General features: G+C 70.9%; 59 protein-coding genes and 1 tRNA gene (1 of these 60 running past the window's edge). 30 read left to right on the top strand and 30 right to left on the bottom strand.

Annotated elements, in window-relative coordinates; all coding sequences use genetic code 11:
- Positions 1-205 carry the beginning of an FUSC family protein gene (locus tag ACFYYJ_RS40175; protein WP_389139689.1) on the bottom strand. 941 nt of this gene lie to the left of the window's left edge, so the window shows 205 of its 1,146 coding nt (coding positions 1-205); the start codon lies at positions 203-205; its stop codon lies off the left edge, out of view.
- A 204-nt stretch (positions 206-409) separates the two neighbouring features.
- Here ACFYYJ_RS40175 and ACFYYJ_RS40170 point away from each other — a divergent pair, with 204 nt between their 5' ends.
- Together ACFYYJ_RS40170 and ACFYYJ_RS40165 are read left to right on the top strand one after the other, a co-directional pair.
- Positions 410-1,171: an ATP-grasp domain-containing protein gene (locus ACFYYJ_RS40170; protein WP_389139695.1), complete on the top strand. Its 762-nt coding sequence runs from the start codon at positions 410-412 to the stop codon at positions 1,169-1,171.
- Between the two features lie 252 nt (positions 1,172-1,423).
- Positions 1,424-2,074 (top strand): DUF4360 domain-containing protein, encoded by a 651-nt coding sequence (locus ACFYYJ_RS40165; RefSeq protein ID WP_385123400.1) that lies wholly within the window; start codon positions 1,424-1,426, stop codon positions 2,072-2,074.
- Between the two features lie 160 nt (positions 2,075-2,234).
- Here the strand turns inward: ACFYYJ_RS40165 and ACFYYJ_RS40160 are convergent, their stop codons facing one another.
- The 6 genes from ACFYYJ_RS40160 to ACFYYJ_RS40135 are packed head-to-tail and all read right to left on the bottom strand — an operon-like array spanning position 2,235 to position 7,703.
- Positions 2,235-3,491, bottom strand: a complete 1,257-nt coding sequence (locus ACFYYJ_RS40160; RefSeq protein WP_389139687.1) for a cytochrome P450 — start codon at positions 3,489-3,491, stop codon at positions 2,235-2,237.
- Positions 3,488-4,717 carry a cytochrome P450 gene (locus ACFYYJ_RS40155; protein WP_385123404.1) on the bottom strand — a complete coding sequence of 410 codons (1,230 nt, stop codon included), beginning with the start codon at positions 4,715-4,717 and terminating at the stop codon, positions 3,488-3,490. Before ACFYYJ_RS40155 ends, ACFYYJ_RS40160 begins: the two co-directional genes overlap by 4 nt.
- Positions 4,714-5,352, bottom strand: a complete 639-nt coding sequence (locus ACFYYJ_RS40150) for an ATP/GTP-binding protein (RefSeq protein ID WP_385123406.1) — start codon at positions 5,350-5,352, stop codon at positions 4,714-4,716. Before ACFYYJ_RS40150 ends, ACFYYJ_RS40155 begins: the two co-directional genes overlap by 4 nt.
- Positions 5,333-5,689 carry a DUF742 domain-containing protein gene (locus ACFYYJ_RS40145; protein WP_384578742.1) on the bottom strand — a complete coding sequence of 119 codons (357 nt, stop codon included), beginning with the start codon at positions 5,687-5,689 and terminating at the stop codon, positions 5,333-5,335. The genes ACFYYJ_RS40150 and ACFYYJ_RS40145 overlap by 20 nt, the downstream gene beginning before the upstream one ends.
- A complete protein-coding gene (locus tag ACFYYJ_RS40140) occupies positions 5,686-6,087 on the bottom strand; it encodes a roadblock/LC7 domain-containing protein (protein WP_385123408.1) in 402 nt (133 codons plus the stop codon). Before ACFYYJ_RS40140 ends, ACFYYJ_RS40145 begins: the two co-directional genes overlap by 4 nt.
- Positions 6,084-7,703 carry an ATP-binding protein gene (locus ACFYYJ_RS40135; RefSeq protein ID WP_389139683.1) on the bottom strand — a complete coding sequence of 540 codons (1,620 nt, stop codon included), beginning with the start codon at positions 7,701-7,703 and terminating at the stop codon, positions 6,084-6,086. Before ACFYYJ_RS40135 ends, ACFYYJ_RS40140 begins: the two co-directional genes overlap by 4 nt.
- Before the next feature lie 504 nt (positions 7,704-8,207).
- Here ACFYYJ_RS40135 and ACFYYJ_RS40130 point away from each other — a divergent pair.
- Entirely contained in the window at positions 8,208-8,486 is a 279-nt protein-coding gene (locus tag ACFYYJ_RS40130) for a hypothetical protein (RefSeq protein ID WP_389139681.1), read from the top strand.
- A 218-nt stretch (positions 8,487-8,704) separates the two neighbouring features.
- On the opposite strand, the gene ACFYYJ_RS40125 is transcribed toward ACFYYJ_RS40130, so the two are convergent.
- Positions 8,705-9,199 carry a DUF4265 domain-containing protein gene (locus ACFYYJ_RS40125; RefSeq protein WP_389139679.1) on the bottom strand — a complete coding sequence of 165 codons (495 nt, stop codon included), beginning with the start codon at positions 9,197-9,199 and terminating at the stop codon, positions 8,705-8,707.
- Positions 9,200-9,257: 58 nt separating this feature from the next.
- Positions 9,258-9,914 carry a GNAT family N-acetyltransferase gene (locus ACFYYJ_RS40120; RefSeq protein ID WP_389139677.1) on the bottom strand — a complete coding sequence of 219 codons (657 nt, stop codon included), beginning with the start codon at positions 9,912-9,914 and terminating at the stop codon, positions 9,258-9,260.
- Between the two features lie 372 nt (positions 9,915-10,286).
- On the opposite strand from ACFYYJ_RS40120, the gene ACFYYJ_RS40115 reads away from it, so the two are divergent.
- Positions 10,287-10,787: a hypothetical protein gene (locus ACFYYJ_RS40115; protein ID WP_389139675.1), complete on the top strand. Its 501-nt coding sequence runs from the start codon at positions 10,287-10,289 to the stop codon at positions 10,785-10,787.
- Positions 10,788-10,847: 60 nt separating this feature from the next.
- On the opposite strand, the gene ACFYYJ_RS40110 is transcribed toward ACFYYJ_RS40115, so the two are convergent.
- Positions 10,848-12,683, bottom strand: a complete 1,836-nt coding sequence (locus ACFYYJ_RS40110; protein ID WP_389139673.1) for a protein kinase — start codon at positions 12,681-12,683, stop codon at positions 10,848-10,850.
- Positions 12,676-13,026 carry a hypothetical protein gene (locus tag ACFYYJ_RS40105; protein WP_385367111.1) on the bottom strand — a complete coding sequence of 117 codons (351 nt, stop codon included), beginning with the start codon at positions 13,024-13,026 and terminating at the stop codon, positions 12,676-12,678. Before ACFYYJ_RS40105 ends, ACFYYJ_RS40110 begins: the two co-directional genes overlap by 8 nt.
- A 230-nt stretch (positions 13,027-13,256) precedes the next feature.
- On the opposite strand from ACFYYJ_RS40105, the gene ACFYYJ_RS40100 reads away from it, so the two are divergent.
- The gene (locus ACFYYJ_RS40100) at positions 13,257-14,708 is read left to right on the top strand and encodes an amidase (protein WP_389139671.1); all 1,452 of its coding nucleotides are present in this window, start codon (positions 13,257-13,259) and stop codon (positions 14,706-14,708) included.
- A 172-nt stretch (positions 14,709-14,880) separates the two neighbouring features.
- Here the strand turns inward: ACFYYJ_RS40100 and ACFYYJ_RS40095 are convergent, their stop codons facing one another.
- On the bottom strand, positions 14,881-15,318 hold the full coding sequence (locus tag ACFYYJ_RS40095; protein ID WP_389139669.1) for a glutaredoxin domain-containing protein: 438 nt from the start codon (positions 15,316-15,318) through the stop codon (positions 14,881-14,883).
- 163 nt (positions 15,319-15,481) lie between these two features.
- Here ACFYYJ_RS40095 and ACFYYJ_RS40090 point away from each other — a divergent pair, with 163 nt between their 5' ends.
- From ACFYYJ_RS40090 to ACFYYJ_RS40075, 4 genes are all read left to right on the top strand, one after another.
- The gene (locus tag ACFYYJ_RS40090; RefSeq protein ID WP_389139667.1) at positions 15,482-15,748 is read left to right on the top strand and encodes a hypothetical protein; all 267 of its coding nucleotides are present in this window, start codon (positions 15,482-15,484) and stop codon (positions 15,746-15,748) included.
- A 238-nt stretch (positions 15,749-15,986) separates the two neighbouring features.
- Entirely contained in the window at positions 15,987-16,697 is a 711-nt protein-coding gene (locus ACFYYJ_RS40085) for a hypothetical protein (RefSeq protein ID WP_389139665.1), read from the top strand.
- A 62-nt stretch (positions 16,698-16,759) separates the two neighbouring features.
- Complete coding sequence (locus tag ACFYYJ_RS40080; protein WP_389139663.1) at positions 16,760-17,578, top strand: alpha/beta fold hydrolase; 819 nt, start codon at positions 16,760-16,762, stop codon at positions 17,576-17,578.
- 189 nt (positions 17,579-17,767) lie between these two features.
- The gene (locus ACFYYJ_RS40075; protein ID WP_389139661.1) at positions 17,768-18,460 is read left to right on the top strand and encodes a helix-turn-helix domain-containing protein; all 693 of its coding nucleotides are present in this window, start codon (positions 17,768-17,770) and stop codon (positions 18,458-18,460) included.
- A gap of 13 nt (positions 18,461-18,473) precedes the next feature.
- Here the strand turns inward: ACFYYJ_RS40075 and ACFYYJ_RS40070 are convergent, their stop codons facing one another.
- Positions 18,474-19,007, bottom strand: a complete 534-nt coding sequence (locus ACFYYJ_RS40070) for a hypothetical protein (RefSeq protein ID WP_385366426.1) — start codon at positions 19,005-19,007, stop codon at positions 18,474-18,476.
- Between the two features lie 270 nt (positions 19,008-19,277).
- Here ACFYYJ_RS40070 and ACFYYJ_RS40065 point away from each other — a divergent pair, with 270 nt between their 5' ends.
- A complete protein-coding gene (locus tag ACFYYJ_RS40065) occupies positions 19,278-19,550 on the top strand; it encodes a hypothetical protein (protein WP_389139659.1) in 273 nt (90 codons plus the stop codon).
- A 4-nt stretch (positions 19,551-19,554) separates the two neighbouring features.
- Here the strand turns inward: ACFYYJ_RS40065 and ACFYYJ_RS40060 are convergent, their stop codons facing one another.
- Positions 19,555-20,148 (bottom strand): TetR/AcrR family transcriptional regulator C-terminal ligand-binding domain-containing protein, encoded by a 594-nt coding sequence (locus ACFYYJ_RS40060; RefSeq protein ID WP_385123448.1) that lies wholly within the window; start codon positions 20,146-20,148, stop codon positions 19,555-19,557.
- Positions 20,149-20,252: 104 nt separating this feature from the next.
- On the opposite strand from ACFYYJ_RS40060, the gene ACFYYJ_RS40055 reads away from it, so the two are divergent.
- Together ACFYYJ_RS40055 and ACFYYJ_RS40050 are read left to right on the top strand one after the other, a co-directional pair.
- Positions 20,253-21,479 carry an alpha/beta fold hydrolase gene (locus tag ACFYYJ_RS40055; protein ID WP_389139656.1) on the top strand — a complete coding sequence of 409 codons (1,227 nt, stop codon included), beginning with the start codon at positions 20,253-20,255 and terminating at the stop codon, positions 21,477-21,479.
- Positions 21,480-21,510: 31 nt separating this feature from the next.
- A complete protein-coding gene (locus tag ACFYYJ_RS40050) occupies positions 21,511-21,903 on the top strand; it encodes a nuclear transport factor 2 family protein (protein ID WP_385123452.1) in 393 nt (130 codons plus the stop codon).
- Positions 21,904-22,028: 125 nt separating this feature from the next.
- Here the strand turns inward: ACFYYJ_RS40050 and ACFYYJ_RS40045 are convergent, their stop codons facing one another.
- Positions 22,029-23,483, bottom strand: a complete 1,455-nt coding sequence (locus ACFYYJ_RS40045) for an amidase (RefSeq protein ID WP_389139654.1) — start codon at positions 23,481-23,483, stop codon at positions 22,029-22,031.
- Positions 23,484-23,601: 118 nt separating this feature from the next.
- Between ACFYYJ_RS40045 and ACFYYJ_RS40040 the strand changes: the two genes are divergently transcribed.
- Both ACFYYJ_RS40040 and ACFYYJ_RS40035 read left to right on the top strand, forming a co-directional pair.
- Entirely contained in the window at positions 23,602-24,213 is a 612-nt protein-coding gene (locus ACFYYJ_RS40040) for a TetR/AcrR family transcriptional regulator (RefSeq protein WP_389139652.1), read from the top strand.
- A gap of 157 nt (positions 24,214-24,370) precedes the next feature.
- Positions 24,371-25,462 carry a hypothetical protein gene (locus ACFYYJ_RS40035; RefSeq protein ID WP_389139650.1) on the top strand — a complete coding sequence of 364 codons (1,092 nt, stop codon included), beginning with the start codon at positions 24,371-24,373 and terminating at the stop codon, positions 25,460-25,462.
- An 81-nt stretch (positions 25,463-25,543) separates the two neighbouring features.
- Here ACFYYJ_RS40035 and ACFYYJ_RS40030 read toward each other — a convergent pair whose 3' ends face one another.
- Together ACFYYJ_RS40030 and ACFYYJ_RS40025 are read right to left on the bottom strand one after the other, a co-directional pair.
- Positions 25,544-25,867 (bottom strand): DMT family transporter, encoded by a 324-nt coding sequence (locus ACFYYJ_RS40030; RefSeq protein ID WP_385123460.1) that lies wholly within the window; start codon positions 25,865-25,867, stop codon positions 25,544-25,546.
- The gene (locus tag ACFYYJ_RS40025; RefSeq protein WP_389139648.1) at positions 25,864-26,517 is read right to left on the bottom strand and encodes an FMN-dependent NADH-azoreductase; all 654 of its coding nucleotides are present in this window, start codon (positions 26,515-26,517) and stop codon (positions 25,864-25,866) included. Before ACFYYJ_RS40025 ends, ACFYYJ_RS40030 begins: the two co-directional genes overlap by 4 nt.
- Positions 26,518-26,645: 128 nt before the next feature.
- Between ACFYYJ_RS40025 and ACFYYJ_RS40020 the strand changes: the two genes are divergently transcribed.
- On the top strand, positions 26,646-27,203 hold the full coding sequence (locus ACFYYJ_RS40020; protein WP_389139646.1) for a TetR/AcrR family transcriptional regulator: 558 nt from the start codon (positions 26,646-26,648) through the stop codon (positions 27,201-27,203).
- Positions 27,204-27,282: 79 nt separating this feature from the next.
- Here the strand turns inward: ACFYYJ_RS40020 and ACFYYJ_RS40015 are convergent, their stop codons facing one another.
- Positions 27,283-27,549: a hypothetical protein gene (locus ACFYYJ_RS40015; RefSeq protein WP_389139644.1), complete on the bottom strand. Its 267-nt coding sequence runs from the start codon at positions 27,547-27,549 to the stop codon at positions 27,283-27,285.
- A 545-nt stretch (positions 27,550-28,094) separates the two neighbouring features.
- On the opposite strand from ACFYYJ_RS40015, the gene ACFYYJ_RS40010 reads away from it, so the two are divergent.
- The 3 genes from ACFYYJ_RS40010 (at position 28,095) to ACFYYJ_RS40000 (ending at position 29,806) form a co-directional block, all read left to right on the top strand.
- Complete coding sequence (locus ACFYYJ_RS40010; RefSeq protein ID WP_389139642.1) at positions 28,095-28,550, top strand: hypothetical protein; 456 nt, start codon at positions 28,095-28,097, stop codon at positions 28,548-28,550.
- Positions 28,551-28,679: 129 nt separating this feature from the next.
- Entirely contained in the window at positions 28,680-28,976 is a 297-nt protein-coding gene (locus ACFYYJ_RS40005; RefSeq protein ID WP_385123473.1) for a hypothetical protein, read from the top strand.
- Between the two features lie 173 nt (positions 28,977-29,149).
- Positions 29,150-29,806 carry a maleylpyruvate isomerase N-terminal domain-containing protein gene (locus ACFYYJ_RS40000; protein WP_389139639.1) on the top strand — a complete coding sequence of 219 codons (657 nt, stop codon included), beginning with the start codon at positions 29,150-29,152 and terminating at the stop codon, positions 29,804-29,806.
- Positions 29,807-29,948: 142 nt separating this feature from the next.
- On the opposite strand, the gene ACFYYJ_RS39995 is transcribed toward ACFYYJ_RS40000, so the two are convergent.
- Positions 29,949-30,068 (bottom strand) — tRNA-Gly (locus tag ACFYYJ_RS39995).
- A gap of 253 nt (positions 30,069-30,321) precedes the next feature.
- Here ACFYYJ_RS39995 and ACFYYJ_RS39990 point away from each other — a divergent pair.
- The 5 genes from ACFYYJ_RS39990 (at position 30,322) to ACFYYJ_RS39970 (ending at position 33,588) form a co-directional block, all read left to right on the top strand.
- A complete protein-coding gene (locus ACFYYJ_RS39990; protein WP_385365073.1) occupies positions 30,322-30,837 on the top strand; it encodes a hypothetical protein in 516 nt (171 codons plus the stop codon).
- Positions 30,838-30,959: 122 nt separating this feature from the next.
- A complete protein-coding gene (locus tag ACFYYJ_RS39985) occupies positions 30,960-31,331 on the top strand; it encodes a hypothetical protein (RefSeq protein WP_389139637.1) in 372 nt (123 codons plus the stop codon).
- 166 nt (positions 31,332-31,497) lie between these two features.
- On the top strand, positions 31,498-31,833 hold the full coding sequence (locus tag ACFYYJ_RS39980) for a CPCC family cysteine-rich protein (protein WP_389139693.1): 336 nt from the start codon (positions 31,498-31,500) through the stop codon (positions 31,831-31,833).
- Between the two features lie 308 nt (positions 31,834-32,141).
- Complete coding sequence (locus ACFYYJ_RS39975; protein WP_389139635.1) at positions 32,142-33,107, top strand: helix-turn-helix domain-containing protein; 966 nt, start codon at positions 32,142-32,144, stop codon at positions 33,105-33,107.
- A 319-nt stretch (positions 33,108-33,426) separates the two neighbouring features.
- Positions 33,427-33,588 carry a hypothetical protein gene (locus ACFYYJ_RS39970; protein WP_389139633.1) on the top strand — a complete coding sequence of 54 codons (162 nt, stop codon included), beginning with the start codon at positions 33,427-33,429 and terminating at the stop codon, positions 33,586-33,588.
- A gap of 381 nt (positions 33,589-33,969) precedes the next feature.
- On the opposite strand, the gene ACFYYJ_RS39965 is transcribed toward ACFYYJ_RS39970, so the two are convergent.
- Positions 33,970-34,731: a hypothetical protein gene (locus ACFYYJ_RS39965; RefSeq protein WP_385365077.1), complete on the bottom strand. Its 762-nt coding sequence runs from the start codon at positions 34,729-34,731 to the stop codon at positions 33,970-33,972.
- A gap of 3 nt (positions 34,732-34,734) precedes the next feature.
- Complete coding sequence (locus tag ACFYYJ_RS39960; RefSeq protein WP_389139631.1) at positions 34,735-35,235, bottom strand: helix-turn-helix domain-containing protein; 501 nt, start codon at positions 35,233-35,235, stop codon at positions 34,735-34,737.
- 613 nt (positions 35,236-35,848) lie between these two features.
- On the opposite strand from ACFYYJ_RS39960, the gene ACFYYJ_RS39955 reads away from it, so the two are divergent.
- The 3 genes from ACFYYJ_RS39955 (at position 35,849) to ACFYYJ_RS39945 (ending at position 41,919) form a co-directional block, all read left to right on the top strand.
- Positions 35,849-37,777, top strand: coding sequence for a helix-turn-helix domain-containing protein (locus ACFYYJ_RS39955; protein WP_389139628.1), 1,929 nt, complete (start codon positions 35,849-35,851; stop codon positions 37,775-37,777).
- Positions 37,778-38,988: 1,211 nt separating this feature from the next.
- Positions 38,989-39,720, top strand: coding sequence for a hypothetical protein (locus ACFYYJ_RS39950; protein WP_385123495.1), 732 nt, complete (start codon positions 38,989-38,991; stop codon positions 39,718-39,720).
- 282 nt (positions 39,721-40,002) lie between these two features.
- Positions 40,003-41,919 (top strand): peroxidase, encoded by a 1,917-nt coding sequence (locus tag ACFYYJ_RS39945; RefSeq protein ID WP_389139626.1) that lies wholly within the window; start codon positions 40,003-40,005, stop codon positions 41,917-41,919.
- Positions 41,920-42,001: 82 nt separating this feature from the next.
- Here the strand turns inward: ACFYYJ_RS39945 and ACFYYJ_RS39940 are convergent, their stop codons facing one another.
- Together ACFYYJ_RS39940 and ACFYYJ_RS39935 are read right to left on the bottom strand one after the other, a co-directional pair.
- Positions 42,002-42,937: an NADP-dependent oxidoreductase gene (locus ACFYYJ_RS39940; protein WP_389139624.1), complete on the bottom strand. Its 936-nt coding sequence runs from the start codon at positions 42,935-42,937 to the stop codon at positions 42,002-42,004.
- A gap of 84 nt (positions 42,938-43,021) precedes the next feature.
- Positions 43,022-43,663 (bottom strand): DsbA family oxidoreductase, encoded by a 642-nt coding sequence (locus tag ACFYYJ_RS39935; RefSeq protein ID WP_389139622.1) that lies wholly within the window; start codon positions 43,661-43,663, stop codon positions 43,022-43,024.
- 147 nt (positions 43,664-43,810) lie between these two features.
- Here ACFYYJ_RS39935 and ACFYYJ_RS39930 point away from each other — a divergent pair, with 147 nt between their 5' ends.
- The gene (locus ACFYYJ_RS39930; protein WP_385123505.1) at positions 43,811-44,446 is read left to right on the top strand and encodes a TetR/AcrR family transcriptional regulator; all 636 of its coding nucleotides are present in this window, start codon (positions 43,811-43,813) and stop codon (positions 44,444-44,446) included.
- Positions 44,447-44,497: 51 nt separating this feature from the next.
- Here ACFYYJ_RS39930 and ACFYYJ_RS39925 read toward each other — a convergent pair whose 3' ends face one another.
- Positions 44,498-45,232 (bottom strand): translation initiation factor IF-2, encoded by a 735-nt coding sequence (locus ACFYYJ_RS39925; protein WP_389139619.1) that lies wholly within the window; start codon positions 45,230-45,232, stop codon positions 44,498-44,500.
- Positions 45,233-45,349: 117 nt separating this feature from the next.
- Entirely contained in the window at positions 45,350-46,543 is a 1,194-nt protein-coding gene (locus ACFYYJ_RS39920) for an alpha/beta fold hydrolase (RefSeq protein WP_389139617.1), read from the bottom strand.
- A 93-nt stretch (positions 46,544-46,636) separates the two neighbouring features.
- Here ACFYYJ_RS39920 and ACFYYJ_RS39915 point away from each other — a divergent pair, with 93 nt between their 5' ends.
- A complete protein-coding gene (locus ACFYYJ_RS39915) occupies positions 46,637-47,884 on the top strand; it encodes an NAD(P)/FAD-dependent oxidoreductase (protein ID WP_389139615.1) in 1,248 nt (415 codons plus the stop codon).
- A 115-nt stretch (positions 47,885-47,999) separates the two neighbouring features.
- Positions 48,000-48,410, top strand: a complete 411-nt coding sequence (locus tag ACFYYJ_RS39910) for a UBP-type zinc finger domain-containing protein (RefSeq protein ID WP_389139613.1) — start codon at positions 48,000-48,002, stop codon at positions 48,408-48,410.
- On the opposite strand, the gene ACFYYJ_RS39905 is transcribed toward ACFYYJ_RS39910, so the two are convergent.
- The gene (locus ACFYYJ_RS39905) at positions 48,404-48,874 is read right to left on the bottom strand and encodes a hypothetical protein (protein ID WP_385123515.1); all 471 of its coding nucleotides are present in this window, start codon (positions 48,872-48,874) and stop codon (positions 48,404-48,406) included. The genes ACFYYJ_RS39910 and ACFYYJ_RS39905 overlap by 7 nt on opposite strands.
- Positions 48,875-49,076: 202 nt before the next feature.
- Positions 49,077-49,913 (bottom strand): class II glutamine amidotransferase, encoded by an 837-nt coding sequence (locus ACFYYJ_RS39900; protein ID WP_385366538.1) that lies wholly within the window; start codon positions 49,911-49,913, stop codon positions 49,077-49,079.
- A gap of 293 nt (positions 49,914-50,206) precedes the next feature.
- On the opposite strand from ACFYYJ_RS39900, the gene ACFYYJ_RS39895 reads away from it, so the two are divergent.
- Entirely contained in the window at positions 50,207-50,668 is a 462-nt protein-coding gene (locus ACFYYJ_RS39895; protein ID WP_389139610.1) for a DUF5990 family protein, read from the top strand.
- Between the two features lie 5 nt (positions 50,669-50,673).
- Here ACFYYJ_RS39895 and ACFYYJ_RS39890 read toward each other — a convergent pair whose 3' ends face one another.
- The 3 genes from ACFYYJ_RS39890 to dapE form a co-directional block, all read right to left on the bottom strand.
- A complete protein-coding gene (locus tag ACFYYJ_RS39890; RefSeq protein ID WP_385366540.1) occupies positions 50,674-51,240 on the bottom strand; it encodes a DinB family protein in 567 nt (188 codons plus the stop codon).
- Between the two features lie 66 nt (positions 51,241-51,306).
- Complete coding sequence (locus ACFYYJ_RS39885; RefSeq protein ID WP_389139607.1) at positions 51,307-52,251, bottom strand: hypothetical protein; 945 nt, start codon at positions 52,249-52,251, stop codon at positions 51,307-51,309.
- 178 nt (positions 52,252-52,429) lie between these two features.
- Entirely contained in the window at positions 52,430-53,563 is a 1,134-nt protein-coding gene (gene dapE, locus ACFYYJ_RS39880) for a succinyl-diaminopimelate desuccinylase (RefSeq protein WP_389139605.1), read from the bottom strand.
- Positions 53,564-53,693 lie beyond the last annotated feature (130 nt).

The following is a 53,693-nucleotide window of genomic DNA, read 5'->3' as shown; positions in this document are numbered from 1 at the left end:
ACCCGAGCCGCGGCCAGGCGTACACGTCTTCGCGCAGGATCAGCACCGCCGGGAGCGCGGCGGGAACGGGGGTCGCGCTCGTGCCCCACCACAGACAGAGGTACCAGGACACGGCCGCGCAGAGGACCAGCCGCGCGGCGGACCGCAGCCGGCTGCCGGGGATGAACACGTACGGAACGGCTACCAGACCGGACATGGCAGGCATGAAGGACATCCTAGTGACGGGTTGTGCGGGAAACGGTGTACCGGTGAGGCCGGTTGACCGCGTGGGGTGGTTTCGAATGCGTTGGACTGGCCGGCCGAGCCGATGGCATCGTCAACGACCGTGACGAAGCACGGTTTTCTGGCGTTGGCGCCCCAATACACCACCACGTCCGAGCTGCTCTCGACGGCGGCCCGTCGGCGTGGGATGGATGTGGAAGTACTTCCCGCCCACGGCGGGGCGGGCCTTGCCGCGGGCAGGCGGGGTGGTCACTACTACGGCGGCCCCGCCTTCGCGACACGTGTCGTGGACGCCCTGGAGGTCGCGCTCTTGGAGCCGTCCGACGACTGGCTGGTCACACTGCCCTACGAGTACACCCGACGGCGCATCGCCATGGCGACCCTGGGCGAGGCGCGCAGCCTGACCCGACCGGCGTTCGTCAAGCCGCCGAGCGACAAGAGCTTCCCGGCCGCCGTGTACGCCGACGGCAGTCGCCTCCCGACCGGGCCGGAGCTGTCGGCGCAGGTGCCGGTACAGGTCGGCGACGTGGTGACCTGGGTGGCGGAGTTCCGCCTGTACGTCCTGGACGGCGAGGTCCGTACGGGTTCGCAGTACGCGACCTTCGGCCATCTCGACGCCGAGCCGCTGGACGGACACCGCCATGAAGGCGCTGTCCTGGAGTTCGCGGACGATCTACTGGCCACGTGCGGCGGTGGCCTGCCCGGCGCGGTGGTGGTGGACGTCGGGCTCCTGGCCACACCCGAGGGCGGCACCGCCGACGAGTGGGCGGTCGTCGAGGCCAACATGGCGTGGTTCAGCAACGGCTACGCCGCGGATCCCGACCGGGCCCTGGACGTCGTCCTCCGGTCGGCCGGTCCGCGGACACGGATGGCGGAGCGGGACCGCCGGTTCTGCCGGAACGTCGAGGACACCCCCGCCGAGTCGCGCACTTTCGGTCAGCGGCCGTAGGCGAGGCTCCGATGAGGGGCGAATGGCCGAACTGCGTGCTGGCCCGACCCGGCGCCGGAACCTACGATTTCGCTGTCCGGCCCCACGGACCGCGCATGCTTGTCATGCGCATGGCATTAATTGTTCGTCGCAGTCCCATGGCGACCGCCATGACAGCCCGCCCAGCCTCCGCCGGCTGCTGTGCCCCCACCGCGCGTGACCCAGACCGCGGCCCAGTGGTGCCCGGTTTCCGAAGCAGCGGATTGGAGAATCATGGCCGGAGGTTTTCTGGCGAGCGGCGCGATAGGCCTGCTGCTCGCAACGGCCCTGCCCGCCCAGCACGGCCCCTCGGCGATCACGGACCCGCCGCCGGACCGGATCGTCATCGACGTGGCGACAGTCAACGGGTCCGGATGCCCCAAGGACACGGCGGCGGTCGCCGTGTCCCAGGACAACACCGCCTTCACGGTGACCTACAGCCAGTACGTCGCCCAGGTCGGCCCGGGCGCACCGCCCACCGCCGCGCGCAGGAACTGCCAGCTCAACCTCATCGTGCACGTGCCCCACGGCTTCACCTACGCGATCGCCAGTGCGGACTACCGCGGCTACGCCTCCCTCGCCCCCGGCGCGAGCAGCACCACGAAGGCCTCGTACTACTTCCAGGGCTCACCGCAGACCGCCGCCCGGGAACACACCTTCAATGGTCTGTACGACGACAACTGGCAGGCCACCGACTCGACCGACTGGGCGCAGCTGGTGTGGGCGCCGTGCGGTGTGCAACGGAACTTCAACATCAACACCGAAATCCGCGTGCGCAAGGGCACGTCGGCACCGGCGTCCACCAGCTACATGACGATGGACTCCACCGACGGCGACATCAGCACGGTGTACCACCTGGCCTGGCGGGAGTGCCCCGCGACCTGACGTCCCTCGGGCGGGGGCGCGCCGAGCCCCCGCCCGATCCGCGCCCGACGGGCGACATCGGCGGTCAACGGCCCGATGTTCGGGCCCCGGTGGGCCGGTGAACGACGGACGGCGCCGACCGGCGGTTGCCGGACGGCGCCGTACCGCGGCGTCGAAGCCGTCAGGCCAGGACCACCGGGAGGTCGAACAGGTCGTTCTGGGTGACCACGGGCTTGTTGCGGAGCTCCTCGCGGGAGACCGCGAGGCGCAGCCCCGGGAAGCGGGCGTACAGCGCCGGCAGGGCCACGCCCGCTTCCAGTCGCGACAGGGCCGCGCCCGGGCAGACGTGCGGGCCGTGCCCGAAGGAGATGTGCCGGTTCGGAGTCCGGGTGACGTCGAACGCGTCGGCGTTCTCGCCGAACTGCTCCTCGTCCCGGCCGATCGCGCCGAAGGACACGATCAGGCCCTCACCCTTGGGCAGCACCCGGTCCCCGACCTCGATGTCCTCGGTGGCGAACCGGATCAGCACGTGCGAGGTGGGGGTGGACCAGCGCAGCGTCTCCTCGATCACGTTCTCCCACGGCACCTCGCCCTTGAGTACGAGGGCCCGCTGCTCGGGGTGCGCCTCCAGGGCCACCACCGCGTTGACGATCAGGCTGATCGTGGTCTCGTGACCGGCCGCGACCATCAACTGGAGGGTGTTCTGGATCTCCTCGGCGGTGAGCCGGTCGCCGTTCTCGGCGGCCGCCAGCAGCGCGCTGGTCAGGTCGTCGCCGGGCTCGGCGCGCCGCTCCTCGATGATCCGGCCGAACAGGACGCCGAGGTCGCCCAGTACCTGCAGCACCTCCTGCGGCGGGGTCTGGGTGGAGAAGAACTTGTCGAACAGGGCCTTCATCTGCGGCAGGTCGGCCGCGTCGACGCCCATCAGCCCGGCGATCACGTTCATCGGCAGCGGGTACGCGAACTCCGCCTTCAGGTCGACCGTTTCGCCCGCCGGGAGCTCGGCCAGCCGGTCCAGCATCCCTTCCGTCAGCGTCTCGATGTCCGATCGCAGCCGCTCCACCCGGCGGGCGGTCAGCGCCTGCGCGACCAGCGTGCGCAGACGGCGGTGGTCCTCGCCGTCGACGGTCAGCATGGACCGGCCCGGGTTGGCCAGGCCGATCAGCGGCCAGTCGAGGGGTATCTCACCGCGCTGCCAGGCGCCCCAGACGTTGATGTCCTTGACCAGCCGGGCGTCGGTCAGCAGCTTGCGGGCCTCTGCCTGCCGGGTGACGGCGTAGCAGGCGACGCCACCGGGCAGCACCACGCGGGCGAGCGGGCCGGCCGTGCGCAGCCGGGCGCTCTCGCCGTCCAGGTCGGTGACGAACGGGTCGAGCGCGATCGGGGCGTCGGCGTCGGCCCCGCCGTCGGCGGCGGTGTGATCGAAGGGGCACGTCATCGGGTGGCTCCAAGGGCAGGGGTCGGGGTGTAGGTCACGGGCAGGGCGGTGAGACCGCGCAGCCACGGGGACGGGCGGCGGGCGAGGTCCTGCGCGGGCACCGCGAGGTCCATGTCGGGCAGCCGGTCGAGGAGGACCTCGATACCGGTGCGCGCGATGGTCTCGGCGATCTCCTGGGCCGGGAACGGGCAGCGGTGCTCGCCGTGTCCGAAGGAGAAGAAGGCGTTGTTGCCGCCGGTGAGGGCGCCGCCGTCGGCCCGCACGTGCGGGTCGGCGTTGGCGGCGGCCAGGCCCAGCAGCAGCATGTCCCCGGCGGCGATGCCGCGCCCGCCGAGCCGGGTGTCACGGGAGGCCCAGCGACCGGCCACGTTCTGGGTCGGGGTGTCCTCCCACAGCACCTCGTTCATGGCCTCGGCGACGCTGTGCCGGCCGCCGGCCAGGGAGGCCGCGAACCGGTCGTCGGTGAGCATCAGCCGCAGCGAGTTGCCGATCCAGTCGGCGGTGGGCTGGTGGCCCGCGGCCAGCATCACCATCAGGTCCTGGGCGACCTCGACGGGGGTGAAACCCGACCGGTTGGTGAGCATCCGGGACACCACGTCGTCACCGGGGGCCGCCGACTTGGCGGCGAGCAGCGCGCCCATGGCGGCGCTGATGTGGGCCTGCCCCTCCAGGGCCCCTTCCTGACCGTTGATCATGTCGTTCATGGCGGTGACCAGGCCGGGGCCCTGCTCGTCGGGGAAACCGAAGATGCTGGCGAGCACCCGCAGCGGCAGGAGCATCGCGTACTCGGCGACGATGTCGCAGGAGCCCTTTCCGCACAGCCCGTCGATGAGCTCGTCGGCGAAGCGCTCGGTACGGGCCTTGAGGCCGAACGGGTCCATGGCCTCCAGCGCGCCGGAGACCACCGCGGCGCGCTGCCCGTGGCGCTCGCCGACGGTGTACAGGATCGACGGCTGGTCGCGGCCGATCATGGGCAGCAGGGGCCAGTCGGCGGGGATGTTGTCCCACTGGTTCCAGAGCCCGGAGTCGCGGGAGAAGAGCGCCGGGTCACTGGTGACCTGGTGCAGCTCCCGGTAGCCGAGGACCAGCCAGGCCGGTACGTCGCCGTCCAGGACGACGGGGGCGACCGGGCCGTGGTCGCGGCGCATCTGCCGGTACAGGTCCTGGGGGTCGGTCTGGAACCGGGGGCCGCTCAGTGGGACGGGCTGCGGCTCGGGGGTGGTCACGGGGCGGGCTCCGGGGTCTTCTGCTGGATCGGCTGCGGGGGTCGGGCGGCGACGGTCCGCAGGTGTTCGACGAGGGAGATCAGCACCTGCTTGCTGGACTCCCTGGAGCGGGCGTCGCAGAACACCAGCGGTACGTCCTCGGCGAGGTCCAGGGCGTCACGGACCTCCTCCGGGGTGTGCGTCGGGCCGCCGAAGTCGTTGCAGGCGACGAGGAAGGGCGTGCCGTGGTGCTCCAGGCGGTCGATGGCGTACCAGGAGTCGGCGAGCCGGCGGGTGTCGACGAGGACCACGGCGCCGAGGGTGCCGGCGAACAGCCGGTCCCACAGGAACCAGAACCGCTCCTGGCCGGGTGCCCCGAACAGGTAGAGGACGTTGTGCGCGTCGAGGGAGATCCGGCCGAAGTCGAAGGCGACGGTGGTGGTGGACTTCCCGGCGATGCCCTCGGTGCGGTCGACGGCCTGGCCCGCCTGGGTCATGGTCTCCTCGGTGTTCAGCGGACGGATCTCGCTGACCGAACGGACCAGGGTGGTCTTGCCGACTCCGAACCCGCCCACGACGACGATCTTCAGACCGTTGTCGGCGGTGCTGTGCAGGGTCGGGCGCTGTGCGGGCTGTTCAGAGGTTGCGGAGTCCAACGAGCACCTGCTCCAGGATGTCGGGGTCGAGAAGGCTGTGGGCGGTGGCACGCGGGTGCCGGGCGCTGATCCGCCCGGTGTCGTGCAGGTCGGCGAGCAGGATCCGCACGATGGACACGGGCAGACCGAGCTCCGCGGCGACCTCCACGACGGCCGTCGGGAAACGGCACAGACGCAGGATCGCGGCGTGCTCGGACTGCATGCCGGGCACCGGATCGCACTCGGCCAGTACCAGCGTGACCAGGTCGAACGCGTCCGAACCGGAGCTGCTGCGGCCGCCGGTGAGGGTGTAGAGCCGGTCCGGGGAGTCGTCCCGGCCCGGCCTGCCGCGGCTCATCCCCTGGGCCTCGCGACCAGGTGCTCGCTCAACTGCTCCACCAGCTCGGCCATGTTGTGGCCGACGATGCCGGCGTCGGCCTCCTCGTCGGCGACGAGCGCGACGTGGGCGCCCTCACCGGCCTCCACGATGAACAGGATGCCGCCGTAGAACTCGGCCATCGCGGAGCGGACGCCGCCGGTGCCGTCGCCGAACTCGACCGAGGCGCCGTGCGAGAGGCTCTGGATGCCCGCGGCGATCGCGGCGAGCTGGTCGGCCTGGTCGACCGACAGCCCGGAGGTCCGGCACAGCTTGAGTCCGTCCCGGGACAGGACCAGGGCGTGCCGCGCGTCGGGGGTGCGCTCCAGGAGGTTCTCCAGGAGCCAGCTGAGCGTCTCGTCGGTGGTGGTGCCGGTCATCGGGTATTGCCTTCCGGGTGCGGGGAGTTCGGGGTCGCCGGCTCGTGCGGGGGCACGAGCGGCTCGGAGCCGGGCGCTTCGGGTGCGGTCTGGCCTGTGCCCCGGACCGCCTGGCGGAAGCTGCCGAAGCGGGCCACGGATCCGGCGGCCGCACCGGACCTCGGGGTCTGCGTGCCGGCCCGGGCGGTGGCCTCGGGACCGTCGGGGTGGGCCGCGGCCATGGTGCGGCCCCTCTTGCGCCGGGGCAGGGCGCCGTCGGCGGACGGGCCGTCGCCGTCGCCGGGCCCGTCGTGTACGGCCTCCGGCTCGGCGCCCGACCCCGGGGCGGTCCGGGCGGCCGGGATGCGGGTGGGGGCACGGTCGTGGTCGCGGCCGTGGTCGCCCGTACGGGAGGGCAGCTGCCCCGGAGCCTCGCCCGGAGCCGGGACCGCGCGGGCGGGCGCGGGCGGCAGGGCCACCGTGGGGGCGTCCGGCGTCACGGCCGGGGTACGGCTGATCAGGTCCTGCGGGATCAGCATCAGCGCACCGGTACCGCCGCGGGCGGACGGCCGGAAGGACACCGTCAGGCCGTACTTGCGCGCCAGGCGGCCCACCACGGCCAGGCCGAGCCTGGTCCCGGACAGACCGGCCAGGTCCTGCGGGTCCGAGCCGACGGCGGCCTCGGCACGGCGCAGTTGCACGTCGCTCATGACCAGACCGCTGTCTTCCACGGTGATGATGACCCCGGCCGGGACCTCCTCCACGTACACGTGGACCTCGGCGGTCGGCGGGGAGAAGTTCGCGGCGTTGTCCATGAGTTCGGCCAGCGCGTGCATCACGCCCTCGGCGGCGTGCCCCGCGACGGCGGCCTCGCTGGTGGAGTGCAGCCGCACCCGCTGGTAGCCCCCGATCCGGCCCATCGCCCCGCGCAGCACCGACTCCATGACGATGGGTCGGGCCCACCGGCGCCCCGACCGCGCGCCGGACAGCACGGCCACGGAGTCGGCCAGCCGGCCGGCCTGGGCGGTGCGGTGGTCCAGGTGCAGCAGGTCCGCGAGGACGTCCTCGTCGGCGTGCCGGTGCTCCATGTCGCGCAGGTCGGCGAGCATGCTCGTGGCCAGTGCCTGCATGCGACCGGCGGCATTCGCGGCCGCCGCCAGGGCGGCGGCCCGGCCCGACTCGGCGCGGCGCAGGTCTGCCTCCAGACCGACCCTCGCGGCCTCGCCTCCGCTCACCAGTTCGGCGGTCCGCTCCGCGTGCTCCCTGGTGAGCCGTTCGACCACCTCGGTACGGTCGGCCTCCAACGCGGCGGTCTCGGCCGCGTGCTGCTGCTGCCGGGCGCCGGCCTCGCGGCTCGCCTCGTGGGTGACGTGGGCGAGGTACGCGTCACGGGAAGCGAGCTCCCGGGCCAGCGCCTCGGCACGCGATCGGTGCTTGCGCGCGGTGCGGCTGTACCAGGACACCGCGAACGCGGCGGCGGCCAGCAGCAGCACGCCGAAGCCGGCGAACCAGCCGAGGGGAGCCTGGACTCCGGCGGGCGCCGCGGCCACCGCCGCCGTGGCGAGCGTGCCGCCGCCGACCGCCGTCAGCAGCAGGGCGATCACGGAAGGGCGGAATGGGGTGGGTGACGCCGACATCAACCAGACTCTCAGTACGGACGCAAAGGGAAGGGCAGGTTCCAGCCGTTAACGAGAGGTCACTATAAGTGAGTTGTCGATCAATTAGGAATACTGTTGATCAAATGGATGCCCACGAATGACAGCACACCCCAACTGCCCGGCGCGCGAACCACCGTTGGCGTCTCACCGGTTGGACCACTCCGAACGAGGGCCGAGGCCCCGCCGAAAGTGCGGGATCGGCCGCCTCCGGAGCTCCTGTTCGCCTGTCGGATCGACGTGGTCGGCCCCGTGAGGTCCGCGAACGAATGCCGGACGCGGCCTCGGCCTGATCCGCGCACAGTCGGGCCTGCGCGGCGATTCCCTGTCCCTGGCCCCCCGGCGGCGCGACCCGGGCGGGGGCGGCACGTGCTCCTCTGTGATGATCGCTCCGGTCGACGAGGGGGACATGATGGCTGAACGGGAACAAGAGCCGACGAGCCGGCATCGCCCGATCCGGTCGGCGGCGAACCGATCCGCATCGAATTGCTGTTCCGTCCCTACGCCTTCCTCGAAACGGGCGACGAGGTCGTGGACCATGACGGGCGTGCCTGGAGGTTCGACGGCCCCTGGGACTGGCATCCCTTCGACGGCCGGCAGCCCACCATTCCGACCTGGCCCCTGGCGCTCCTCTCCCGCAACGGCGATCCGACGCACGAGGACACCACGACGGTCGCCCGGCAGACCGCGACGGGAAGCCACGAGGAGGAGTGGCAGCGCTGGACCCGTCTCGCCCTTTCCGGACCGTCCAGCGACCGGCCGTAGGTGAACCCGGTCCGAGGAGGGCGATGAGCGAGACGGAACCACCGCTCTCCTGCGCCAACTCGACGACCCCGAACGGCTGGAACAGCCGCCGTAGTGCGGGAGGCGTGGTGGCCCGCTCGCAGGCGGCCCGTGCGCCCGAGCAACGGAGGGCGACCAGGTCTTTGGGCGGGGGCGCGCTGCTGTTCGGGGTGCCGGCCTTGTGGACGCTTGCGTTCAGCTCAGGCGTTCCACCACTTGTCGGTGCCACATCCGACCTCGTAGTACCGCCATCCCGCTGTCTGGCCCCGCGCCAGGAGAGCCTTGATCCCGCCGAAGTCCGCGTCTGCCGGCACGGTGAAGGCCGCCATGGGGAAGTCCTCGCTGAAGACCTCGCCTCCGAGCCCGAACGCCGCAAGCTGCCGATGGACGGCCTGCGGGCTCCTGCCGAGGGGACCGGTGGGTACGGGCACGACACGGATCGTGCAGTTGCCGGAGGAAGTGACCCGCCCGAAAGCCCAGTGGAGCCCGTCAGGACCGTTCTGGTACCGGACCACGTCGCCCTCGGCCACCCCGTCCTGAAGGAACGGAACGTTCTCGATCCGGGCCGTGCCGTCTCCCAGATCAGTCGCCCACAGGCCCTCGGTGTCCTGCGGGAACCACCCCTCACGGGGCGCGAACCGGAACCAGACCTTGATCTTCCCAACCATGGACTCCGTGCTCTCCGTGCTCTCCATGCCCACCATCTTCCGCTGATCGACACAGCCGACTCGGAGGGCCGACACGGCAGCCGGGCTACTCGTCGGCCTTCCGGTGGTCCCGCTCGCGCCACTCGTCTTCGAGGATGCCGAACCGTTCGGAGTCCCGCCAACCGTCCCGAATCAGCGCGGTGTGTCGCTGACGCCCTTCCCACGTCATGCCGAGCTTGCGGAGCACCCGTGCCGACCCGAGGTTCCGCGGGTCACAGGTGGCATGGATGCGGTGGAGGCCGAGCTCCTCGAACCCCCGCGCGAGCAGTTCCATCCCGATCGCCGTTCCGACGCCCCGTCCCCAGACCCGGGGATGTACGACATAGGTGATCTCGCCCTGACGCTGTCCTCGGCTCCGGATGTGGAGCTCACCCATGCCGACCACGTCACCCTCGGCATGCGCCGCATGGGCGAACCGTTGCTGAGGTGAGTGTGTCCAGGCCTCGACCGCAGTTGCCACGAACGCGCGTGTCTGCTCCTCGGTGTTCGGTCCCCAGGTCTGGAAGCGGCAGACCCGGGCGAGGGAGGCCCAGGAGTGAACAGCTCGCCAGTCCGCGAGCTCGATCCTGCGCAAGGTCACCATGTGTGGAGCCACAAGTCGATCTTGCCAGATGCGCTCGCGCTCGGCCTGCGGGTTCGGGAACCGGTACTCACCTCGTCGTTCAATGTCCGGCTTCGAACCGGCGGTCCTGGTGATCGGCATCCACGGGACCCGGATCACGGCTGAGGTCCGGTCCCCGGGGCGAGGTCAGGCTTGCGGGACAGCCCTCGGGCTCCGGCCGGCAAGCGGTAACTCCCAATGGAGTGGGGTAAGTTGGTCTGCCACTCGGGGTTCCTGTGGTGACCGGCACAGCCCCTGAGGTGCGCTGCCTCCAACTCCGGTTTCATCACGGGACGAGGAAGAAAAATCACCGACTTTCCGCACACTCGCTTATCGGTCGCCGCAGCGTCGATCGGCTCTGGTCTGCTCCTTGGGTTGATAGGTCCTGTCGCCGGGAAATTGGATAATTCCGCCGCTGTCGCTGTAAGCGCTGTCTTTTCCGGCGGCTGGTCGTGGGCGTGCTACGCATTCGTGGTGGGCTATCTCCGGCGCTCAAAACTCGAATCGACCGTCTTTTCGGCGCTCGGGTTGACGGCAGGCGTAGCGACATACTATTTGTTCAAGAATCTCAGCCCCGTCGTCCCGCCGGGGTTGGAGGTCGGCGCCGTCGAGCCCGGCGGAGGAGTTCTCTACAAGATCCTCCCGTGGACGATGGGAGCGTTCGTCCTGGGCGCGCCCGTAGGACTCCTGGGGAACCTCGCACGAGTGCCGATGTGGGGCGGGCTTCTCTTCCGGCTGATCGTTCCGTTCGTAGCCTTCTACGAGACTTCCATGAGGCTGGAAGTTGAGGCGAGCACCGCAGATCCCGTCACCGGAATGACCTGGGTTGCCGTTCGGCTCGCCGCAGGCGCTGTCGCGTTGGCGCTGCTGGGTCACACGATCCGGAGCTGGTGGCACGGACGCCGTGGTGTTCGATCATCGGCTGAGGTCGTTCCTCCGCTGCCGGCATCGAACTACGAGCGTCCAACTGAATGAGACGGCTTCCGTCCACTGCTCACGGGAACGAAGCCGCTCGCCCGTAGCCGGCCCACGCTCCTAACCGACGGTGTCTGCCGTGGTGGGCCGGCCCAGCGGACGGCGTCGGTCGGGCAGCCTGGGATGGCTTGCCAGCGCCGCCCTCATCCGTGTCGCGGTCTGGAACCTTTGCTCCGGGTCGGGGTGCATCGCCCGCATCACCAGCGCGTCGAGCCCCGGGCTGACTCCAGAGGCCCGGGATGACGGTCGCGGCACGTGCGATGTCCTTGTCTGCGGCGGAAGCAGCAGCGATTCCCCGCGGTCGACGAAGTCGACGACGGCGTCGTCGGAGTCGAACGGCATGTGACCGGTGAGCAGGAAGAACAGGGTGACGCCCGAGGCGTAGACATCGCGACGTACGTCCGGGGGCGCTCCCGCGAACGATTCGGGGGGAGCGAACTGCGGGGTTCCGACGAAGCGGTCGGCGTGGATGCCCGGGTGTTCGTCCGCCACCCTGCCCGCTATGCCGAAGTCCAGTATCTTGACCCGCCCCTCGACGGTGATCATGATGTTGGCCGGCTTCACGTCGCAATGGACGACACCCGCATCGTGCGCGTACGCGAGTGCGCCGAGGAACTCGTAGGCCATTGCCGCGCATTCCGCCGGGGAGAGCGGGGTCCGGAGTCTCAACCGGGCCAGGTCGCGGCCGTTGATGTGCTCCATGACGATGCAGTCGGTGCCACGCGCCCTCCAGGCGTCGTACACGGTCGCGATCGACGGATGATTGAGGCCGGCCACGACCTGGGCCTCCCCGTGGGCGACGTCCCCGAGCTCCAGTGGCCCTGAGCTGATCTTGATGGCCACCGTCCGCCCCAGAATGCGGTCATGGGCGGCGTACACCCGTGACATCGAGCCGACGCCCAGACACGAGCGCACCTCGTACCGGCCCCGCAGCACGTCCCCCGGGAAGGGGCCCGCCGGCTCCGGGGCCGACGCGGAGTCCGACTCCGCGCCCGAGTCCGCGCCCGAGTCCGCGCCCGACTCAGGGACCGACCCCGGACGCCGCGCCGACTCGGGCACGGTGGCCGGGCCCGTGCGCCTCGCCAGCCGGCGCATGGTGTCCCGGAACGAGGCCACGGCCGCCACCGGCCCCGTGGACGGCAAGTCCGCAGCCGCGTTGGCGGCCAGGACGAGTGCGCCCGCGGTGTCACTGCCGGTCCGGTCCGGCCGCGGCATCCCCCGGCTCGCGAGGGAACGCTTCACGTGTTCGTAGGCGCTGTCGACCGTGATCAGGTCCGGCCCGCCGGGGATGCCCTCGGTCATGACCGTGAGCAGCTCACCGGTAAAGGCCGTGTACCGCTCTCCGGGCGGAGCCAGGGAGACCCGATCGTCCCTCGCCGAGGTGAGGACGACGGTCCCCTGCGCACTCGTGCTCGCGCGCACGGCATCCGAGGGACGGGACATGAGCCCCAGATGGACCTTGCCGCTGAAGCAGCTGTCCAGGACGGCGACCCGTCTCGGGGCGCGCGCCCTGGCCAGCGCCTTCCGGATCCATTCGTACGACAGACAGGTCCACGGCTCGTCGCCCGCGGAACCGGTCAGCGACACGTGGAAACGCAGCTCGTCATCGAGGACGCCGTGGCCCGCGTAGTACACGAACAAGGCGTCCCGGGCCCGGTCGGCGGCCGCGCGCAGCGGATTGACGACCTCGGCGGGAGTCCGAGGATCGGAGATCGTGACGCACTGTCCCGGGGGCAGCGCCCAGCCCCGGGGCGAGATGAAGAACTCCGTGAGCGTCATCAGGTTGTTGGCGACCGCCGGCAGGTCTTCGAAATGGTCGTAGCCGGAGCAGCCGATGAGGACGGCCCAGGAAGAGGAGGGGTCGGGCAGCGTCGCGGCGAGGGCCTCCTCAACCATTCTCGAGGCGGGCGGCCAGGCGCGCCACGGTGTCCGGATCCGCACCGCGGACCTCGATACGGACGCCGTCCCGCTCGATGGTGACCTCCGGCGGCACGGACCGGGTGCCGCGCCACAGGGACACCGCGAGGATGAGGTTGGCCGTCTGGAATCCGCTGTCCACACAGAACTGGATCAGATCGAACGCCGCCCCCATGGCGCCCTCGACGGGCGGACCGGCCTCGAAGGAGAGCGCACCGGCTTCCCCGACGTACTCGTCGTCCCTCAACCACTGCGCCAGACGCCGCAGATCCTCGCCCCCGGAGTCGCCGCCGACCCGGATCGCATACGTATGCGAACTCACGTGCCCCCCTTGGATGCCGGATGCACAGCAGCTTGGCAGTTCGGATCCGACGGCTCCAGCCGTCGATCAGGTCAAGCCGTGGCTCGAACCGATCACCGTCGCCTCCGTGGCCGGCGGTCGGGCGAGTCCCCTGTGGTCGGAGAGCGAGCAACGCGACGAGTTGAAACGCCCATCCTGTTGTGCAAATCGGCATTTCATGGCCTCTCCCGGAGGCCAGTACGGTCGGATCCATGGAGTGGAACATGCAGACTGCAGAAGAACTCGCGGCCGCCTTACGTACCGGTGAAGTGACATCGGTGGAGCTGACCGACGAGGCAATCGCTCGTATCGAGCGCGACGACAAGGCGATCAACGCGATCTGCGTCCCGGACTTCGACCGTGCTCGGGCCGCCGCGCGCGAAGCCGACCAGGCGCGCGCCCGCGGCGAGGACCGGCCACTGCTCGGCATCCCGGTGACGGTCAAGGAGTCCTACGACATCGCCGGGCTCCCCACGACCTGGGGGATCCCGATGCACCGGGACTTCGTTCCCGCCGAGGACGCGGTGCAGGTGTCGCGGCTCCGGGCCGCCGGTGCCGTGGTGCTCGGCAAGACCAACGTGCCCTTGGGGCTGCAGGACGTCCAGAGCTTCAACGAGATCTACGGCACCACCAACAACCCGTGGGACCACGCCCGCACGTCGGGCGGATCGTCCGGTGGATCGGCGGCGGCCCTGGCGGCCGGCTTCGGCGCGTTGTCCATCGGCTCCGACATCGGCGGTTCGTTGCGCACCCCCGCGCACTTCTGCGGCGTCTACGCGCACAAGCCGACGCTCGGGCTGGCGGCGAACCGCGGGATGGTCCCGCCGACCACGCCGGCATTGCCGGTCGACCTCGACCTCGCCGTCGTCGGCCCGATGGCGCGCAGCGCCCGCGACCTGATGCTCCTGCTCGACGTCATGGCCGGGCCGGACCCGCTGACGCTCGGCATGGCACACGACCTCGCGCTGCCGCTCGCACGTCACCAGCGGCTGGGTGACTTCCGGGTCCTCGTCCTCGACGAGCATCCGTTCATTCCGACCGGGTCCGCCGTACGGGCCGGGGTGAACCGGGTGGCCGACGCACTCGTCGACGGCGGCGCCCACGTCGAACGGCACAGTCCGCTCCTGCCCGACCTGGTCGAAGCCGCGACTGTCTACGCGCAGTTGCTGTTCTCGGGCTCCGCCGCGCGCTTTCCCATCGAGGCGTACGAGCAGCTCCGGACCCGCGCCGCCGGACTCAGTGCGGACGACCGGAGTCTCGACGCGGCGCGGCTGCGCGGGATGGCGTTCAGCCACCGCGACTGGATCGAGGCGAACGACCGCCGCGAGCTCCACCGCCACGGCTGGCGGCGCCTCTTCGCCGAGTTCGACGTCGTGGTGTGCCCGATCACGCCGACGGCCGCGTTCCCGCACGACCACGACCCCGATCTGTTGGAACGCCGGATCGACATCGACGGCGTCGAGTACCCGTACCTCGATCAGCTCGTCTGGGCCGGTGTGGCCACCATGCCCGGCCTGCCCGCCACCGCCATACCGACGGGCCTGTCTCCGGACGGCCTGCCGGTGGGAGTGCAACTCGTCGGCCCGATGTTCGAGGACCGCACCCCGCTGCGGCTGGCCGAACTGCTCGAACAGAGGATCGGTGGCTTTCAGGCGCCGAGGTAGGGCGTACCGCCGGGTGTCCGTTGAGGATGAGGTGCTGAGGAGGTGCGGATGACGAACGCGGGTTGGGCCTCACGCTGACGCTCACGTTCGCAGCAGGTGGCGCCGGCGCCGCAGACGTACGTCAGCGCCGCCCGCCGCTTTCGGCGGCCCTCGTCACGGGCGCGTTTCGCGATCAGGCGGAAGGCGAGAGCTGATCGCGTACCCATTCGGGATCGGGGTTGGTGTGTGGCCGGCCCGCCACGACGACGGTCGGCACGGTCTCGTTGCCGTCATTGGCCGCCCTCACCGCTGCGGCACCCGCCGGGTCGCGCCAGATGTCGACCCAGTGCAACTGGCGGGCGCCGCGGCCGAGTCGGATGCGTAGCCGTATGCAGTACTTGCAGCCCGGCCGCCAGAAGACGACCGGACGGCCGTCGAGCGCGCTGCGGCGTTGTGCCTCCTCCGCACCGATCGACCTGGGGAAGACCAGGGGTGAGCTCACGCCGGCGAGCGCCAGGAACGCCAGAAGTATGGCTGTGGCCGTGCCGGGGCTCCCGTTGAAGAGCCTCCCGGCCGCGACGGCCGAGCCACTGAGCACGAGCAGCATCGGCAGGATCCAAGCGCGCATCATGGTGACGCATGCTATCGATGAGTCGAAATGCTCCTCGAACCAGGCCGCTCACCCGCAACGGCTCTGGTGACAGAGAAAGCGGATCGCCGCCAAACCCTGACCCCGGAGCTCAACAACGCCAGTGCCCCATCGGACTACGTCGCCGTGCGTGTACGGTCGGGACATGGACGCCGGCCGGCAGCCAACGCTCGACGAGATCGAAGAACGGTTCGCCGCGCTGGTCGACGGTCGTCTGTCCCGGGACGAGGCCGACCGCTGGGCCGGGCGGTGGGTGGCCGACGACGGACTGGACTGGGACGACACCTCCTCGTGGGCACTGAACCTCCTCCACGGCATCGACCTTCCCGCAGACGAGAGCGGCGTCCACCTGCACGACGACGAGCAGCTACGTTCGTGGCTGGCCGAGTTGAGAAAACGCCGCACGACGTGACGTGCGCACAGCCGCCTGCCGTCCCACAACCAGGCAGTGGCCCGCGACACCATTGCCCGTTACCGCCCGAACACCGCCGCCCCAGTTCCAGGACATGTGGCCCGAGCAGCGTGCCGAGCGCGCATTCTGCACCTCGCGCGCCCGTGCGGCACCGGGTATCCCGATTTCCGATGACGGGACGGCCATTCCGGCTACGGTCGTAGCGCCGTAAACGTGGTGCGCGAGTGAGGAGTGACCGATGCCGACGGTGGTTGTGGGGTTCCGGCTGGGTCACACGGTCACCAGTCGGCAGGTGACGGTCCTGGTCACGGAATCCGGTGTACTGCATCGCTCCCACGGGTCGTACGGGCAGCCGCCCACACTGGAACCGCCGAAAGCACCGCTGCGCTCCGCGGACCCCGACCTGCCGTGGATGAAGGGCGAACACATCCTGACCCGACCGATCAGCCGCCTGCGCGAACTCCACGCCACGGCCAAGGAGAAGGGCTACACCCAGGTCCTCATCGCACCGGCCTGCGTACGCCTGGACGTGGAAGAGCACCCGCTGCCCCCGGCGCGGAATCCACGCAGTGCCCGGCCGCACCCCGAACTGACCGCAGCCTTCATCGGGACCGCACCCGGGACCGTCCAACCCCTGGACGCCGCCGTCGACGAGTTCCGCACGGCGCTGGGGCTGCCCGTCCGACAGCACGATGTCACCCGGCGCCCCCGCCAAGCACACATCCCACCGCGCACCGAGGCCCTGCTGCGCACCCTTGCCCAGGGCGCGCCCATCGCTTCGCCCAAGCATCCCGCCGTGGGCTGGACGGTCACGCCCCGGTCCGTGACCCTCCGCGTGGGCCGAACCGCCGAGTCCCTCGACCGTTCGGCAGTCCTCGAACTCCAGGCCGCCCTCACCGCCTGGCTCCGCTTCACACACCCGAACGCCCCCACCTCGCCGCCCTCGTGACGGCCGGAGCCCGCCGCTTCGAGCGTGGCGACCCGAGTCGAACGCGGTGAGATGATCGCCGTATGAGATCGAATGGCGACTTAGCCGGCATCCCCACCCATGAATTCCACCTCCCCGCTCCTGGCGGCGGCCGGCTGTGGGCCGAGCGGAGCGGCACCGGCACCGGGTCTCCGGTGGTGCTGCTGCACGGTGCCGGCATGGACTCGCGGCTATGGGATGCCATCGTCCCCGAACTGGCCCGCCACCACGATGTGATCCGCTACGACGCCCGCGGTCTCGGGCGCTCCACGCCCCCGGACCGGATGTTCTGCGACGTCGAAGACCTGGGAGCCGTGCTCGACCACTTCGGCCTTCACACAGCTGCGCTGGTCGGGTTGAGCATGGGCGGGGAGACCGCGCTGGACTTCGTCCTCGCTCACCCCGAGCGGGTCAGCGCACTGGGCCTGGTCGGCGCCTCGGTCAGCGGTCACGCGTGGCCGCAAGACGCGCAGCCGTCGGCCTACGCCGCTGCCCGCCGAGAGCAGGACGCGGCGGCCCTGGCCGAGTTGGAGCTGTCGATCTGGGCCTCCATGGGCCGCACGGCTCCCGGAGGCGAGCTGATCGAGACGATGGTGGAGCAGAACGCGCACCTGCGCATCTCCGGCGAGCAACACCTTGCATACTTCCCGGACCGCGTTGCCGAAGCCCGGCTCGGCGAGATCACCGCGCCGACCCTGGTCGTCCACGGCGACCGCGATCACCCCGAGATCGGCGTGATCGCCGAACGGCTCGTTGCCAGTATCCCCGGCGCACGTGGCCGGCTGATCGCGGACGCCGACCACTACCTGCCGCTGCGCACCCCCGGGCCCCTCACCGAGCTGCTGCTGGAGCACCTACGCTGAGGCCCGAAGCGGCAAAGGCTGGGCCACAGCTGCCCTCCAGCCGGTGCTCGCGACCGAATACGGGCGGCATCGTCGGCCCGAACGTACTCACCGACCACCCTGAACGAGTCGCCGGAATGGTCGTCGACGGCGCCCACGCGGAGCGGGCGGCGGTGGACCGGGCCGAGGCGCGACTCCGCGTGAAGCACGGTGTCCTGGCGGCTCCGGAGCAGCGGGTACGAGGCGGCCTGCGCCATCCGCGCCTACGCCCTCGGCCTCTACACGCGGCGCCTCGGCGAAGCCGCCCGGCGCCGGCTCGTCCCCGTACACGTCACCCTGGCGGCCAAGGCGCCGCGCCGGCACGAGGCCCTGGCCGAGCTCTACGGCACCCGGAACATCGACTTCGAGGCCCCGGACAGCTCGATCACCTTCCTCGCCCGCGACCTGAAGGCCCCGGCGCCACACGCCCAGCCCGGTCTGTCGGCGGTGCTCCGAAGACACGCGGAGCAGACACTCGCCGCCGCCGTTCCGTTGCGCAACTGGCTGGACCTCTTCCGCACCGCACTCGTCTCCTCCCACGACGAGGCCACGCCGGCGCTGTCCACGATCGCGCGCCGCATGGCCCTCAGTACGCGAACCCTCCAGCGCCGCCTCGACGAACACGGCACCACATGGAGCCGGGAGGTCGAGACCGTACGTCGTGCCCACATCACCACGCTGCTCCACGACACCGACCTCGGAATCGACGCCGTGGCCGCCCGGAGCGGATACGCCGACGCCCGCGCCCTGCGCCGCGCGGTCCACCGCTGGTACGGCACCACGCCCGCGGCCCTGCGCCGCATCGGCCCTGATGGAGCAGGAGCAGGAGCAGGAGCAGGAGCAGGAGCAGGAGCAAGAAAGTGAAACGGCGGCGGTTTCAGCGTGCCGAGCCGGGGATGGTGGGGGAGGGATCGAAGTGGATCTTCTGGGGTCCCTTCCCGTCACCCTTCCAGTCGAGGAACAGGATCACGTCCGTGTAGAGGCGCTCGCGGCTGGGCCAGCGCGAGGAGTACGAGCTCGGGGTGAACGATCCGTCCTTCGCCTTGTTCAGACGCTGGGCCAGGTCGGTGCGCCGGGTCACGGCAACACCGCCTCCGGTGATCATCGCGGTCACTTCGATGTTCGTACCGGTGGCGTTGAAGACGGAGCCCGCGTGGGTGGTCGATTCCGGCAGGTCCCACGAGATCGTCGCCCAGTGCCGGATGTTCGGGCCGGACTCGGTCACGCAGGCCTTGACCGTGAAGTCCCAGTTGTCGGGCCAGGGCCCGCTGTAGGCCGGATTGTCGATGGTCTTGGACGACACTTTGCAACGCTCCACCGCGTACGCGGGGCCGACCCCGGCGGCAGTCGAGGCGACGGTGGCCGCCACGAGTACCGCCGAGAGCCGCCGGGCGGGGGATGTCCTGAGCATGGGGGTGCCTCCGTGGATCGAGTGACGAATGACCGGCACAACGAGGAGACCCGGAGAAGGAAGCGCGCCGGTGCGGGGCGTCGACGCGGTGCGTCGACGAACCAGCCGGTTCGCGCGCTTTCCGCGAGTGGCCCCCGGACCCTGGCCGCGGCGATACCGTGGTGACACACGTCAGTTCCACCCTCCGGAGGCCTTGATGAGCGCACTGCCGGCCCCCGCAGTCACGGGCCGACCACAGCCGGAGGCCACGGCTGCCGAGGCTGTTGCCTGATGCCCGTCCCGCCTGGGGCCCGCCGGGCCCGCATAGCCTTCTCCGACTCCGCCGCCAAGCAGTTGGAGAACATCACGAGCGAGGCGGCGCTCCACTCCCTGGACCGCACCCTGGTCGTGATCTCGGTCGACCCCGACATCGGCGAGCCGCTCCCGGGTGACACGGCCGGCCCTCGGCTGCGCCAGTACGCCGACGAGGTCGAATCCGTTCGCGTCCTGTACTTCGTCACCGCACTGCGCACCGTGGTGGTAGTGGCGTACATCGAGGTCTGACCGGTCAGGCCGAGTCCGGTCCGTTCGCACCGCCGAGGAGCCTGTCCACGAGGAGTTGGGGGTAGCCGGTGGCCGGCAGGTCGATGCCGAAGATCGCCCGGATGTAGAAGGGCGCGATCAGCTGGTCGAGGATCTGCTCCAGCGGTGGAGGCTCCTCACCCCGGGCCGTGGCCCGCTCGCGGATCTGTTCGATGGAACGCATGCGGCGTCGGAAGTGCTGGGCGCGCTCGCTCTGCGCCTGGGTGTTGCTCGGCATGGACAGGATGACGGCGCGTACGAGGGCGTGCCCCTCGGGCGTGCGCATGCTCGCGACGCCGGCTTCGGCCCAGGCGATGAGGTCACCGCGCAGGGAACCGGTGTCCTTGAGCGGCGAGTTGCGCTCCAGGCGGGTGGTGACCGTGTCCGCCAGCAATGCGTCGAGGCTGCCCCAGCGCCGGTAGACGCTGGTGTGGTTGACGCCGGCGCGCTGCGCGATCGCGGGGATGTTGAGGTCCTCGCCCTCCGGGTCCGAGAGGAGGTCGACGACCGCTTGGTGGACGGCTGCGCGGACCTGTTCAGGACTTCTGCGGATGCGTGCGGCCGGTTGTTTCTGAGTCACACCACAATCATAAGCACAGATATTTGCTTCTGACCGCCCGAGGCCCTACAGTCGATCTCGCAAGCACAAATCTGTGCTTGTGGTTGTCGTCGAAGGAGACCGCCATGAAGCAGCTGCTGTTCCCGAACAACACCCAGTTCTGGTACGAGACCCTGCGCTCGATGAGCCACATCGCCTACGGCGGCGCCGACTTCGGCGAGGTCGTCTCCACCGCCGCACGGATCACCGAGGGCGACTACGACAGCTGGTACACCGAGTGGTTCGCCACCGCCGGCCGCGTGTCGTCGGAAGCCGAGAAGGCCCTGGCCGCCGGCCACCGGATCAGCGCCCGCGACGCCTTCCTGCGCGCCTCGAACTACTACCGCTCCGCCGAGTTCTTCCTGCACGGCAAGGACTGCGATCCGCGCCACGACCACGCCTACGACCGCTCCGTGGAGTGCTTCAAGGCGGCCGCCGCCCTCTACACCACCCCGCGCATCGAGCCGGTCGAGATCCCGTACGAGAACACCACGCTCCCCGGCTACCTCTACCGCCCCGACGAGTCGGGCGCCCCCCGCCCGACGCTGATCATGCACAACGGCTTCGACGGCACCGCCGAGGAGATGCACTTCTTCGGCGCCCTGGCCGCCGTCGAACGCGGCTACACCGTGCTCGTCTTCGACGGCCCCGGCATGCCCGGGCCGCGCCACCACCAGGGCCTCGTCTTCCGCCCCGACTGGGAGAACGTCATCACCCCCGTGATCGACTTCGCCGAGACGATCCCCGAGGTCGACAACAGCCGCATCGCCCTCCTCGGCCTCAGCATGGGCGGAGTCCTCGCGCCCCGGGCAGCCGCTTTCGAGCACCGGCTGGCCGCGCTGATAGCCGTCGACGGCCTCTACGACCTGGGTCAGACGTCCGTCCGCAACATTCCCGGCGACCGCGCGGAGGCCGAACGTCTCCTGCGGGCGCAGGACGCCCCGGAACTCGACGCGGCCCTCGAACAGATCATGGCCAAGGACCCGATCGCCCGCTGGGCGCTCAACCACGGCATGTACGTCATGGGCGTCGACACCCCCCGCGCCTTCAATGCCTCCTACCTCGACTACACCCTCGCCGGCGGGATCGCGGAAAGGATCCAGTGCCCCACCCTCGTCTGCGACGCCGCGGAGGACGAGTTCTTCAAGGGCCAGCCCGAGCAGCTCTACGCACACCTCACCTGCCCCAAGACCCTCATGCTCTTCACCGCCGAGGAAGGCGCCGGAGCCCACTGCCACCCCGGCGCCACGCGCCACGCCAACGCCCGCATCTACGACTGGCTCGACGACACCCTCGCCAACACCCGCTCCTGAGCCCCGTCCGAACCCACGCGAAGGACCCCGCATGCCCCGCACCGGCATCAAGGCCGCCCTCACCGACCTGCTCCTCAACGAGGACATCACGCTGACCGAGGCCGCCGACCGACACTTCACCCCCGACTACCGCCAGCGCACCGACGGCGAATGGGCCGACCGCTCCCAGTTCCTCGACCACATCGCCCACCTGCGCACCCTCGTCGCCGCAGGAGAGGTCGAGGTCCACGAAGAGCTCCATGACGGCGACAAGTACGCCGACCGGCACACCTGCCACATCACCAAGAAGGACGGCACGACCGTGAGCATGGAGGTCTACGTGTTCGCCGACATGGCCCCCGACGGCCGCTTCCGGCGCATCGAGGAGACCACCTTGCTGCTCAAGGGGACGGACGCCGATCGCAACCTCGGCAGCGCCCGCTGACCACCCCCACCCCGCGAAGAAGACACCGTGCTTCGCAGGTCACACCGCACCCGTGACGCTCCGCCGGGCGCCGGACCCCGAGTCCGGCCCCGCGGCGGACGTGCCGGCGAAATCGGGAGCGGGGATCAGGCGGACGGGCCTGCGCCCGCCCACACGGTGGGCCTGCGCTCCGCCCAGGGCGCGGCCTTCTCGAGCTGTGCGGCGAGCCGGAACAGTACGTCTTCGCGTCCGTAGCCCGCGGCGAACTGTACGCCGATCGGCATTCCGGTGGCGGGGTCGGACGCGAGCGGTACCGACATCGCAGGTGTGCCGGCGACGTTGAAAACGGCGGTGAACGGCGAGCGGTGGAACAGGTGCTCCAGCCAGCCCAGCCCGTCGGCATCCTCGGCGCCCCGGCCGTAGGTGCCCAGGGGCAGTGGCACCTCGGGGAGGGTGGGCGTCAGCAGCAACTCCTCCCGGGTCTCGAAGTGGGCGCCGATCGAGCGGGCGACCCGGTTGCGCACGTCGAGGGCGTGCACGAATTCCGTACCGCTCACCCCGAGTCCCCACTCGTAGCTCGCGAGCATGTGGGCCTCGACCGTGGATTCGTCCACCGGGCGTCCGAGCACCCCGGCAAGCCCGTCGATCCAGCGCACCAGGTTGGCGGACCACAGGCGGGCGTTGGCCAGTACGAACTCCTCCCAGGGCACGCCGAGGTCCACGGTGGTCACGTCGACCCGGTGGCCGAGCGATTCCATCAGCCGGGCGGCGGCCAGGACGCCCTCGACCACCGCCGGTTCTACGTCGCGCCCACCCCAGGGCGTGGTGACCAGGCCGACGCGCAGGCGGCTGGGCTCCCTGGTGATCTCTTCGCCGTACGGGCGACGGGGGCGCTCCGCGAAGTACGGGTCGCCGGCCTCCGGGCCCTGGATCAGGTCGAGCAGCGCCGCGCTGTCCCGCACGGTCCGGCTGAGCCCGCCGTGCACCGCGAGGCCGTTGAAGACCTCGTCGGCGTCCGGCCCCAGGGAGACCCGGCCGCGGGTGGGCTTCAGTCCGAACAGCCCGGTGCTCGCGGCCGGCACCCGGATCGATCCGGCGGCGTCGGTGGCGTGCGCGAGGGGAGTGATCCCGGCGGCGACGGCCGCCGCGGAACCGCCGCTGGAGCCGCCCGGTGTCCGGGAGAGGTCCCACGGGTTGCGGGTGGCTCCGTACAGGACCGGCTCGGTGGTGGTGCTGTAGGCGAATTCGGGTGTGGCCGTACGGCCGAGCGTCACCAGACCGGCCCGGCGGAAGCGCCGCATGAGGAACGAGTCCTCCCGGGCGACGTTGCCGGCGGCGAGGCGGCTGCCCAGTTCGACGCGCTTGCCCCGCATGGACACGGCCAAGTCCTTGATCAGGAACGGTACCCCGGCGAGCGGGGTGCTGCCCGGAACCGGGCTGTCCTCGGCGGGCCAGCTCTCCACGACGGCGTTGACCCGCGGATTCACGGCCGCCATCGCGGCCTGGGCCGCGTCGGTCAGTTCTGCCGCGGTCACCTCCCGCCGAGCCACGAGCCCGGCCAGTCCCACGGCGTCGTACTGCGTGTATTCGTGCAGCTCCACTGCACTCCACCCCTCATCCCGATCGGTCCCACACGATACCGATCGGTATCGCTTGAGGATGATCGGTAACGTAACATGGCCCGAGACGCCGGCAAGCGCGACCGAAGCGAGGCACACCATGACGAGCAGCCCCCCGAGACCGGGCCGCGACTCGCGGGTGGCCCGACTGCCCCCGCGCGAACGCATCCTCGACGCTGCCGAGGAACTGTTCCTCAGCGAGGGCGTCAGGGCCGTCGGGGTCCAGGCCATCGCAGATCGCGCGAACACCACGAAGATGGCTCTCTACCGTCACTTCGCCACCAAGGACGCGCTGATCGAGGAGTGGCTGAGGATCGTCGCGGCGGGGTACGCGGCCGCCTTCGACCTGGCCGAAGCCGGGCATCGTGACGACGGTCGAGCCCAGGTGCTCGCCGTGACGCGCTTCATCGCCGAAGGGCTGCCGGAGATCGCCCGGAGGGGCTGCCCCTTCGTGAACTCCATCGCCGGCCTGCCCGACCGCGGCCATCCGGCCCGTCGGCTGATCGAGAACCACAAGGCCGAACAGCGGCGCCGCCTCACCGCCATGTGCGAGCGGGCCGGCGCGCACGCACCCGATGACGTCTCCGCGGAGATCACCTTCCTCCTTGAAGGCGCGCAGGTGAGCGCGCAGAACGGCAGCGTCGACCGCGCGGGGGACAGGGTCATGGCCGCGGTCCAGGCCGTTCTCGACAGGGGGACGGCGACCGCCTGAGGGGTCCTGCGCTCCTCCGAACCGCGCGGGTTCCGGTGGATCGCCCGCATGCCCGGCGCCCGCCGCCCGCCGCCCGGACGATCGGCACATGGGAAACACGTTGGCCGGCTCTGCCGCGGAGCTGCGACGATGCTCCTGTTTCCCGAGTGGAGGACGTTTGTTCGTTTTCGTGTGCGTGCGCTGTGGCGCCGAGTTGACCGCCCCGTTGTCCCGGGTCGCCCTGCCGGCCCACGCTCGTCAGAAGTACGGGAACGGGCTTCAGCTCCCGGTGCTCATGGAACCGGGCACGTTCGCCGTGGACCCGGGGCTCTGGGGGCCGCCGCGGCGAAGGTGGGAGGAGATCGATCCGGATGGCGCGGCCGTCCGCGGCGTCGACGCGCCCGTCCACGCCCCGTCCGAAGACCCGGCCGCCGCGGTGGTCATCGCGCCGGGGGACACCCGTGGCACGGTGCTGATCCCGGAGAAGCGCGGCGGTGCCTGCTGCGGCTTCGACGGGAGTGACGGCCCCAACATGGCCTGCCTGGCGTGCGGTCTTCTCGTGGCGAGCAGGGTCGACGACTGCTCGCTCTGGCAGGCCGTGCGGCTGGCCCCGGACGCCGTGCGCCGCCTTCCCGTAGAAGGCGCCGACGCCGGGCTGTTGACGTGGGCGGAACTGCTCGCCGAGGGGGCGGGCGTGCCCCCGTCCGAGCCGATCGCCCGGTGGGGCGAGCCGTTCGGGGCGAGCGACCGGTGGCACTGGAGCCCGCAGTGGGTGGCGGCGGCCGGGCAGGCGCTCGCCCACCTCCTGGTGGCCTCGGAAGGCCGGGCGGTGGCGGTTCGGGACGGCCTGACCGTAACGATGTTCCAACGCGACCTCGACACCCTGCTGCCGGACGGCCCGCCGACGCGGCACGCCGTCCTGGCCGGACCGGGACACCCGGCCCGCGACGCGGACGCGGACATCCTCATCGTGCCGTCCCACCCGCAGACCGGGTTGGCATGGACCCCGCCCACTCCGGCGCACCTGGTCCCGTTGCCGTTCGGGGTGTGGCTCCGACTGGTCCTCCCCGAGCCGCAACTGTCGGTCCCCGCATCGGGTCCCCTCGCGAAGGACGTCCTTCGCGAAGACCCGCCCCCGCCGAGAGTCCATGACGTGTTCCGGGTCGACTGGGAGGTCTTCCGGGACACCCTCGCCCGGCTACCGGCGGCCCGCACCCCGTGGCTGCGCGAGATCGCCGAAGACCCCACAGGCCACAGCTCACGGCCTTGACCTGCCCCCACACGTCCGGGTCGGGACAGCAGGACAGCCGACATCTGCGGGCAGTACGAAGCGGCGTCCGCGCCGCGCTCCTCACTCGGCCGGGGCGGTTGCGTGGGACAGCGCCACACCGCCGATGATCAAGGCGAGGGCGAGGAGGCGGCCCGGGGTCACCGGGTCCTTCTGGACCACGGCGCCCAGCGTGATGGCGCCGGCCGCGCCGATCCCGGTGAAGACGGCGTACGCCGTGCCGACCGGGAGGCCTTTCATCGCCAGGGACAGCAGATAGACGGCGACCGCGGCGAGCGCGAAGCAGAGCAGCGTCGGCAGCGGGCGGGTGAACCCGGCCGTCGGTTTGATGCTCTGTGACCAGGCGACCTCCACCAGGCCGGCGGCGACGAGCAGGAGCCAGTTCACAGGGATGCTCCTGTCTTGCGGGCGGTCTCCAGCGTGGCCGCGCGGGACGCGTCGTGCGCTCCGCGCCTGCCGGCGAGGGCGGGATCGACGAGGGAGTTGACCAGTTCGGTGCCGAGGAAGGTCATGGCCTCCTCCGGCACCGCGAAGTGTCCGGCGAAGAAGTCGCGCAGGTAGCGCTCCTGGTGGTCGTACGGGTGGCGCGGGGTGCCCGGGCCGTACGCCCCGCCGCGGGCGTACGTCACGACGAAGCGCCGTCCGGCCAGGGACATGCGGGGGAAGGTGACCTGGTCGATCCAGGCCTTCAGGGCCGCAGGGATCGAGTAGTTGTACATCGGCGTGGCGATCAACACGGCGTCGGCGGCGACGAGTTCGGACAGCAGCGGCTCGATGACGGCCCAGGCGGTCTCTTGCGCGGGAGTGCGTACGGCTTCCCGGTAGCGGGCGGGGTCGGTGATCTCGTGCTCCAGGACGTAGTCGCAGAGCTCGGTCCATGCCTCGCCGATCTGTGGGACGGGCGTCAGGGCCAGGTCGCGGTGGATGTAGGTGCCACCGGGGTGGTGCGCGCGCCAGGCCGTGGCGACGGCGTCGCCGGCCTCCCGGCTGAAGGACTGACGGCGGGCGCTCGCGTCGAGGTGCAGCAGCGTGCTCATAAGGAGACCCCTCGGTATCGGTGGGAACACTAAGCGGACACGGTGTCCAGTTATACCCGACGAGAGGCTCAACCGGACACGGTGTCCGGTTATTCCGGTAGGCTGAGGTGCCATGGAGACGAGTGAACGTGACGAGTGAACGCGCGGACGCCGCCCGCAACCGGGCCAAGGTGCTCTCTGCCGCCGCCGGGCTTTTCGCCGCCGGTGATCCGCGCACGGTCACGATGGAGGACATCGCCCGGGCGGCGGACATCGGCCGCGGCACGCTCTATCGCCGCTACCCGGACGTCACGTCCATCGCGGCGGCCCTCCTCGACGAGCACGAACGCCGCCTACAAGAAGAGCTGTTGCGTGGCGCATCCCCACTGGGCCCCGGTGCGCCGCCCCTCGAACGCCTCACCGCCTTCTACGCGGCCATGGTCGACCTGCTGGACACCCACGGCCACCTGGTGCTGGGCGCCGAAAGCGGCGAGAAGCGCTTCACCGTCGGGGCGTACGGCTTCTGGCGCGTCCACGTCCTCGTCCTGCTGCGCGAGGCGGGCGTCCCGGACCCGGAGGCCCTGGTGGACAGCCTGCTCGCGCCGCTGGCACCGGAGGTCTTTCTCCAGCAGCGCGCGCAGGGAGTGACGCCGGACCGGGTCAAAGCGGCGCTGGGACGGCTGGCGAGCGCGCTTTCGGCCGACTGAACGGACCCGTGGACTCCTCGCGAACGGTCCGACGCGCCGCCATCGCCGGGGCGGCGACGCACGGACGGTGGACGCCAGGTCAGCGCCGGCGTGTGAGGATCCCGGTCGCCTCTCCGGTCCGGTAGCGGATCCGGTCGTCGTCCAGGAGGGTGAGCGTCTGCTCGCCGATGCTCTTGCACCTGCCGCTCGGGATGCTCTCGGTGACCATCGTGTCGAGTTCGATCGTGCCGGAGTCGGCGGCCACGAGGGTGCCCGTTCCCCTGCACTGGATCGAGCTGCCGGTCGCGTTGCTGGTGGTGCGCGTGGTGACCATCTCGTCGCCGACCTTCCCCTGCCGGATGGTCATGCGCCGATGGTGTTCCCCGGAGTCGTCACTGATGGTTCCTTCCCACACCCCCAGGAAGACCGCCGGTACGGCACCCGTGGGAGAAGGGGACACCGGGGGCGCCTGGTTCGGTGCCTGGCCGGGTGACGCGGCTTCCGCCGGGGTGGCTCGCGGAGTCCGGGCCGGGGTAGGGGAGGAGCTCGGAGTCTTGGCGGAGGTGGTCCACACCGTGGCTCCGATGCCCAGGACCGGTATCACGATGCCGATGACCCACCAGGCCCATCTGGGTGGATGACTTCCCGGGCCGCCTGACCGCGCGGGGGCTTGCCCGACTGGCGCCGTCTCCTCGTCACGCGTGTGGCTCACTTCTTCCAACTCCCCCTCCAGGAACGGACTCTGATCAAGGCTAGCCGGCAAGGCGCAGGTCCCCGGCCCGAAGGGCGGATTCGACAAGGCGCGGGTCGCCATCCGGGTGAATTCACATGTCACTCGTGTACGGGCGGGTCAGAACCCGGGGCGAAGGGGAAGGCCGGAGTCATCACGGCCTACTGCCGAGGGGTGCGGACATGCCCGTCATGGGTCGACTGACCTGTACCGAAGGCTGCCTCTCCCGCGCGCAGAGTGCCGTCGCCGCAGCCCTGTGGCCCTACACCGGCACTCCCATCGCGAGTCCGTACTACGTCCGCGGATGCATCCCCGAGCCGGACGATGCCGCTGTGATCGTCGCGCTGTGGACCGGCCCGAACGCACGGGAGAAAAGGAACCTCTTCCTCATCCTCCCCCTCGTGTCGGGCGGACTGCCCGTCCCGCCGAGGTCGGTCGTCGCGGGCCTGATGAGACTCGGCCACGGAACACGCCTGTTCGGTTCCGTCGGCCGGCGCTTCGACGGCAAACCCCTGCTCGACGGCGGTGGCCTGGTCGAGGGCGAGGGGCAGCCGTGCCTGTGCGACGGCGCCGCGGAACCCCCGGGGCCACGCGGGTTCTACTTCGAACGCCCTGGGGAACCGACGCGCTACCCGTGAACGCGTGCGGAGGGGGCGTGGATGAGGAGCGCCACCACTGGCCGTTCCCCGCAGACGTGCCGGCCAGTGCCGTGGCGCCCTGTTCACCGGGGGCGGGCGGCCCCGGCCCCGTGTGCCTACGATCGGTCCATGACGATGACAGGTGGCTCCCGCTGGTCCCTCTGCTCCCGGAACTCGTTCCTGTCGATCGGATCCGTCGGGTCGACGCTGTCGATCGGATCCGTCGGTTCGTTCCTGTCGATCGGGTCGGTCGGCTCTGCCGCGTCCGTCCTCTCGGTGGGCTCCTGGGCGAGCCTCGGCTCACTGCTCTCCGCCGAATCCCGGTGGTCGGTTCTTTCCTGGCGCTCCCGCTCCGGCGTCATGGCCGCAGGCACGGTCCTGGCGCTGGCGACGACACTGGCCTTCACCCGGCGCGGCACCGACTGAGGGCCGTGGTCCGGCGGGAAGTCGTACCCATTGCGACCGGTCCGGAAGCTCCGGGTGTTTTGGCGGCGCGGCAAGCCGAGGAGTTCACCCTGTCGATGTGGACCGCCGTGCCGCGGTTGCGGGGTGCACCTCGGAAGCCGCGCGTGACCGGACCATCGGGCTACCGTGCCGTCATGGACCACTTCTCACGTTCATGGACGGCCTTGCGGGCTGCGGTCGCCGGGCTCCCGGATCAGGACTTCGAACGGCCGTCCGGCTGCGCGGGCTGGCTCGTGCGGGACCTGGTGTGCCACCTCGTCATCGATGCACAGGACGTCCTGATCACCCTGGTCACCCCGGCCGGGGCCGCCGAGCCGACGGTGGACGCGATCACCTACTGGAAGCTCGTCGACCCTCCGACGGGCGAGGATCCGCTCGACGCGCTGGTCCCGCGGCTGGCGGCCGCCTACGGGGAGCCGAGGTGGCTCAAGTTCCACCTCGACGACGTCGGTTCGGCCGCCGGTCGGGCCGCCGTACTCGCCGACCGCACGGCCCGCGTCGGCACGCAGGGCGAGGTGCTGACCGTCGCCGACTACCTGTCGGCGTACGTTCTGGAATGGACCCTGCACCACCTCGACCTCATCTCGTACCTGCCATCCGCCCCGCCCCCGCCCTCCGAAACCCTCGTGGCGGCCCGGACGGCCCTGGAGCAGATCGCCGGCGCTCCCTTTCCCGCCTCGTTCTCGGACCGGGACGCGCTGCTGGTCGGCACCGGTCGCCGCACGCCGACGGCGGAGGAACGTGGGTCCCTGGGCGCCCTCGGAGCGAGGTTGCCGCTGGTGCTCGGCTGAAGCATCACCGGCCGTTGCGGATCATGGTCCTCACACCCCAATGAAGGATCACCCCCCGCCTCCTGGTCCCCGTAGCGCCGGGTGCCGAGCCGCAGCAGGACGTCCGGGACCGGCCGGAGCTCACTCGGAGTGGAGTCGGCTGCGGTGCCGACGGGATTTGAACCCGCGAGACGGTTGGGAGCAGGTCCGCTCCGTCTCCGTCAGTCGCCGTGGGAGGGACCTCGCCCACGGCGATCGCAATGGACCGCTCTGCCACGGCACCGCAGCCTGCGGAAACGCGCGCACTCCCGCTCCGGCCAAGAGTAGAGAACCCGTCCGCTGCGGACGAATCCTTATCCGGTCGTCCGCAACCGCCGCCACGGGTCCACACAGGTCGTGCCGGAATCGCACCCCATGAAAGGAGCCAACGGGGGGTCGACGCCCCCGGAGGCGGCGCGGCTGCAACGGCTCAACTCCCTTACCTCATCATTCGGTTCACACCCTGACGTACACCCGAGGATCGCTACCTTGGACGCATGCAGAACAACGAGAAGCCCCGCCTCATCCCGACCGGCAAGTGCTGGTGCGGCTGCGGGAAGGACGTCGGCCCGGGCAAGTTCTTCGCCGCCGGCCACGACAAGATCGCCGAAGCGGCGCTCATGGCCCTCAAGTACGACGGGTCCGTCGCTCAACTGCTCCACGCGCATGGCTACGGCTCGCACCACTCCGTCCGCCATGCCGCTGTCGCCGATCCGGACTGTTCGTGGCAGAAATGTGCCGAGTGCAACTACAGCGGCACCCCCGCGAGCATCGACGGCCACCGCAAGAAGGACCATCCTGAACACCACGTCCTCTCCCAGGCGATCCGCACCATCGGAGGCACTTGGGATCCACAACGCGCCATCACGGCCCTGAAGGACCACGGCTACACGTGGGGGGACCAACAGTCAGCGGAGAAGCGAGTCCGACAGATCCTGCGCGACCTGTGCGCGGACGGACTCATCGTCAAGACCGACCCCCAACGGGCCGTCTACGACCTCGCTCAGAAGTAGGGCCGTGGACATGGCGGGTACCGAGCGGACACAGGCCGGCCCCCGGGTACCCGCCCGCTGACCCGGGCGGCAAGTTCTGCGTTCCCGTCCGCGGGGTGCCGCGTCGCTTCTACAGTTGCGGCATGGATGTCAACCGCGGCGACTCGATCTGGGCACTGATGCTGGTGAAGCACCCTTCCGACACGTACCTTTCGCAGTCGAGCGATCCGGGCGGGAAGAGCGCGCTGGCGCGGGACGAAGACAAGAATCTCGTTACGCATGCCGTGCTGTTCGACGGAGACAAGGCGGCCCTGGGAATCCTCGGCGCGGGCGTCGTGTTGGGGATCGCCGCGGTCAAGGCCGCGCCGCGCGTCAAGAGCGGACTGATCAGCCTGAAGTCGAAGCTGAGCCGCCGGGCGGAGGAGACCGCCGACACCACGGTCTCCGTTCCCCTCACGGTCGTTGCAGAGGTCGAGCCGGAACAGCCTGACGCCCCTCGACTGCGCGTTGTCTGAGAGCAGTGGTGCGGCCTGGCCACACCAACCGACAAGCTCGACGTCTCCTGCCGGGCCGAACTCCACCTCGCCTGCATCCTCGTCCGGATCCGACTCCGACCAATGAGACAGCACCCAGCCGTTTTCTGATCGTGGCCTCGAAGCGAGAGCGCATACTGACCATGTGATGACGCCGCGCGAGTTGCGAGAAGCGTGCCCACCGGGAGGTGGGCCCTACGCATGCCCGTGTTGCCAATTTTTGACACTCGATGCCCGGTGCGCGTGGGACATCTGCGTGGAGTGCGGTTGGGAAGACGACGGGCAGGACGACCTGAATGCCGATGAGGTCTGGTACGGGCCGAACGGATCGGAGAGCTTGACCGCCGCCCGCCTTGTGTACGCGCAATACGCGGCTGGTGCTCGATCCGAAGACCGGCAATCGATGGCCCATGGCGGCATGGGCGCGTGGTGGCATGCGGCAAGGCAATTCCTGCCCGAGACCGGTGAACCGTCGGACAAGTGAAACCAGTCCGATGCAGGGGGTGCTCCCGGCGCGAGCCGACTCCGGCGGACGGCCGGCTTCCGTACGGGAACGCCATCTCGCCGTGAGCGTGGATGCCCTGTCGGCATTCTGAGTGACGCCCGGCTCGGTCGCCCGTTCACCTTCATCGTTCCGGCCTTGATGGTCCACCGCGGTTCTCACATGCACCGTCCAAGGCTCAGACCTGTTCGTGTCTGATAATCGATCACGTGGCCGTGGGGGGTGGAGCACGACTGTGTGACAACCGGTAGAGGACTGGACGGCTGCCACGTCGAGTCGTGGGGGACCACATGGTGTTGCGGGTTACGTCGGATTCTCTCGAGCGAAAGGACAGATTTGATTGGTTTTGCGACACGGTGTCAAGTGATGTGATGCCCATCGCACTCAACACCCGGCATGCGGACGACTTCCAGGCGAGCGTCATGTCCATGGACCTGGGTGTCGCGCAGCTCTCTTCTTTCGTCTGCTCACCGGTCTTCTCCCACCGTAGCCCGGCTCATGTCCGGCGCGGCGATCCCGAGAACATGCAGCTGGCCCTCATCACGCAGGGCTCCTTCAGGATCTCGCAGCGAGGCAATGACTCGGTGGTCGTGGGAGGCCTTGTGCTGACGGACACCTCGCGACCGAGCGAGGGGGCGTTCAAGGGCGGGCAGAGCGGGGCGCTGGTCATGCAGATTCCTCGTCAGGCCCTGGCACTCGGCGCGGACCGGGTGGACCGCCTTCTGGCGCGGAGCTTGGCCGCAGACGTCGGGTCGGGGGCGATCCTCGCCGACTTCCTCAAGTCGTTGGTCACGCGCGGCCCGCACTGTTCCCCGGAAGAGCTGCACGCGATGGGGGCCGTCACCCTGGACCTGGCCACCGCGTTCCTCGCCCGGCAGCTCGGCGACCTCGGCCAGGCGCCTGCCGAGGCCCGGGCACAGGAGACACTGCAGCGGGTCTACCGCTTCATCGAGAACAATCTCGGCGACCTGGGTCTGACTCCTCAGACGATCGCCGATCGGCACAACATGTCCGTGCGTCGTCTGCACGTCCTCTTCGGCGACCAGCCCCTGACCGTCGCGGCACGCATCCGTCAACGGCGGCTCGAACGCGCCCACGCCGACCTCGCGTGCGGGGAACTGAGGGGCTGGCCCGTTCAAGCGATCGCGCATCGCTGGGGCTTCGCCAGCGCCACCGGGTTCAGCCGGGCCTTCCGCGACGCGTACGGAATCACCCCCACCGAACATCGTGCGCTCTCGCAGGCCGCCCCGCGGTAGTCAGAGCACGGAAAGCCGACACCCGACGCGCACCAGGCTCGCCAAGAGTGCTGAGGAAGCTCCGCCTCGGGCAGCGAATGCCCGTTGGCCCTCTGCGGTGTGGGGCAGGGACCGGCGCCGCTCGTGGCGGGTGGAACACTGCGCCCCGTGATCGACGAGACATCCGCAGACCGCCCAGCTCACCAAGACCGCCAAGACCGCCCGGGCGCTTCGGCGGGTTCCCGGCCGCCCACAGCACTGACGGAACTCGCCGGCACCGCCTGGGAGGAGCTGCCGCACTGCTGCGCTCGCCGCCGACCCGGCGCGCCGGGTGCGGGCGGTGGGGGATCTGTACCGGCTGCTCCTCGATCAGGAGCGGGTGTTTCCGGCGACCGCCCCGGCGGCGCTGGTCCTCGCTCACCATCTCGGCGATCCGCGCACCCTTGCCGAGAGCGGCTGGGAGCGCCGGGCGGGGCGCGGTCGCTGCGTGCCGAACTGCTGAACTGGCTGGCTTCGTTCGCCGACATCCGTCCACCGACACCGAGCCGTACATGACGACCTTGCCCACGGGGCTCTCCTCTGCTTCGGGGCCCCAAGTCAGCGTGTCGTGAGCTGCCGCTCTGCGTCGGCGGACGGCCGGTCCGGATTCCGAAACCGTCCGGCCGATGGTCGGGGCCGGACGGGCGCTACGTCGTTTCTTTCGGATCTTGCCGGTCAAGCCCGTGTCGTTCGGTGTCGTGCATCGGCGCGTTGGCGGGGCGCCCTTGTACTGGACGTACTCGGGTGTCCCGCCGGCGCGGCGAGGTGCGGTGCCGGGCGGCAGGGGGCACCTCCCAGCCCCCTGGGGCTGGGGGAGGGGCAGACAAGATCCGGAAGAGACGACCTAGCCCGCGGCCAACGCCTTCTTCTGGCGGAGTCGTTCACGCAGGGTGCCGACCATGGGGAGCGTCAGGCCCGCGAAGAGGAAGAGCACCGACAGGCCGCTCAGGGTCGGGCTGATGAACTCCTCGGCCCTCAGCGACCACGGGCTGTCGAGGGTGAAGAAGATGATGTAGCTGCCCTTGGTCAGCGCGTACGCCAGTCCGAGGGCGGCCGCCATGGCCGACAAGGAGAAGCCGGCGCCGCTCCAGGGACGGATCCCCCAGTTGCGTCGTGCCGTCCTGCCGCACATGAACGCCAACTCCCCGCAGGTGATCATGACGTAGGAGAGGTAGAGCAGCAGATAGGCCGCGATCTTCGGGTTGTCGACGTAGGCGGTGGTGAACTCGACGTCCGGTGCGTTCGTCGCCAGGAAGAGCGGCACCATGATCGCCAGCTCGACCACGGCGGCGAAGCCGCGCTGGAAGATCGCCGACCTCACGTACTCGGGGCGGTAGGCCAGGTCCACCATGGTGATCTGCAGCGCGGCGCACCACAGGATCGCGCAGACGTGGGCCACGAGTTTGCCGAAGTTGGCGACGCCGGTGACGTCCTGTGCGGCCTGGGCGACCACGGGGACGGCGCACAGGACGCCCACGGTGCACACACCGAACGCCGTGGCAATGGCCCATGTGGAGATCCGCGGATTCCCCAGGGCCCGCCGCGTGCAGAGCACGGTGACCAGCAAGCCGGCCACCGTGCACGTCCCGAAGACTATGCCGTCCACTGCCTACAGCCCTTCCAGTGAATCAGCCGCATACCGCGCGGCCTCGTCCGTGCTCCGCCGTCGTCGGAGCTTGCTCGGCGGCGCCTCGGCCGCACTGCGCGGATCCGGGTCCAGACCGAGGTGGGCCCTCCGCCGTTCCAAGTCCGTGATGACGCCCGCCAGCTCACTTTGCGGGAGACCGCTCAGTAGTACCAGGACATGTCGCGCGAGAGGGTCCTCGAATGCCTCGAGCGCCTCAAGATCGTCATAGGCGCCGTGCGGGAGCAGGTGAGCGGGTGGGACGCCCAGAGCTTCGCACAGGGCCAGGAGCGTGCCGACGGTCGGGTTGTCCTGGGAGCCGTTGGCGATCTTGGCGATGGCGGCGAAGGAAACGGACGGATGGTCGCCGGGCAGGGCGTCGACGGACTTCGAGAGCGACCGCGATGTGTGGCCACGGGCACGGCCTCGCCGGCCGCCCATGAGGGCCTTGAGTTTGTCCGCGATCGACAGACGGCTGTTGCTCACCTCGGGCGCAAGGTGCCGTTCACGGCCCCCAGGAGGTCCCGCTGATGAATGCACACAACCACGTACCGGTCTTTCGCTCTGCCTGCCCTGTGCTTGTGTACTTTAGTTGACACGGTTGGGTGTGCAAGGCAGGATCCCGATCAGGAACGCAACCTTACGCACCCATGTGTGTGTACAGGCTGTCAGGCCTGCGAGCAGGGAATATCGAGCTGCCACGGTGGCCCTCGATCCGTGGCGGCCCGGCAGGTCGGACACGGCGGAGAGACCGGCCGGAAGCGGCCGTACATCCGGCAGTTCGCGCCTGCCTGCTCGGTGCTGCACCACACAGGGGGAGAGTTGAGTCCGCAGTTGGCATCCAGGGCCGACGGCCGCACGCCGGCAGCCGTGGCGCGGGAGGCGCGTCCTTCGGCGGTGGCGTTCCAGCTGCCGCCCCGCACGCCCGCACGCCCTTCGCGCGCAGTGCGTCGCGCGGGCGCGATGCCGCTTCCGTACGGGCGCTCCGTGCCGGCAGGAGATCGGGCGTGAGGTCGTGACCGGGGTGCCGATGCCGTCCTCGCAGGCGGCACGGGCACCCCGTGGGCGACAACTTCCGGACGGCTTAGAGGAGCGCGCGATGCCAACCCTGGGCGCACTGCCCACCCTGGGCACACTGCCCTCCCGCAACCCCGAACTCGAACTGACACTCGTCAGCCAGTGCGGCGCCGCCGCCCAGGCGGCAGAGGTGACGGGCGTCTTCTCCGTGACCCCGGAGAAGCTCCTGGAAGAAGGGGTACCGGCCACCCTGGCCGATGGCGTCGTGGTCCTGATCACGGGCTCGGTCCCCTTCCGACTGCGCGGCCGCATCACCACGGTGCTCGAAGCGCTGCTCCAGTGCATGAGCCGCCATCGCAGCGCCGGACTGATCGTCAGCGCCCAGCCCAGCTCCCGTCAGCCGTACCCCCAGTCCATCGTCGACCTGGCCGAGAGGCTCGGCATCCCCCTCCTCGCCACCACCGCGCCGGTGGAACGGTGGCAGGGGGTACACGAAGGCATCCAGCAGTTCCGGCTCATGTTCGCCGAGCGCCGGGCCGCCCAACTCGCCTCACTCGTACAGGAACTGCCCGCGCAGCTCGCCGACCAGCGGGCCATGCAGCGCATCGCCGACTGGCTCGCCCGGGCCCTCGACGTCCAGGTGATGGTCAGCGAACCCGACCGCGTCCTGGTCGCATCGCCGGCCACGGCCGCGGAGGAACTCGCGCAGGCCATCATCCGCCAGTCCGTGGACGGCAACGCTCCTGACGCCCGGTCGGGTCCGCACACCCAGCTCATCTCCCTGGGGCCGTCCTCCGCCGCGGACACCGTCCTCGCCGTGGCCCGTCGTACGCCCTTCGACGACGCCGATCTGCGACTGTTGCGCCATGCCGCCAAGCTCCTGGGGCTGGTGGACCAGGCGCGCCGCGAATACCGGGCGGCATCGGACGCCTCCCGGGCCGCGCGCAACGCCGCGGTGGAGCTCCTGCTGGACGGCGAGGTCTCCAAGGCCCGCCGGGTCATGAGGAACCTCGCGCCGGGGCTGCTCGACCCCGAGACGGCCCGTGTCTTCGTCGTCGAGACCTCGCCCGCCCGACGCGACGCCGCAATCAGCCGCTGTGAATCCATTACGGGCAGCCGAGCCCTGGTCGTCGCGGACTGGCGCCGCCACGACCGGATCCTGGTGATCCACCCGATCCGGGGCGGGGAGGCGGACGACAGGGTGGCCCTCGCACTCACCCATCTGGTCTCCGCGGTCGGTGCCGGGGCATCGCTGGGCGGCAGCGGGGTCTACTCCATGTCCCTGCTCGCCCACGCCCTCCACGAAGCGACCACCGCCCAGCGGTTCGCCCTGCACCAGCCGGACTCGGTGGCCCTCTCGGTGCAGGACACCGACCTGGTCAGCCTGCTCCCGGCGCATGACGCGCAGGTGTGGGCCCGCCGACTCCTGCATCCCCTCATGGAGACCGAAGCGCAGTGGGAGCTGCTGCGTGAGACCCTTCCCACCGCTCTCGCCTACCCCTACACCGTGGCCGCCCGGCGTCTGGACCTGCACCGCAACACCGTCACGCGGCGGGTGGCACGCGCCGCCGAACTGCTGCACATGGACTTCGCGGCCCTGGCCGACCGCGTCACCGTCGGCCTGGCGCTCGAACTCGTCACCCATCGGGAGCTGCCCGAGCCCCCCTCCGGGTGCCCGGAAGCCGATGCGCCCACACTCCGTGGGCTGCTCCACGGGCCGCAGATCCGGGCCTGGGCCGAGACGCTGCTCAGGTCTGCCGGGGAGGACAGGCGGGGGCTGCTCACCACGGCGACGGTCTGGCTCACGTCCGACGCGCACCTGGAGACGACCGCGCGCGAACTGGGCCTGTCGGAGGCAACGGTGCGCTCACACATCAAGGCGCTGGAGGGACACTTGTCCCGTGACCTGTCCTCGCTGACCGGCATGCGCGACCTGCTGTTCGCGCTGCACCTGATGACGGGTGCGCCCCAACTCCCAGAGGCATCCCGCGAACTGTGCGCGGCCGCCTGAGTCGAGAGCCGTACGGTCCGGAGCAGGCGGGTCCACGAGATCACGCCCCGGGCCGGGTGGTGCTCAGCTGAGCCTGACACGGCTCGGATATCGATCCTTTCCGCAGGCCCGGGATGACGCGGGTCAATGGTTCGGAAGAGGCGCAGGAGATTTCTTCGAAATCACCGCACCGTAGAGGTGGTGCGGGCATGCGCGCCTGCCCGATAGGGCCTTTCTGTCGATCGTTCGAAAAGCAGTCGATTTCATCTTGAGTGGGCTCCGCGCGCTTCCGGCGTGGAGGATGTGTGGACGCCTCGACCATTCTCCTCGTCGACGTGAAGATGTGGCGAAGGGTTCGGTGATATTCGGCCATGATGTGAGCCGCACCCGCGGTCGCTGGGCTGTGGCTGCAGTCAGCCTGGCGTGGGCAGGGGATCTCCGTGTGGCTGAAAATCGCCTCTAGATGACCGTAAAAAGGCGGCGCCCCGGGATTTCCCGCACCCTCTCGTGTTTCAGTGGGTCGCGAATTCGGGTACGTGGCCGAAAGCGGAGAGGTGCACCGCGTGGTGTGACGGAAAGAGCGGCGATGTGCAGTTCCGCAAAGCCGAAGCCGCGTCATGTGCATCTCTGTGGCACGCGCTCCGCGAGTGGTGCAGAACCCAAAGGTCATACCGCTTGGTTTGTGCACCCGTGCAGTGGTGGCTCTTTCTGTGAATGCATAGCGTTGTCGGTGCAAGCAAGGCCAGACCCGCATTCCGAGGTCCAGACGACCGGAGAACGAGAAGTCGCGCAGTGCCGGACCACGGGGGTGTACGGCACGGGAGCGGGCCCGGAAGAGGGCGACGGCGAAGCTTGCGGCGACCTGGTCGTCGTGAACACCGGTAGGCGGGTGCCGGTGGAAGTGGTCGAAACCACTTCCACCGGATCACCCGCCACCCGTGTGAACCAGGCCTTTGCCCCGACCCGCACACAGCGACCCACACGCGGCGACCCACACACGGCGACCTTCGGCCGACGAGCCCGGGGACGCGATCGCAGTACGTCGCCGCTTCCCTGGCCGGTCCCCGCAGCCGGACACGGCCGCTCGAAGTCCCCGTCGGGAAACCATGGCCGGCCCACCTGTTACCGTCCCGCCGAACGCGTCCGGGAGCACGGGTCGGCCAACGTACGTTGATCATTGCAGAGGACGAGGGAGTGGCGCGCACCGTACGGGTGGAGAAGTGGAGGCTTTGATGGGAGCGGCCGATGAGGGACGCCACTGGCCGGACGAGGTCAGTACCGACAACGCGAGGACGACGCTGGTACAGCTCCTCGCACGGGCGGGAGTCACCCCCGCCGACGCGTGGCAACTGATCGGGCTGATCGAGGCTGGTGCGCTGGCCCTCGCGCACGCGGAACTCAGCGGCGGCGCCCGCAGCGCGCCCGTGCACGGGGACGGCGCGTACGGGGCGGGCCGGCTCGACGGTGCGGAGGAGATCCTGAAGGGTCTGGGCGCCGTTGCCGAGCGGTCCCTGGTCCGGGCCGTGGGGGCGGCCGCGGAGCCGGGCCCCGTGGGGGAGCGTCAGCGGGTCCGCCGCATGGAGGTGGAACGGGCGCGGGTGGCTCTCACACCGCTGTACCTGTCGTTCACCGAGGCCTCCGACCTGGATCCGGAGGTGACCGAGGAGGTGCTCGTCGCCGTCCTCGCCACCATGACCCCGCGGGAGCGGGCCGGGTACCCGGGACGGTTGACGGAGTTCACCGCGGTCCACGGCACACGGCTGACACGGCTCTTCGACGCGTTCGGACCGGGGAGCACCATCACCGTGCACGGCCGCTATTCGCTCCTCCACTCCGTCACGAGCATCGCCGTGCTGGAGCGGCTCCTCGCCGTGCCGGCGGCGCTGCGGGCGGAGTGGAACGCGGCGGAGTTGCCGCCCGCGTGGCTGGACGGCCTGATGACCGCATGGGACGCCCCGGCCTGACGACCGGCGGCCGACGTCACGGTCGGCCACTCGTACCGACGGCCGCCCGGGTGTCGCGCGGTGACGCGTCACCCGGCGCCCGCTCGGTCGGTGGCGGCAACGCCGGTCCGGGCGTTCGCAGGCCGCGGCGGTCGAAGGCGTCCGCCGCCCGAGTGGAGTCCTCGGATGTCGCGGGCGGGTGATTCTGAAGCCGTCCACCGGTGCGGTGCCGCCTACTCGCAGCGGCCCTCGTCAAGGGTCAGGGGTCGTTGGCTCATGCACCCTTTGCGTCTCGGAGGATCGATGCTGTTCACCCGCCGGACCGTCGTCCAAGCCGGAGGCTGCGCCGCGGCCGCGCTGGCGGTCGGGAACGGCTCCGTGATCCCTGCCGCGGGAGCCACCGCCGCTCCCCGCCCCGGGGCCACGGGCGAGGCACTGCCCCTGCGGTCGGACACCACCACGCAGGGCGACGTCCTCGCCGGCTTCCGCAAGGACCACGCATGCCTCCTCTTCATCCGGTTCGGGCGTTTCGCCAAGGCGCGCCGTTGGCTGGGCGATCTGCTGCCCGAACTGTCCACCACGGAGCAGGTGGCCCGGTTCAACGAGCAGTTCCATCGTGCGCGTCAGCTCCGCAACGGCGTCGATCCCACCACCATGGCCGCGCTCTGGACGGGCATCAGCCTCACCCACGCCGGGCTCGGGCACCTCGCCCAGCAGGACCCCTTCCCGGCCGTCCCGCCCGGGGGCACCGCCGAGGCCTTCTGCGACGGCCCGGGAGCGCGCGCCGGGCAGCTCGGCGACACCGGCCCCAGCGCCCCCGATTCCTGGCGGTTCGGGGCGGCGGCGGACAGCGTGCACGCCGTGCTCACCCTCGCCTCCGACAAGCCCGGGCAGCTCCAGGAGGCCATCGGCCGGCACCGGGAATCGCTGCTGCGCGCCGGTGCCGACGTCGTCTTCCAGCAGGACGCGGCCACGCTGCCAGGGGCCATGCACGGCCACGAGCACTTCGGGTTCCTCGATGCCATCAGTCAGCCCGGCGTACGGGGATTCCACAGCGCGGACGCGACCGGCACGGATGTGCAGGGCAAGCCCGGCACCCGCCTGATCCCCGCCGGTGAGTTCATCGTCGGGCAGCAGCGGGTGGGACAGCGCCCCGCCGGGCTGCCCGTCTGGGCCACCGGCGGTTCGTTCCAGGTGATCCGGCGCCTCGCCCAGGACGTTCCGGGCTGGTGGGAGCAGGCCGGTGTCCTGCTGAAGGAGCTCCAGAAGTCGGGGGCGGCTCCGGCCGACGCGACTCCCCAGTGGCTCGCCGCACGCTTCGTCGGTCGCTGGCCGGGTGGTGCCCCCGTCGCCACCTGTCCGATGGCGGAGAAGGCCGTACCGCCCGGGGCGGACCCGGGGAACGACTTCGACTTCCACGACGACCCCCAAGGGTGGACCACACCCCTTTTCGCGCACATCCGCAAGGCCAGTCCGCGCGGCGGACTGGTCACGGCCCCCGGACGACCGCCCCTGCCGGCCTCGGCGCTCGACAACCGCCGCATCATCCGGCGGGGCATCCCCTACGGCCCGGCGCACCGAGAGGGTTCCAGGCCCGCCGACCGAGGACTGGTCTTCGTGAGCTACCAGGCCGACCTCGTCGAGCAGTTCGAGTTCATCGCCCGCAAGTGGTGCAACAGCACGGACTTCCCGCCCGCACGGCACCCGCAGCCGGGCTCCGACACGGTCATCGGGCCCGCCTCCCCCGTCTGCTTCGAGTCCGCCGCTCCCACGGGCAGCCGCGCCACGACCCTCGACTTCCAGAACTTCGTGCGCACGGAGGGGGCCCTGTACGCCTTCACGCCGTCGATCCCCACGCTCCGGGAGCTGGCGGAAGGCTCGCTCGACAACGCCATCGAGGTGCATCCGGGTACGGTCCTGCGCCCCGGCGACAGTCTGGACGCGGGTCCGGTACGCCTGCGCTTCGATGCCGCCGGTGGACTGACGCTCCAGGCGGAGGACGGGCGGACGCTGTGGACCGCCACGACGACCGGGCCCGGCGTCGACGCCCTGTTCGCCGCGAACGGCGAACTCAGCGTGCGCGATGCCGCCGGCAAGCCGCTCTGGTCCTCCGGTACAGCCGGCGCACCGGGCGCCCGCCTCCTGATCCGTCCGTCGGGGGACGCCGTCATCCTCCGGAACGGCAGTCCCGTGTGGAGGGTGTCCGGGCCGTCGTCCTGAGGAGACGCCCGACTCGAATCGTCCCGCCGTTCGGGAGGCCGCCGGCCGGAGGCGGTCGGCGGCCTCCGTGAGCGGGGGACGCTCAGGCGCTGACCGCGATGACGGTCTTGCCGCGGGCGCCGCCCCGCTCCACCTTCTGCAGGGCCTCGGAGGCCTCGTCGAGCGGGAAGACCGTCTCGACGATCGGCCGCAGCCGCCCGGACTCCACCAGGCCCGCGAGGTGGGCGAGCTGCTCGCCGTGCGGGCGCATGAAGAAGCTGCGGGCCTCGACGTTCCACCGGGCCTTCTTGGCCTCGGCGTCCGCGATGGGAACGATCGACACCAGGGTGCCGCCGGTCTTGAGCACGCCGAACGACCGCTCCTGGGTCTCGCCGCCGATGGTGTCCAGGACGACGTCGACGTCGGAGACGACCTCGTCGAACTTCTCGGCCCGGTAGTCGATCACCCGGTCGGCACCGAGCTCGCGGACCAGTTCCACGCTGCCGGCACTGGCGGTCGCCACGACCTCGGCGCCGAGCTGCTTGGCGATCTGCACGGCGGCGGAGCCCACGCCGCCGGCGGCGCCGTGGACGAGCAGGCGGGTCCCGGCCCGTACGTCGGCCTGCTCGGTCAGCGCCTGGAGGGCGGTCAGTGCGACCAGGGGCAGCGAGGCGGCCTCCTCGAACGTCAGGCCGGACGGCTTGGCGGCGACCAGCGACTCGTCCACGGCCGCGTACTCGGCGAAGGCGCCGCCCACGCGGGGGTCGACGCGGGAGAAGACCTCGTCGCCCACCGCGAAGCGCGTGACCTCGGAGCCGACCCCGGACACCACGCCGGCGAGCTCGTTCCCGATGACGAGCGGCTGAGCCGGCTCACCCGCGCTCATGAAGCCCTTGACGATCAGGTGGTCCACCGGATTGACCCCGGCCGCGCGGACCTCGACGAGCACGTCGCGGGGGCCGATGGCGGGGACGGGCGCGTCGGTGACGCGGACCACGTCGCGGACCTGGCCGTACTGGTCGATGACTGCTGCCTTCATGGGAAGTTCCTTGATCGAGTCCGTGCCGGTCCGCCGAGCGGCCCGGCCGTGTGAGAGAGGGGGAGAGGGGGAGGGGGGAAGAGGTCAGGCGGTGGGGGCGGGGCGGCGGTCGGCCGCGGCCCTCTCCAGGGCGCCGAGGAGGACCTCGGGGCTCTGGGCGCCCTGGAGCACCAAGGTGCCGTCGATGACGAAGGTGGGAACCGCCGTGACACCGAGGTCGGTGGCCTCGGCCAGTTCGGCGCGGACTTCGTCGGCCCCTTCGGGCGAGGTGAGGAAGGCCAGCGCCGCCGCGCGGTCGAGACCGGCGGCCTCGGCGAGCCCCGCGAGCGCTTCGCGGTCGCCGAGGTCCCCGCCGTCGGTGAAGTAGTGCCCCAGCAGGCGCTCCTTCATCTCGGCCTGTCGTCCGTGCCGCCGGGCGAACCAGAGCAGCCGGTGCGCCTGGAAGGTGTTGGTGGCCAGGGCCTCGTCCATCCGGAAGGTGATGCCCTCGGCGGCCGCGGCCCGGGTCAGCGGCCCGAAGATCGTCTCGGCGGGGCGGCCGAACTTGCGCTCGTAGACCCGCGCCGAGGGCTCCGGCGTCTCGGGGGCCGCGGGGTTCAGCTGGAACGGCCGGTAGACGACCTCGACGCCCGCCGCCTCCGGGAAGGCGGCCAACGCCTTCTCGAAGCGGCGCTTGCCGATGTAGCACCACGGACACACCAGGTCCGAATAGATCTCGACCTTCACGACGCTCGCTCCTGACGGGTCTGTCTCACGGATGGGCCGGTTTCACCTCGTGGGTTCCGGACCGCTCGTTCCATAACTTAACCGATTCTGGAACGAGCGGTCAAATACGTGCTGCGGGGGCTGCCGACCTTCGCTACCGTGGGGTGCATGGCGAGACCACGTACGTTCGACGAAGAAGCGGTCCTGGACCGGGCGATGATCCTGTTCTGGCGCAAGGGCTACGAGGCGACCGCGATGAGCGACCTCGTGGAGGAGCTGGGGCTGGGGCGCGGATCGATCTACGCGGCGTTCGGGGACAAACACCAGCTGTTCATCCGGGCCCTCGGTCGCTACCTCGACCACCAGACCCGGCTGCTCGGCACCGCGCTCGACGAGGAGGGGCCGGCGCTCGCCACGCTGCGGGACGTCCTGGGCCGGCTCCTGGCGGCCGACGCGGCCCCCGGCAGCTCCGGGTGCTTCAGCGTCAACAGCATGGCCGAGCTGCTGCCGCACGACGAGGAGGTCGCGAAACTGGCCCGTGGCAACCTCCAGTACGCCGAGAGGGCGTTCACGGCGCAGTTGGAGCGGGCCGCACGCGACGGGGAACTCGCACCGGCCGTCACCCCGCGTCAGGGCGCGCTGCTCCTGCTCAACCTGGTCCAGGGCCTGCAGATCATGCGCAAGGTAGACCCCGACCCGGCGAGCGCGGCCGCTTGCCTGGACTCCGCCTTCGCCCTCCTGGGCCGCCCGCCGGCCACCACCGAAGCGCCCGACGACCCGGCCATGGTCTCGGCGGCGTCGTAGCGGCCGCGCTGTGCGCCGCGGGCGCAGTGGTGTGCGTACAGGGCCGGCTGTTCAGTGCGGTGGCGGCAGTGGGTGCAGGGCGTTGGCGACGGTGCAGCCGCCTTCTCCGGGCATCCGCTGGATCCGGGGCGGCGACCAGACGTCGGTGGCTCCCGGGGCCACACGGGCCAGAAGGCAGTCCTGGGCGTCGAAGCCGTTGCCCTTCACCGCCAGGAGAACACCGACCAGGCCGGCGTCCGCCTTCACCTCGGTACGGATCGCCGGATCCATGTCCAGGGCGGCGAGCGCGCGGCGCACCTCGGCCTCGTCCACCCGGCCGCCCTCCGGTACCCGGGGGAGTTTGGAGCGGAGCTCCTCGTAGGGGAGTGCGGGCGGTGCGGGTGGCGGGGCGAAGGTCAGCGCGGGACCGTCCGGACAGTCCACGTCATCGGGCTCCTCGCGCCACTGCGACTTGGGCGACACCCGTATGAGGAAACAGCGCCGCACGACGATCTGCTCGGCGTTCATCCATCCTCTGTACGCCGACCCCGACGTGCGGACGACCACGCGCACACCCTCCCCGTCGTGCGTCGAAGTACCGGTCACGCGCAGCACCTCCACCCCGGCGATGCCCGAAGCGGAGAGTCCGACCTCCTCGGCCGTGCGCGGGCGTTGGCTGTAGAGCCGCTCGCCCGCCGTCCGGGCCACCTCCCGTGCGGCGTCCGTCGCCTCGCCCTCGGAGGACTGCAGCACCCCGCAGCCGACGGTGAACAGCAACAGCGGGGCGAGCAGGAGCAGTCGGCGCACGCGTCCACCTTCGTCTCGATACGGCACGTGCACCGAGGGTATGGGCCGGCACCGACAACGCGGCTCGCAGGGCGGGGCGTTGACCACTGCTCTGCCGGGGGACGGGAGCGTGAAGGGTCACCGGGCAGGTGACCCGCCGGTCGGCGCCTCCTCCGACCGGGCCGCCGGCCCGTGGCGGGCCCGGTTCAAGACCAGGTCCACCGTGGCGGTCACCAGGTCGGGATCGTGGAGCTGCACGTAGTGGTCGCTTCCCGTGGCCAGGACGTGCGGCGTGTTCGGACCCAGCGTCACGAGGCCACCCTGCAAGCGCGGCCAAGCCGCCTCGACCGCCTTCATCAGCGTGCTCGGAGTGCCCGGCGCCACCGCGAAGGGCTCGGTCTTGCTGATGACCGCCATGGGTACCGGGGGCAGGCGCGGCCCCTTCTCCACCGCCGCCATCGCGCCGTCGAGGTCGATCGTCTCGAAGTCCGGATCCTTCTCGACGGGCACCCCCGGTCGGTTGACCAGGCGGGCGTACGCGGGCCAGTCGGCCCCCAGCCCGTCCCGGATCTCGGGGCCGAAGGCATCGACGAACACCAGGCCCGCCGTCCGTTCGGGGTGGGTCTGCGCGTAGAGCCGGGTGATCATCCCGCCGAAGGAATGACCGACGAGCAGGTACGGGCCCTTCTCCCCGGCCGCCGTCAGGGTCTGGTCCAGCTCGGTCACCAGCGCCGGCAGGCTGCGCGGCATGGCCACCGGGGTGCTCCGGTCGGTCAGCGTGGGCGGCGTCGTGTAGCGGATCGTGCCGGGCCGGTCGTACGTGCACACGCGCGCACCGCGCGCGATGCCCGGCAGGGTGGCGGGGGAGGAGGGCACGGGTGGCCGGGTCTCGGTCAGGCTCCAGACGTCGGAGGAGTCGTGGATGCCGGACTCGAGGACCACGGTGGGGGAGCCGTGCCCCCGGCAGTCCACGTAGATCTTTCGACCGTCGGGCAGGGTCACCTGCCGGCCGCCGTCCACACGACCGGAGGTGGCGGGAGGGGTGGTCGGGGGAGGAGCCGCCGGGGCGCCGACACCCGAAGGACCGAGCAGCAGCAGCCCACCGACCGCCACCGCCGCCGGACCGCGCGGCACTCGCACCAGGCGCCCGCGTCCCATGCGTCCAGTATTGCCCCGCGCCGCGGGCCCCTCCACCGGACCGGCGCCGCCCGGAGGCTCGACCGCGCCGTCCGCCTCCGCGCCGTCCGCCTCCGCGCCGTCCGCCTCCGCGCCGTCCGTTTCCGGAGCGTCCGTTTTCGCGGCGGCGTGCCGCCGGTCCGGCAGACCGGGCACCGCCGACGGTGCGCCCCACCGGCACCCGGCTCGGTGCCGCGTAGCGTGTGGTCGACGTTGGCTGACCGATGGCTGAGGGGCAGGTGGTCGTCCATGCGGCGAGAACGTGGTGCCGACGACGCGGTGATCGTGATCGGTGCGGGCGCCGCCGGACTCGCCTGCACGGCCGACCTGCTCGCCGGAGGCATCAAGGTCATCCTGCTGGAGGCAGGGGACGCGGTCGGCGGGCGCATGCGCACCGACCGCGTCGCCGGCTTCGTCACCGACCGCGGGTTCCAGGTCCTCAACACGTCGTACCCCCAGGTGAAGCGACGTCTCGCGCTCCGTCGGCTCCGCTTGCGGCCCTTCACCCCCGGAGTGCTCGTACACACCGGTGAGGGACGGCTGCGCCGCTTCGTCGACCCCACCCGACGCCCGCGCCAAAGCGGCGACCTGCTTCCCGGCAGGCTCGCCTCGGCCCGTGACCTGACCGCCCTGGGGATCCTGACCGCACGGGACGTGCTCCTGCCACCCCGGCGACTGCGGGCACGCCCCGAAAGGACCACCCTCACCGCACTGGCGGAAGCGGGCCTGTCGGACGAACTGGTCCAGAGCTTCTTCCGGCCTTTCCTGTCCGGAGTCTTCCTGGAGGACCAGCTCGAAACCTCCTCACGTGTCTTCGACTTCGTGTGGCGCAGCATGCTGCGCGGCACCCTGTGCCTGCCCGCCGACGGCATCGCGGCGGTACCCGCCCAGCTCGCCGGGCGCCTACCGGCCGGTGTCCTGAGCCTGGAGACGCCGGTCGCCCGACTGACCGAGGACGGCGTGGTGCTGGCGGACGGCACACCGCTGCGGGCACGCGCGGTGGTCGTCGCCACCGGTCAGAGTGCGGCGGCCCGGCTCGTGCCCGGACTCGACGTCCCGGCCGGACGCACCGTCACCACCCTCTACCACGCCGCCGCCCGTTCCCCTCTGCGCGAGCCCACCCTCCTCGTCGACACGCGGCGCCGGTTCCTCAACACCTGCGTGGTGAGCGAGGTGCACCCCGGCTACGCCCCCGTCGGCCGGGCGCTGATCTCCACATCCGTCCTCGGCGCACCCGACCCGGCGCAGGAGGCGGTGGTCCGGGCTGCCCTGGCCGAGGCCTACACCGCCGACACCGACGCCTGGGAGCTGGTGCACCGGTGCACGGTACGGGACGCCCTCCCCGCCATGCCCCCACCGATGCCGCTGATCAGGACGACCCGCCTGGGCGCCGGCCGGTACGTCTGCGGGGACCACCGGGCGACCGGATCGCTCCAAGGCGCACTGGCCTCGGGGACGAGAGCCGCCAGCGAGGTCCGTGCGGACCTCCGGGGCTGAGCACCACGCCTGAGTTCCGCCGAAATCAGCACGCCGGACGCAGACCCGCTTCCCGTGCATCCGTAGCCCGCTCCGCATCGGAAGACGAGAACGGAGACCACATGCGAGGACGGCCATGACACATGCGGGAGACAGGACAGGCTCCGCAGACGCACGGGGCCGGGACCCGGGCCGGGGGCAGGGCTCCGTACGCCTGCCCCCGGCGGGCTGGCGGACCGCCCCGGACGGAGGACGGCCACGACCACCCGCCTGCCGGCACCTCGACGAGGAACGGCCGACCCCGTCACGGCTGCCGGTGACCGGCTGCGCCGAGTGCACGGCCGCGGGCCGGCAGGACTGGGTCCACCTGCGGATCTGCCTCGACTGTGGCCACAACGGCTGCTGCGACAGCTCCGCCGGGACCCATGCCTGGCAGCACGCCGCCGACACGGGCCACCCGATCGCCGTGGCGGTCGAGGAGCCCTGGGCGTGGTGCTACGCCGACGAGGTCTTCCTCGTTCCCGACAGTGCCGGACCGGTTCAGTAACGCAGAGCCGTTCCGACGCTCGCCTGCACGTCACCGGAGAGGCTGCGGGTGCTCCGGGCGGTGCCCTGTCCCGTGCCCCCGGCGGCGACGTCGGTGATGGTCACGACGACCGTGTCGAGGAGGTTGCCGCCGGTGTCGCGGAAGTTGACCTGGACGGCGAACGACTTCTGGTCCTTGGCAGTGTTGGACACCGTCACGGGCACGGTGCTGCGCCCGTCGGAGTCCTTGGACGGTGTTCCGAGGCGCACATCGGACTTCGCGTCCGCTCCGTCCTTCACACTGTCGAGCTTCTTCTTCGCCTCGCCTGCCGCGGCCTCCAGCTCCGCCCCGGCCGACTGCACGGCGGAGGCCGCTTTCGACGCGACCTCGGACGGTGAGCCGCCGTTCGAGCATCCCGCGGTGCCGGTGGCGAGAGCCGCCAGAACGGCGACCAGGGGCAGCGTGCGCGTCCACGCGGAGTTCATGCGGGCCTCCATGGGTTTCCCTGGGCCGCCGTCCGCGGATGTGCCGACGGACCGTCAGCATCCCATGATGCCGCCTGCCCCCCCGGGGCGCCGATCGCCACCCCGATCGGCCCGCCGTTCCGAATGATTTTCGTCCGGCTTCGTCCCGAAGTGACATCGGTTCCGGAGCCACCCGAACGCGAACACCCCTGGTGCCGACGAGTCACGCCGCCGCGGGAGCGAACGTGTGCAACTCGTCGGCGCCGGCGTGCACGACGCCGTAGGTGCTCTCGGGTACCGCGTTCCAGGCGCCGGGCAGATCACCGAGGGGTTCGGACACGACCAGGCGGGTCTCGTCCGACACTTCCTGGAGGAAGCTCATGTCGGGGTGCAGTCTGCGCAGCGTGTCCACCCGGGTGCTGTAGAACAGCGACCTCGAGTCACGTTGGCTGGAGTAGCGGAAGGCCCAGAGGCGTTCGCCATCGCTGACGGCGAGTGTCATCTGGAGGGGGAACTCCACTCCGTGCCCGCGACCCGCGGCCTCCACCGCGCCGGCCATGCGCGCCACCGCGCCCGGCGGGTCGTCTTCGAGGCCAAAGGTGAGTGCCAGGTAGAACATCACCTCGGAGTCCGTCGTCCCCTCGATGTGCGCGAACAGCGCGGGGTCGATGAGGAGTACGAGGTCGCGGCGTACGAGGTGGAAGTCGGCGATGGCGCCGTTGTGCATGAACATCCAGCGGCCGTATCGGAAGGGATGGCAGTTCGTCTGCTGCACCGCCGTACCGGTCGTCGCCCGGATGTGCGCGAAGAACAGGGGCGAGCGGACGTGGTCCGCGATCTCCCGCAGGTTGCGGTTGCTCCAGGCGGGGCCGATCTCCCTCAGGATCGCGGGACCGCCGGTGTCCTCCTCGGTGTACCACCCGACACCGAAGCCGTCCCCGTTCGTCGTCTCCACGCCCAGTTTCGAGTGCAGGCTCTGATCGATCAGAGAGTGGGCCGGCTTGTAGAGGATGGTGTCGAGCAGCAGAGGCGTTCCCGAGTACGCGAGCCATCGGCACATGAGCGACCACCTGTTGTTTCTGGTGCACGTGCGGCGAAAACCACGCGCCGCTCGGTCCCGGGCCGGCCGGGTAGCGCTCGTCCGGCCCATCTCATTCTCGTCTCCATCAGGGTGCACCGCCACGCGGACACGGACCGTACGGCCCTCGCTCCGGTCTCGGGATGAAGGCGGGCCGGCAAGCCGTCGCCGACATCGCCCTCGGCCGGGCTCTGACACCCATCTCCGCTGATCTCGACCAGGACTGACCCTGCCCGGCCCGAGGACGTGGGCGGGCAGGATGGCAGAGTGGCTCCGTGCAGATCCGGATCGAGGGATTCGACCTGCCGGGCCTCGCCTGTCCGGCCGGCCCGGGCTTCCCCGGGTACGACGCCATCGACGTCGCCGTCCAGCCACGCGCGCGGGACGGGCAGCCGCTGGACCCCCGTCCCGGCGATGCGGGCTCGGTGGTCTGGACATTTGACTGCACCGTGCGCCGTGGCGCGGCGGGCGTCGACGTGACGGGCCCCTGGATCCAGGGCCGTCCCGGGCGGCGGTTCGTCTACCTCGCGTGGAGCGGGGTCGACGGCGCCGGTGTCCGCACCATGTTCCGTCGGGCGAAGCTCATGCTCGACGCCGTCGACCCTTCGGTGGCCGACGCCGCGGCGAACGGCGGGCTGCTGGTCGCCCGCCTCGGCCTGACCGACGCCCATGGCCGGCCGCTGTGCGCAGCCGTCCGGCCACCAGTCGTCGGCTGGTCCGCCGGGGCCGCGGACTGACTGCCTCAGGACCGGTGGGCCCGGTGGGCGTACAGGTCCCGGAGCAGGGAGATCTCCGCTCCGTGGTGGATCACCTCGCGGTTGATGTGCAGGACGAGCGTCGCCATCGGCTCCCGCGCGTAGGCGCCCTCCGCCTCGCCGCAGGGCCGCGCCGGCCCCTCCGTGCCCAGGGCGCGCACTCCGGTGACCCACCGCGCGTACGAGGCGTCGAGCTGCTCCAACGCCTCCGCAGCGGTGCCCGGATACGCGAACGTCATGTAGTCCACGGGCGGTCCGCCGAAGTGCGAGGCGCTGCGCGCCCCCAGCACACCGACGAGGATGTGGCCGAGGCGCCAGGCGATCGTGGTGACCGGCGGGGGAACCGGCTCCGGATGGGCCCAGTCGATCGTGAAGTCGCCGGAGCCGGCCCGCACGGGGGCCGTACCGCTGCCGCGAGGCCGCACTGACCAGCAGTCCGGGACGGGTTCCCAGAAGTACTCCTGGTCGGTGAGGCCGTCCAGCCGCGCGCGCAACTGGTGATGCCAGTGCCAGTCGAGCTGGTCGGCGAGGAGGGTGCTCCAGTCCAGTGCCATGGGTTTCCCTCGCTGGGACGTCGGTCATCCTGATCGAGTGTTGCGTGCGCCGGTCGCGACCCGGGGCTATCCGTCTGCGCCGGTGCGCGGTGGGAAGGCGAGGCCCGTGGGGGTGTTGAGGCCGGTGGGGTTCAGTACGGTCTGGGTGCCGTTCGTGCGGAGGCGGAGCACGCGGTTGTTGAAGCCGTCGGCCACGTAGAGGGTGCCGCGGTGGTCGAGGGCCAGACCGAGCGGGCTGCTCAGACCGGTGAACGGCACGGTGGTCTGCGCGCCGGTCACGGCCGCGATCCTCACCACGCGGTTGTTGCCGCTGTCGGAGACGTACAGGTCTCCGGTGGCGCTCAGAGCGAGCCCGGTGGGCTGCGAGAGTCCTTCGACGGGGACGGTGTTCTGGCGGCCGGCGGCGGACACCCTGACGACGCGGTCGTTGACGAAGTCGGAGACGTAGAGGTCCCCGTTGGGTGCCAGGGCCAGTCCCCAGGGGTGCAACAGCCCGGTGGTCGGGACCGTGGTCTGGCCGCTGCCGTCGGCGGGAACCTTCACGACGCGGTCGTTGAAGCTGTCGGCGATGTAGAGGTTGCCGGACGCGTCGACGGCGAGGCCCAGCGGGCGCGAGAGCCCGTCGGTGGGAACGGTGACCTGCCCGCCCCCGTCCGGCAGCAGCCGCAGGACGCGGTTGTTGCCGGTGTCGGCGATGTAGAGGCTGCCCGCCCGGTCCCACGCGAGACCCGTCGGGCGTACCAGGCCGTCGAGGACGAGCACGCTCTCGCCGCCGCCCCGGGTGGGCAGGGTGACCACCCGGTTGTTGCCGTAGTCGGACACGTACAGCCAACGGCCGGTGGACGGGTGGTGTGCGTCGTGCGGTTCGGCGGCGTCCACGGCCTGCGCGGGCAACACGCACAGGAGCAGCAGCCCGGCGAGGGCGGCGCGTCGCCGGATCATCCGCCGCCGGATCTGGTTTGAGGGGACCAGCGGTTCGTCTTCGTACGGCCTGACCGTGATGCGTTCCACGATTCACCCACCCGTTCCGTGACCGGCCGGCAGCCCTCCGTCGTGCCGGCCTGCTCCCGCCGACCCTAGGCAGCGGGTGCGGGCGTCAAGAGAGCCACGCCATCAACGGCGCCGCGAGCCACTCCGATGCACGGATTCCGACCACGCCGTGACGCGCACCGGGCCCGCCCACAGGGGGTCAGTGGGGTCGGGGGTCGCCGGGTTGGTGGCCGGGCTCGTGGGGCGGTCGGGTCAGCCAGGCGCGCAGCTTCTCTTCACAGTGGAGGATCGCCGCCGTCTCCACTCGTTCGTCACGCGTGTGGGCGAGCAGGGCGTTCCCCGGCCCGTAGTTGACGGCCGGTACGCCCAGGGCGCTGAACCTCGCGACGTCGGTCCAGCCGAACTTGGGCATGGCCCGTCCGCCGACCGCCTCCATGAAGGCCGCTGCCGCGGGGTGGGAGAGTCCGGGCAGCGCGCCGGTGCGGGCGCTGAGGAGGGTGAACTCGTCCACGTCGCAGTCCGCGAACACCCCACGGACGTGCGCTTCCGCTTCTTCGACGGTCCGGTCGGGGGCGTAGCGGAAGTTGACGGTGACCGTGCAGGCATCGGGTTGGACGTTGCCGGTGACGCCACCGTCGATCCGTACGGCATTGAGGCCCTCGCGGTACTCCAGGCCGTCGACCACGGGTTTGCGCGCCTCGTACGCCGCGAGCCTGGCCAGGATCGGGCCGGCGGCGTGGATGGCGTTGGTGCCCGTCCCGTCTCGGGCGCAGCGGTCCCGCCCGCCCTTGGCCGTCAGCCTTGCTTGGAGCGTGCCCTGGCAGCCGCCCTCGACATGGGCGTTGGAGGGTTCGAGCAGGATCGCGAAGTCACCGGCCAGCCAGGCCGGGCGGACCTCGGCGAGGCGACCGAGGCCGTTGAGGTGAGGGGCGGACTCTTCCTGATCGTAGAAGACGAAGGTGAGGTCGCGGTTGGGCTCGGTCACGGTGGCCGCGATGCGCAACTGGACGGCGACGCCGGACTTCATGTCGGTGGTGCCGCAGCCCCACAGCACGCCGTTCTCGTCCAGCCGGGAGGGGACGTTGCCGGCGATCGGCACGGTGTCGAGGTGCCCGGCGAGCACGACGCGCTCGGCGCGGCCGAGCATCGTACGGGCCACCACGTTGTTGCCGTACCGGTCCACGACCAGGTGCGGCAGGGCGCGCAGCGCGTCCTCGACCGCGTCGGCGAGGGGCTCCTCGGTGCCGCTGACGGACGGGATGTCGACGAGCCGGGCCGTCAGTTCGGCCGCGTCGAGACGGAGGAGGTCGAGCGCGAGGGGAACGGGTCGCATCCCTCGATGAAACCAGGCTGCCCAGTCTCATCGAAGTCGGTCAGGACGACATGATGAAGCGCAGGGCGAGGCCGGAGGCCGGGATCCAGTAGGTGACGCGGGCACCGTCGTCGAACGCGACCTTGCCGGG

Source organism: Streptomyces sp. NPDC002467 (assembly GCF_042889825.1).
GTDB lineage: Bacteria > Actinomycetota > Actinomycetes > Streptomycetales > Streptomycetaceae > Streptomyces.
Note: the sequence above shows the minus strand (reverse complement) of the source record. Positions and strands in the feature narration are given on the sequence as shown.

Excerpts from the sequence above, each read along its gene's own strand:
- ACFYYJ_RS40170 (WP_389139695.1), top strand. The coding sequence starts at position 410 with ATGGATGTGGAAGTACTTCCCGCCCACGGCGGGGCGGGCCTTGCCGCG.
- ACFYYJ_RS40165 (WP_385123400.1), top strand. The coding sequence starts at position 1,424 with ATGGCCGGAGGTTTTCTGGCGAGCGGCGCGATAGGCCTGCTGCTCGCA.
- ACFYYJ_RS40160 (WP_389139687.1), bottom strand. The coding sequence starts at position 3,491 with ATGACGTGCCCCTTCGATCACACCGCCGCCGACGGCGGGGCCGACGCC.
- ACFYYJ_RS40145 (WP_384578742.1), bottom strand. The coding sequence starts at position 5,689 with ATGAGCCGCGGCAGGCCGGGCCGGGACGACTCCCCGGACCGGCTCTAC.
- ACFYYJ_RS40140 (WP_385123408.1), bottom strand. The coding sequence starts at position 6,087 with ATGACCGGCACCACCACCGACGAGACGCTCAGCTGGCTCCTGGAGAAC.
- ACFYYJ_RS40135 (WP_389139683.1), bottom strand. The coding sequence starts at position 7,703 with ATGTCGGCGTCACCCACCCCATTCCGCCCTTCCGTGATCGCCCTGCTG.
- ACFYYJ_RS40125 (WP_389139679.1), bottom strand. The coding sequence starts at position 9,199 with ATGGAGAGCACGGAGAGCACGGAGTCCATGGTTGGGAAGATCAAGGTC.
- ACFYYJ_RS40120 (WP_389139677.1), bottom strand. The coding sequence starts at position 9,914 with ATGCCGATCACCAGGACCGCCGGTTCGAAGCCGGACATTGAACGACGA.
- ACFYYJ_RS40110 (WP_389139673.1), bottom strand. The coding sequence starts at position 12,683 with ATGGTTGAGGAGGCCCTCGCCGCGACGCTGCCCGACCCCTCCTCTTCC.
- ACFYYJ_RS40100 (WP_389139671.1), top strand. The coding sequence starts at position 13,257 with ATGGAGTGGAACATGCAGACTGCAGAAGAACTCGCGGCCGCCTTACGT.
- ACFYYJ_RS40095 (WP_389139669.1), bottom strand. The coding sequence starts at position 15,318 with ATGATGCGCGCTTGGATCCTGCCGATGCTGCTCGTGCTCAGTGGCTCG.
- ACFYYJ_RS40090 (WP_389139667.1), top strand. The coding sequence starts at position 15,482 with ATGGACGCCGGCCGGCAGCCAACGCTCGACGAGATCGAAGAACGGTTC.
- ACFYYJ_RS40085 (WP_389139665.1), top strand. The coding sequence starts at position 15,987 with ATGCCGACGGTGGTTGTGGGGTTCCGGCTGGGTCACACGGTCACCAGT.
- ACFYYJ_RS40080 (WP_389139663.1), top strand. The coding sequence starts at position 16,760 with ATGAGATCGAATGGCGACTTAGCCGGCATCCCCACCCATGAATTCCAC.
- ACFYYJ_RS40070 (WP_385366426.1), bottom strand. The coding sequence starts at position 19,007 with ATGCTCAGGACATCCCCCGCCCGGCGGCTCTCGGCGGTACTCGTGGCG.
- ACFYYJ_RS40065 (WP_389139659.1), top strand. The coding sequence starts at position 19,278 with ATGCCCGTCCCGCCTGGGGCCCGCCGGGCCCGCATAGCCTTCTCCGAC.
- ACFYYJ_RS40055 (WP_389139656.1), top strand. The coding sequence starts at position 20,253 with ATGAAGCAGCTGCTGTTCCCGAACAACACCCAGTTCTGGTACGAGACC.
- ACFYYJ_RS40050 (WP_385123452.1), top strand. The coding sequence starts at position 21,511 with ATGCCCCGCACCGGCATCAAGGCCGCCCTCACCGACCTGCTCCTCAAC.
- ACFYYJ_RS40040 (WP_389139652.1), top strand. The coding sequence starts at position 23,602 with ATGACGAGCAGCCCCCCGAGACCGGGCCGCGACTCGCGGGTGGCCCGA.
- ACFYYJ_RS40025 (WP_389139648.1), bottom strand. The coding sequence starts at position 26,517 with ATGAGCACGCTGCTGCACCTCGACGCGAGCGCCCGCCGTCAGTCCTTC.
- ACFYYJ_RS40015 (WP_389139644.1), bottom strand. The coding sequence starts at position 27,549 with ATGACCATCCGGCAGGGGAAGGTCGGCGACGAGATGGTCACCACGCGC.
- ACFYYJ_RS40010 (WP_389139642.1), top strand. The coding sequence starts at position 28,095 with ATGCCCGTCATGGGTCGACTGACCTGTACCGAAGGCTGCCTCTCCCGC.
- ACFYYJ_RS40005 (WP_385123473.1), top strand. The coding sequence starts at position 28,680 with ATGACGATGACAGGTGGCTCCCGCTGGTCCCTCTGCTCCCGGAACTCG.
- ACFYYJ_RS40000 (WP_389139639.1), top strand. The coding sequence starts at position 29,150 with ATGGACCACTTCTCACGTTCATGGACGGCCTTGCGGGCTGCGGTCGCC.
- ACFYYJ_RS39990 (WP_385365073.1), top strand. The coding sequence starts at position 30,322 with ATGCAGAACAACGAGAAGCCCCGCCTCATCCCGACCGGCAAGTGCTGG.
- ACFYYJ_RS39985 (WP_389139637.1), top strand. The coding sequence starts at position 30,960 with ATGGATGTCAACCGCGGCGACTCGATCTGGGCACTGATGCTGGTGAAG.
- ACFYYJ_RS39980 (WP_389139693.1), top strand. The coding sequence starts at position 31,498 with ATGACGCCGCGCGAGTTGCGAGAAGCGTGCCCACCGGGAGGTGGGCCC.
- ACFYYJ_RS39975 (WP_389139635.1), top strand. The coding sequence starts at position 32,142 with ATGGTGTTGCGGGTTACGTCGGATTCTCTCGAGCGAAAGGACAGATTT.
- ACFYYJ_RS39955 (WP_389139628.1), top strand. The coding sequence starts at position 35,849 with ATGCCAACCCTGGGCGCACTGCCCACCCTGGGCACACTGCCCTCCCGC.
- ACFYYJ_RS39950 (WP_385123495.1), top strand. The coding sequence starts at position 38,989 with ATGGGAGCGGCCGATGAGGGACGCCACTGGCCGGACGAGGTCAGTACC.
- ACFYYJ_RS39945 (WP_389139626.1), top strand. The coding sequence starts at position 40,003 with ATGCTGTTCACCCGCCGGACCGTCGTCCAAGCCGGAGGCTGCGCCGCG.
- ACFYYJ_RS39940 (WP_389139624.1), bottom strand. The coding sequence starts at position 42,937 with ATGAAGGCAGCAGTCATCGACCAGTACGGCCAGGTCCGCGACGTGGTC.
- ACFYYJ_RS39930 (WP_385123505.1), top strand. The coding sequence starts at position 43,811 with ATGGCGAGACCACGTACGTTCGACGAAGAAGCGGTCCTGGACCGGGCG.
- ACFYYJ_RS39915 (WP_389139615.1), top strand. The coding sequence starts at position 46,637 with ATGCGGCGAGAACGTGGTGCCGACGACGCGGTGATCGTGATCGGTGCG.
- ACFYYJ_RS39910 (WP_389139613.1), top strand. The coding sequence starts at position 48,000 with ATGACACATGCGGGAGACAGGACAGGCTCCGCAGACGCACGGGGCCGG.
- ACFYYJ_RS39905 (WP_385123515.1), bottom strand. The coding sequence starts at position 48,874 with ATGAACTCCGCGTGGACGCGCACGCTGCCCCTGGTCGCCGTTCTGGCG.
- ACFYYJ_RS39900 (WP_385366538.1), bottom strand. The coding sequence starts at position 49,913 with ATGTGCCGATGGCTCGCGTACTCGGGAACGCCTCTGCTGCTCGACACC.
- ACFYYJ_RS39890 (WP_385366540.1), bottom strand. The coding sequence starts at position 51,240 with ATGGCACTGGACTGGAGCACCCTCCTCGCCGACCAGCTCGACTGGCAC.
- dapE (WP_389139605.1), bottom strand. The coding sequence starts at position 53,563 with ATGCGACCCGTTCCCCTCGCGCTCGACCTCCTCCGTCTCGACGCGGCC.